At 69.2% G+C, this 56,947-nt stretch carries 53 protein-coding genes, 1 other RNA gene and 1 riboswitch (2 of these 55 cut by a window edge); of the genes, 41 read left to right on the forward strand and 13 right to left on the reverse strand.

Annotated elements, in window-relative coordinates:
- The 7 genes from QDS12_RS07185 to QDS12_RS07215 all read left to right on the forward strand — a co-directional run.
- A protein-coding gene (locus QDS12_RS07185) for a DNA ligase (RefSeq protein ID WP_279878063.1) crosses the window boundary here: on the forward strand, positions 1–259 show its 3' end. 704 nt of this gene lie to the left of the window's left edge; the window shows 259 of its 963 coding nt (coding positions 705–963); its start codon lies beyond the left edge, outside the window; the stop codon is at positions 257–259.
- Entirely contained in the window at positions 259–951 is a 693-nt protein-coding gene (locus tag QDS12_RS07190) for a L,D-transpeptidase family protein (RefSeq protein WP_279878065.1), read from the forward strand. The genes QDS12_RS07185 and QDS12_RS07190 overlap by 1 nt, the downstream gene beginning before the upstream one ends.
- Entirely contained in the window at positions 948–1,859 is a 912-nt protein-coding gene (gene ligD / locus QDS12_RS07195) for a non-homologous end-joining DNA ligase (protein WP_279878066.1), read from the forward strand. Before QDS12_RS07190 ends, ligD begins: the two co-directional genes overlap by 4 nt.
- Before the next feature lie 132 nt (positions 1,860–1,991).
- A complete protein-coding gene (locus QDS12_RS07200; protein WP_279878067.1) occupies positions 1,992–2,513 on the forward strand; it encodes a S26 family signal peptidase in 522 nt (173 codons plus the stop codon).
- A gap of 56 nt (positions 2,514–2,569) precedes the next feature.
- Positions 2,570–3,256 carry a response regulator transcription factor gene (locus tag QDS12_RS07205; RefSeq protein ID WP_279878069.1) on the forward strand — a complete coding sequence of 229 codons (687 nt, stop codon included), beginning with the start codon at positions 2,570–2,572 and terminating at the stop codon, positions 3,254–3,256.
- A 6-nt stretch (positions 3,257–3,262) separates the two neighbouring features.
- Complete coding sequence (locus QDS12_RS07210) at positions 3,263–4,486, forward strand: HAMP domain-containing protein (RefSeq protein WP_279878071.1); 1,224 nt, start codon at positions 3,263–3,265, stop codon at positions 4,484–4,486.
- 13 nt (positions 4,487–4,499) lie between these two features.
- Positions 4,500–5,285, forward strand: coding sequence for an HAD-IIA family hydrolase (locus tag QDS12_RS07215; protein ID WP_279878072.1), 786 nt, complete (start codon positions 4,500–4,502; stop codon positions 5,283–5,285).
- A 49-nt stretch (positions 5,286–5,334) separates the two neighbouring features.
- Here the strand turns inward: QDS12_RS07215 and QDS12_RS07220 are convergent, their stop codons facing one another.
- Positions 5,335–6,090 carry an SDR family NAD(P)-dependent oxidoreductase gene (locus QDS12_RS07220; RefSeq protein WP_279878073.1) on the reverse strand — a complete coding sequence of 252 codons (756 nt, stop codon included), beginning with the start codon at positions 6,088–6,090 and terminating at the stop codon, positions 5,335–5,337.
- Between the two features lie 96 nt (positions 6,091–6,186).
- Here QDS12_RS07220 and QDS12_RS07225 point away from each other — a divergent pair, with 96 nt between their 5' ends.
- The 17 genes from QDS12_RS07225 to QDS12_RS07305 all read left to right on the forward strand — a co-directional run bounded on the left by QDS12_RS07225 (position 6,187) and on the right by QDS12_RS07305 (position 22,240).
- On the forward strand, positions 6,187–6,771 hold the full coding sequence (locus QDS12_RS07225) for a TetR/AcrR family transcriptional regulator (protein WP_279878075.1): 585 nt from the start codon (positions 6,187–6,189) through the stop codon (positions 6,769–6,771).
- Positions 6,772–6,947: 176 nt separating this feature from the next.
- Positions 6,948–7,106, forward strand: a riboswitch (cyclic di-AMP (ydaO/yuaA leader).
- A 3-nt stretch (positions 7,107–7,109) separates the two neighbouring features.
- Positions 7,110–7,823 (forward strand): C40 family peptidase, encoded by a 714-nt coding sequence (locus QDS12_RS07230; protein WP_279878077.1) that lies wholly within the window; start codon positions 7,110–7,112, stop codon positions 7,821–7,823.
- Positions 7,824–7,976: 153 nt separating this feature from the next.
- Positions 7,977–8,936 carry an ATPase, T2SS/T4P/T4SS family gene (locus tag QDS12_RS07235; RefSeq protein ID WP_279878078.1) on the forward strand — a complete coding sequence of 320 codons (960 nt, stop codon included), beginning with the start codon at positions 7,977–7,979 and terminating at the stop codon, positions 8,934–8,936.
- Positions 8,937–9,048: 112 nt separating this feature from the next.
- A complete protein-coding gene (locus QDS12_RS07240; RefSeq protein WP_279878079.1) occupies positions 9,049–10,179 on the forward strand; it encodes a tyrosine-type recombinase/integrase in 1,131 nt (376 codons plus the stop codon).
- Positions 10,180–10,400: 221 nt separating this feature from the next.
- Positions 10,401–12,572, forward strand: coding sequence for a tyrosine-type recombinase/integrase (locus QDS12_RS07245; RefSeq protein WP_279878080.1), 2,172 nt, complete (start codon positions 10,401–10,403; stop codon positions 12,570–12,572).
- Positions 12,565–13,182: a hypothetical protein gene (locus QDS12_RS07250; protein ID WP_279878081.1), complete on the forward strand. Its 618-nt coding sequence runs from the start codon at positions 12,565–12,567 to the stop codon at positions 13,180–13,182. The genes QDS12_RS07245 and QDS12_RS07250 overlap by 8 nt, the downstream gene beginning before the upstream one ends.
- A 511-nt stretch (positions 13,183–13,693) precedes the next feature.
- Positions 13,694–15,280: a competence protein CoiA family protein gene (locus QDS12_RS07255; protein WP_279878083.1), complete on the forward strand. Its 1,587-nt coding sequence runs from the start codon at positions 13,694–13,696 to the stop codon at positions 15,278–15,280.
- 366 nt (positions 15,281–15,646) lie between these two features.
- Positions 15,647–16,081 carry a hypothetical protein gene (locus QDS12_RS07260; RefSeq protein WP_279878085.1) on the forward strand — a complete coding sequence of 145 codons (435 nt, stop codon included), beginning with the start codon at positions 15,647–15,649 and terminating at the stop codon, positions 16,079–16,081.
- A gap of 55 nt (positions 16,082–16,136) precedes the next feature.
- Entirely contained in the window at positions 16,137–16,943 is an 807-nt protein-coding gene (locus tag QDS12_RS07265; RefSeq protein WP_279878087.1) for a metallophosphoesterase, read from the forward strand.
- On the forward strand, positions 16,940–17,218 hold the full coding sequence (locus tag QDS12_RS07270) for a hypothetical protein (protein ID WP_279878088.1): 279 nt from the start codon (positions 16,940–16,942) through the stop codon (positions 17,216–17,218). Before QDS12_RS07265 ends, QDS12_RS07270 begins: the two co-directional genes overlap by 4 nt.
- Positions 17,215–17,526, forward strand: a complete 312-nt coding sequence (locus QDS12_RS07275) for a hypothetical protein (protein ID WP_279878089.1) — start codon at positions 17,215–17,217, stop codon at positions 17,524–17,526. Before QDS12_RS07270 ends, QDS12_RS07275 begins: the two co-directional genes overlap by 4 nt.
- Positions 17,527–17,872: 346 nt before the next feature.
- Positions 17,873–18,208 (forward strand): hypothetical protein, encoded by a 336-nt coding sequence (locus tag QDS12_RS07280; protein ID WP_279878090.1) that lies wholly within the window; start codon positions 17,873–17,875, stop codon positions 18,206–18,208.
- A 283-nt stretch (positions 18,209–18,491) separates the two neighbouring features.
- On the forward strand, positions 18,492–18,956 hold the full coding sequence (locus QDS12_RS07285) for a hypothetical protein (RefSeq protein WP_279878092.1): 465 nt from the start codon (positions 18,492–18,494) through the stop codon (positions 18,954–18,956).
- Between the two features lie 13 nt (positions 18,957–18,969).
- The gene (locus tag QDS12_RS07290) at positions 18,970–19,791 is read left to right on the forward strand and encodes a zeta toxin family protein (RefSeq protein WP_279878093.1); all 822 of its coding nucleotides are present in this window, start codon (positions 18,970–18,972) and stop codon (positions 19,789–19,791) included.
- A 209-nt stretch (positions 19,792–20,000) separates the two neighbouring features.
- Positions 20,001–20,870, forward strand: coding sequence for a hypothetical protein (locus QDS12_RS07295; RefSeq protein WP_279878094.1), 870 nt, complete (start codon positions 20,001–20,003; stop codon positions 20,868–20,870).
- Positions 20,871–21,247: 377 nt separating this feature from the next.
- Complete coding sequence (locus tag QDS12_RS07300) at positions 21,248–21,790, forward strand: hypothetical protein (protein WP_279878095.1); 543 nt, start codon at positions 21,248–21,250, stop codon at positions 21,788–21,790.
- A 24-nt stretch (positions 21,791–21,814) separates the two neighbouring features.
- The gene (locus QDS12_RS07305; protein ID WP_279878096.1) at positions 21,815–22,240 is read left to right on the forward strand and encodes a hypothetical protein; all 426 of its coding nucleotides are present in this window, start codon (positions 21,815–21,817) and stop codon (positions 22,238–22,240) included.
- A gap of 74 nt (positions 22,241–22,314) precedes the next feature.
- On the opposite strand, the gene QDS12_RS07310 is transcribed toward QDS12_RS07305, so the two are convergent.
- Both QDS12_RS07310 and QDS12_RS07315 read right to left on the reverse strand, forming a co-directional pair.
- Positions 22,315–22,752 (reverse strand): hypothetical protein, encoded by a 438-nt coding sequence (locus QDS12_RS07310; protein WP_279878097.1) that lies wholly within the window; start codon positions 22,750–22,752, stop codon positions 22,315–22,317.
- A 340-nt stretch (positions 22,753–23,092) separates the two neighbouring features.
- Positions 23,093–26,818, reverse strand: coding sequence for a P-loop NTPase fold protein (locus tag QDS12_RS07315; RefSeq protein WP_279878099.1), 3,726 nt, complete (start codon positions 26,816–26,818; stop codon positions 23,093–23,095).
- A gap of 394 nt (positions 26,819–27,212) precedes the next feature.
- Here QDS12_RS07315 and QDS12_RS07320 point away from each other — a divergent pair, with 394 nt between their 5' ends.
- The 9 genes from QDS12_RS07320 to prfB are packed head-to-tail and all read left to right on the forward strand — an operon-like array spanning position 27,213 to position 32,413.
- The gene (locus QDS12_RS07320; protein WP_279878100.1) at positions 27,213–27,503 is read left to right on the forward strand and encodes a hypothetical protein; all 291 of its coding nucleotides are present in this window, start codon (positions 27,213–27,215) and stop codon (positions 27,501–27,503) included.
- Entirely contained in the window at positions 27,503–28,357 is an 855-nt protein-coding gene (locus QDS12_RS07325) for a type II secretion system F family protein (RefSeq protein ID WP_279878101.1), read from the forward strand. The genes QDS12_RS07320 and QDS12_RS07325 overlap by 1 nt, the downstream gene beginning before the upstream one ends.
- Positions 28,354–29,271, forward strand: a complete 918-nt coding sequence (locus QDS12_RS07330; protein ID WP_279878102.1) for a type II secretion system F family protein — start codon at positions 28,354–28,356, stop codon at positions 29,269–29,271. The genes QDS12_RS07325 and QDS12_RS07330 overlap by 4 nt, the downstream gene beginning before the upstream one ends.
- Positions 29,272–29,293: 22 nt before the next feature.
- Positions 29,294–29,473, forward strand: coding sequence for a hypothetical protein (locus QDS12_RS07335; RefSeq protein ID WP_279878103.1), 180 nt, complete (start codon positions 29,294–29,296; stop codon positions 29,471–29,473).
- Positions 29,474–29,482: 9 nt separating this feature from the next.
- Positions 29,483–29,860, forward strand: a complete 378-nt coding sequence (locus tag QDS12_RS07340) for a TadE/TadG family type IV pilus assembly protein (RefSeq protein WP_279878105.1) — start codon at positions 29,483–29,485, stop codon at positions 29,858–29,860.
- Positions 29,857–30,303, forward strand: coding sequence for a hypothetical protein (locus QDS12_RS07345; RefSeq protein ID WP_279878106.1), 447 nt, complete (start codon positions 29,857–29,859; stop codon positions 30,301–30,303). Before QDS12_RS07340 ends, QDS12_RS07345 begins: the two co-directional genes overlap by 4 nt.
- Positions 30,293–30,727 (forward strand): pilus assembly protein TadG-related protein, encoded by a 435-nt coding sequence (locus QDS12_RS07350; RefSeq protein WP_279878107.1) that lies wholly within the window; start codon positions 30,293–30,295, stop codon positions 30,725–30,727. Before QDS12_RS07345 ends, QDS12_RS07350 begins: the two co-directional genes overlap by 11 nt.
- Before the next feature lie 47 nt (positions 30,728–30,774).
- Positions 30,775–31,239 carry a CAP domain-containing protein gene (locus tag QDS12_RS07355; protein ID WP_279878108.1) on the forward strand — a complete coding sequence of 155 codons (465 nt, stop codon included), beginning with the start codon at positions 30,775–30,777 and terminating at the stop codon, positions 31,237–31,239.
- Positions 31,240–31,294: 55 nt separating this feature from the next.
- A complete protein-coding gene (gene prfB / locus QDS12_RS07360; protein ID WP_279878109.1) occupies positions 31,295–32,413 on the forward strand; it encodes a peptide chain release factor 2 in 1,119 nt (372 codons plus the stop codon).
- Between the two features lie 65 nt (positions 32,414–32,478).
- Here the strand turns inward: prfB and QDS12_RS07365 are convergent, their stop codons facing one another.
- On the reverse strand, positions 32,479–33,096 hold the full coding sequence (locus tag QDS12_RS07365) for a hypothetical protein (protein ID WP_279878111.1): 618 nt from the start codon (positions 33,094–33,096) through the stop codon (positions 32,479–32,481).
- Positions 33,097–33,148: 52 nt separating this feature from the next.
- On the opposite strand from QDS12_RS07365, the gene ftsE reads away from it, so the two are divergent.
- The 6 genes from ftsE to ssrA all read left to right on the forward strand — a co-directional run bounded on the left by ftsE (position 33,149) and on the right by ssrA (position 38,010).
- Positions 33,149–33,838, forward strand: a complete 690-nt coding sequence (gene ftsE, locus QDS12_RS07370; RefSeq protein ID WP_279878113.1) for a cell division ATP-binding protein FtsE — start codon at positions 33,149–33,151, stop codon at positions 33,836–33,838.
- A 32-nt stretch (positions 33,839–33,870) separates the two neighbouring features.
- Positions 33,871–34,782, forward strand: coding sequence for a permease-like cell division protein FtsX (ftsX, locus tag QDS12_RS07375; protein WP_279878114.1), 912 nt, complete (start codon positions 33,871–33,873; stop codon positions 34,780–34,782).
- Between the two features lie 105 nt (positions 34,783–34,887).
- Positions 34,888–36,213 carry a M23 family metallopeptidase gene (locus tag QDS12_RS07380; RefSeq protein ID WP_279878115.1) on the forward strand — a complete coding sequence of 442 codons (1,326 nt, stop codon included), beginning with the start codon at positions 34,888–34,890 and terminating at the stop codon, positions 36,211–36,213.
- A gap of 5 nt (positions 36,214–36,218) precedes the next feature.
- Positions 36,219–36,983, forward strand: a complete 765-nt coding sequence (locus tag QDS12_RS07385) for a crotonase/enoyl-CoA hydratase family protein (protein ID WP_279878116.1) — start codon at positions 36,219–36,221, stop codon at positions 36,981–36,983.
- Positions 36,984–37,049: 66 nt separating this feature from the next.
- Positions 37,050–37,529 (forward strand): SsrA-binding protein SmpB, encoded by a 480-nt coding sequence (gene smpB / locus QDS12_RS07390; RefSeq protein WP_279878118.1) that lies wholly within the window; start codon positions 37,050–37,052, stop codon positions 37,527–37,529.
- Between the two features lie 108 nt (positions 37,530–37,637).
- Positions 37,638–38,010: a transfer-messenger RNA gene (ssrA, locus tag QDS12_RS07395) on the forward strand.
- A gap of 171 nt (positions 38,011–38,181) precedes the next feature.
- Here the strand turns inward: ssrA and QDS12_RS07400 are convergent.
- The 6 genes from QDS12_RS07400 to QDS12_RS07425 all read right to left on the reverse strand — a co-directional run bounded on the left by QDS12_RS07400 (position 38,182) and on the right by QDS12_RS07425 (position 51,780).
- Positions 38,182–39,969 carry a copper resistance protein CopC gene (locus QDS12_RS07400; protein WP_279878119.1) on the reverse strand — a complete coding sequence of 596 codons (1,788 nt, stop codon included), beginning with the start codon at positions 39,967–39,969 and terminating at the stop codon, positions 38,182–38,184.
- 11 nt (positions 39,970–39,980) lie between these two features.
- A complete protein-coding gene (locus QDS12_RS07405) occupies positions 39,981–40,460 on the reverse strand; it encodes a hypothetical protein (RefSeq protein WP_279878121.1) in 480 nt (159 codons plus the stop codon).
- Between the two features lie 113 nt (positions 40,461–40,573).
- Positions 40,574–43,690 carry a multicopper oxidase domain-containing protein gene (locus tag QDS12_RS07410; protein ID WP_279878122.1) on the reverse strand — a complete coding sequence of 1,039 codons (3,117 nt, stop codon included), beginning with the start codon at positions 43,688–43,690 and terminating at the stop codon, positions 40,574–40,576.
- Positions 43,691–43,701: 11 nt separating this feature from the next.
- Positions 43,702–45,003 carry a multicopper oxidase domain-containing protein gene (locus QDS12_RS07415; RefSeq protein ID WP_279878124.1) on the reverse strand — a complete coding sequence of 434 codons (1,302 nt, stop codon included), beginning with the start codon at positions 45,001–45,003 and terminating at the stop codon, positions 43,702–43,704.
- Positions 45,004–45,021: 18 nt separating this feature from the next.
- Entirely contained in the window at positions 45,022–46,299 is a 1,278-nt protein-coding gene (locus QDS12_RS07420) for a multicopper oxidase domain-containing protein (RefSeq protein ID WP_279878125.1), read from the reverse strand.
- Positions 46,300–46,401: 102 nt separating this feature from the next.
- A complete protein-coding gene (locus QDS12_RS07425) occupies positions 46,402–51,780 on the reverse strand; it encodes an IPT/TIG domain-containing protein (protein WP_279878126.1) in 5,379 nt (1,792 codons plus the stop codon).
- Between the two features lie 309 nt (positions 51,781–52,089).
- Here QDS12_RS07425 and QDS12_RS07430 point away from each other — a divergent pair, with 309 nt between their 5' ends.
- Both QDS12_RS07430 and QDS12_RS07435 read left to right on the forward strand, forming a co-directional pair.
- Positions 52,090–52,851, forward strand: a complete 762-nt coding sequence (locus tag QDS12_RS07430; protein ID WP_279878127.1) for a response regulator transcription factor — start codon at positions 52,090–52,092, stop codon at positions 52,849–52,851.
- Position 52,852: 1 nt separating this feature from the next.
- A complete protein-coding gene (locus QDS12_RS07435) occupies positions 52,853–53,956 on the forward strand; it encodes a HAMP domain-containing sensor histidine kinase (protein ID WP_279878128.1) in 1,104 nt (367 codons plus the stop codon).
- Between the two features lie 136 nt (positions 53,957–54,092).
- Here QDS12_RS07435 and QDS12_RS07440 read toward each other — a convergent pair whose 3' ends face one another.
- The 3 genes from QDS12_RS07440 to QDS12_RS07450 form a co-directional block, all read right to left on the reverse strand.
- Positions 54,093–54,860, reverse strand: coding sequence for a hypothetical protein (locus tag QDS12_RS07440; RefSeq protein ID WP_279878129.1), 768 nt, complete (start codon positions 54,858–54,860; stop codon positions 54,093–54,095).
- Between the two features lie 13 nt (positions 54,861–54,873).
- Complete coding sequence (locus QDS12_RS07445; RefSeq protein ID WP_279878131.1) at positions 54,874–56,379, reverse strand: Ppx/GppA family phosphatase; 1,506 nt, start codon at positions 56,377–56,379, stop codon at positions 54,874–54,876.
- 63 nt (positions 56,380–56,442) lie between these two features.
- Positions 56,443–56,947: the 3' portion of a glycoside hydrolase family 16 protein gene (locus QDS12_RS07450; RefSeq protein ID WP_279878132.1), read on the reverse strand. Its footprint extends 206 nt past the window's final position; 505 of the gene's 711 nt are visible here — the last part of the coding sequence; the start codon falls outside the window, past its right edge; it ends in the stop codon at positions 56,443–56,445.

The raw sequence follows: 56,947 nt of genomic DNA on the forward strand, positions 1-56,947 counted from the left end.
GGGCAGCGGCATCGGGCCGCGCGAGAGCGCCCCGCTCAAGGCGCTGCTGACCGCACGGGCGTCCAGCCCCTTCGTCGACGAGGTGCCCCGGGTCGACGCGGTGGGTACTCACTGGGTCGAGCCGCTGGTCGTCGTCGACGTGGACACCCACGGACGTCCGCCCACCGCCGGCCGGGACGGGCGGCTCCGCCAACCCTCCTACCAGGGCGTGCGGACCGACCTGAGCCCGACGGACCTCGAGAACAGGGGAGAGACCTGATGCGACGCCTGCTCGCGGCACTGCTGCCCGTGCTCCTCCTCGGCCTGCTGCCGAGCCCTGCCGACGCGGCGACCACCGTCCGTCTCGACGGCGTCAGCGTGCGGCTGCGAGCCGGCACCAGCCAGGTGGTGACGGCGAACCGCACCCGCGGCTACCACGCCCGCGTGACGTTCTGGGCGCTGCAGCACGGGCGGTGGACGAAACGCCTCTCGACCCGCGACGGCCGGATCGGCTACGGCGGGCTGAGCCGGCCGGCGCAGCGGCACCAGGGCGACGGCACCACGCCGACCGGCACGTTCGACCTGCCGTTCGCGTTCGGGACGCACGCGAGGAAGGCCGGCTGGCGGATGGGCTACCACCGGATCCGGAAGGGCGACTACTGGGTCGGTGACAACGCCTCGCGCTACTACAACCAGCTGCGCAACAAGAGCGTCGGCGGCTTCCGGTGGTGGCTGCCGGAGAGCGACGACAACGGCTCCGAGCGGCTGCTCGCTCACCGCGCGCCCTACGAGTACGCCTTCGCCACCGGCTTCAATGCCGGGCAGGTGCACCACCGCGGCTTCGCGATCTTCCTGCACGTCAACGGCAGGGGCGCCACCGCCGGCTGCGTCAGCGCCCCGCGCTCGTTCCTGAAGAAGCTGTTCGGTCTGGTCGACCCGTCCCGCCACCCCGTGATCGCGATCGGCGCATGAGCGAGGACGCCGGCGAGGTCCGCGTCGCCGTCGACGGCCGCACCCTCAAGCTGAGCAACCTCGGCAAGGTGCTCTACCCGCGCACCGGCACGACCAAGGGGGAGGTGCTCGACTACTACGCGCGCATCTCGCCGGTCCTGCTCCCGCACCTGCACGGTCGCGCGGTCACGCGCATCCGATGGCCGCACGGCGTCGCCGAGGGCAGCTTCTTCGAGAAGAACACCCCGTCCGGCACGCCGGGCTGGGTCCGCACCGTCACCGTCCCCACCACCGGCTCGCGCACGGCCAGCAAGCAGGAGGGCACGCTCACCTTCCCGGTCGTCGAGGACCTCGCCACACTCACGTGGCTGGTCAACCTGGCCGCGCTCGAGCTGCACGTCCACCAGTGGACGGTCGACGACGACGCCCGGCCGCAGGGCGCGAACCGCGTCGTCATCGACCTCGACCCCGGCGAGCCCGCCGGCCTGCACGAGTGCTGCACGGTCGCCCTGATGGTGCGGGAGCGGCTCGACGCACGCGGCCTGTCGTCGTACGCGGTCACCAGCGGGAGCAAGGGCCTGCACCTCTACGCGAGCCTCGACGAGCCGCTCGCCAGCGAGGAGACCTCGGCGCTGGCCAAGGAGGTCGCCGAGGAGCTGCAGGCCGAGCACCCGAAGCTCGTGACGGCGACGATGACCAAGGCCCGGCGGGGCGGGAAGGTCTTCCTGGACTGGTCCCAGAACGCCGGCAGCAAGACGACGATCTCGCCCTACTCCCTGCGCGGCAAGGAGCGGCCGTACGTCGCCACGCCGGTCACGTGGGACGAGGTCGAGGCCGGTGCCGAGGACCCGCTCGGTCTGGAGCAGATGACCTTCACCGAGGTGCTGGAGCGGGTCGAGCGGGTCGGCGACGTCTTCGGCATCGCGTAGGCGCTTGTTTACCCACTTGGGGTTCGGATGTGGCCGGGTGCTTGACGACTCTCACGTAGTGTCGGCGGCCCGGGTCGATCTCAAGGAGGGCAACCGTTGGAGCTGGCGCCGGTACCGTCCCGGCCGCCGCTCATGGGACGCCTGTGGCTCGTCGTCGCGTTCGCTCTGCTCGCGCCGACGTTCCTCCTCGTCGCGCTGCCGACGATGCTCGGCCTGCAGCGCTACGTCGTCAGCAGCGACGCGATGCGCGACAGCCTGCCACGCGGCTCGCTGATCTTCGCCGAGAAGGTGTCGACCACCGACCTCCAGATCGGTGACGTGATCACGTTCCGACCGCCGCGCGGCCTCGTCGACACCGCCTACGTCACGCGCCGCGTCGCCTCGATGGGGGCCGCCGGGATCATCACGAGCGCCGACGGTGCCCGGGTCGATCCCTGGCAGCTGGCGGCGACGGGGAAGACGGCGCGGGTGGTCGCCCATGTGCCGTACGTCGGCTACCCGTTCCTCGGCGGCCTGCGACCCGCCACGGGGCTCACGCTGGCCAGCGTCCCGCTGCTGGCCGTGCTGCTGGCCGTGATCGCCGACCTCCAGCGGTCCAGGCGCCGGCGGCGGGCCGTGCGGCGACGCGCTGTCCAGCGCGTCGCCGGCCCGTGACCCGCGGCATACCGCATTCCGGCCCGCGTGGGAAGTACCTCGCCTACGATTCGCGCATGGCCCACAGCGTGTTGATCGTCGAGGACGAGGAGGACATCGCTTTTCCGCTCGTGCGCACCCTCGAGCGGGAGGGATACCTCGTCCAGCGCGTCGACGCGGGGCAGAAGGCGCTCGACCAGCTCGCCGCCCGCCCGGCCGAGGTGATGATCCTCGACCTGGGCCTCCCTGACATGGACGGCCTCGACGTGTGCCGCCAGGCCCGGGAGAGCGGCTACGACGGGGCGATCATGATCGTCACCGCGCGAGCCGGCGAGCTCGACCGCGTGGTCGGACTCGACTACGGCGCCGACGACTACCTCGCCAAGCCGTTCGGGCTCGCCGAGCTCCAGGCTCGCGTGCGTGCCCTGCTGCGGCGCACCGCCGCCCACAACGGGGCCACCCACCTGCCCGAGGGCGCGCTGCGCATCGACGTCGCCGCCCGACGGGTCTTCGCGGGCAACGGGGAGGTCTCGCTGACCGGCAAGGAGTTCGACGTGCTCAGCGTCCTCGCCGCGCAGCGCGACAAGGTCGTGTCGCGGGACCGGCTGATGGCCGAGGCGTGGGACGCGAACTGGTACGGCTCGACCAAGACGCTCGACGTCACGATCGGTCGCCTCCGCCAGAAGCTCGAGAGCGCGGGCGTCACCGACAAGGTCGTGGCGGTCCGGGGCGTCGGCTTCCGGCTCGAGGGCGCCGATGCGTAGGCCCCGATGCGTCCGCGGCTGACCGTCGCGTTCCTCGTCCTGGGTCTCGCGCTCTGCGCGCTGGCGTTCGTCGTCAGGTCCATCTCGCTCGAGTCCGCCTTCAGCGGCGACGAGAACAGGGAGATCCACGAGGCGGCGAGCATGATCGCCGTCGCGGTGCAGGTCCGCGACGACGCCGACGAGCCCGTCGACCAGAGCTTCCTCCGCTCGCTCATCGGCGACGACAAGCGCGTCGTCCTCCACTGGGACGGCTCGCCCGACTCCGACGTCGTCGCCGAGGGGCCGACCTTCACCGGGACCGGCGACCCCAGCCGCTCAGACGACGTCTGGGCGAGCGCCGAGGTGCCCGGCGGCTACGTGTCCGTGAGCCAGTCGGAGCAGGTGGTCGACGACGTGCTCTTCGGCCAGAGCCGGGCGATCGTCGTCTTCTTCGTCCTGCTCGGTCTGTGCGCCGGCGTGGCCGGCTTCCTCATCGCGCGAGCGCTCTCGCGCCCGTTCCGCCGGCTGGCCGACGCGGCCGGTGCGCTCGGCCGCGGCCGGTTCGACCTCGACCTGCCCCGCTCGCGCGTCCCGGAGGTCCGCGCGATCAGCGACGCGCTCCGGACGAGCGCCACGCAGCTCCAGAACCGTCTGGAGCAGGAGCACGCCTTCGCCGAGCAGGCCTCCCACCTGCTGCGGACGCCGCTCACGTCGCTCCGGCTGGAGCTCGAGGACCTGGCGCTCGGCGACCAGCTCGGACCCGACATCCGCTGCACGGTCGAGCGCTGCGTCCAGCGCATCGACGAGCTGGACACGGTGACCGGCGAGCTCGTCGGGATCGCCCGGCGCCCCGGCGGCCGCGGCGTCGAGGTGCCGCTGCGTGAGCTGGCCACGACGTGCGCCCAGCGCTGGGCGGACGAGCTCTCCCACCACGACCGGACGCTGACCGCCGCCGTCGACGGCGACCTCGAGACCACCTACACGGCCGGGCCGCTCGAGCACATCCACGAGCTGCTCCTCGTCGACGTGCTGCACCGCAGCCGCGGCTCGGTGCGGCTCGTCTACGAGGCGACCGACAGCGGTGCGCTCAAGCTGCGGATCAGCGCTGCCGACGGGCCGACCAGCCGGGGCCGCAGCAAGGGACCCGGGTCGACGTACGTCCGGGCACGGGCGGTCGTGACCGCGCTCGGCGGACGCCTGGACGGCGAGTACCACGAGCGCGGACTCGACATCGTCCTGCCGCGTCGGTGACGGCTACGGCAGGATGTGCGCCATGACGCTGCGACCGGTGGAGACCTGGCTGACCGACATGGACGGCGTCCTCGTGCACGAGGAGGTGCCGATCCCGGGCGCCAAGGAGTTCATCGAGGCGCTCAAGGGCTCCGGTCGCCGGTTCCTGGTGCTGACCAACAACTCGATCTTCACCCCGCGCGACCTGCGCGCCCGGCTGCTCGGCAGCGGTATCGACGTGCCGGAGGAGGCCATCTGGACCTCGGCGCTGGCCACCGCGCAGTTCCTCGCCGACCAGCGGCCCGACGGCACGGCGTACGTCGTCGGGGAGGCCGGTCTCACCACCGCGCTGCACGACATCGGCTACGTGATGACCGACCGCGACCCCGACTACGTGGTGCTGGGGGAGACGCGGACCTACTCGTTCGAGGCGATCACCAAGGCGATCCGGCTGGTGGCGGCCGGGGCGCGGTTCATCGCCACGAACCCCGACGCGTCCGGTCCGTCGCAGCAGGGGATGCTGCCCGCGACCGGCTCGGTGGCCGCGCTCATCTCGACGGCGACCGGGCACTCGCCCTACTTCGTGGGCAAGCCGAACCCGCTGATGATGCGCTCGGCGCTGAACCGCATCGAGGCACACTCCGAGACCACCGTGATGGTCGGCGACCGGATGGACACCGACATCATCAGCGGGCTCGAAGCCGGCCTGCAGACCTGTCTCGTCCTCACCGGGTCGACCCAGCGGGGACAGGTGGAGCGGTTCCCCTATCGACCCACGCGCGTGTTCGACTCGATCGCCGATCTCGTCGACCTGGTCTGACCCGCGCCGACGAGAAGGCCCGGCTCCCGTGGGAGCCGGGCCGTTCGTCTCACTGGGCGGCGTACCCGCCGTCGACCAGGTGGTAGCTGCCGGTGATGAAGGACGCGGCGTCGGAGGCGAGGAACGCGACGAGGCTCGCCACCTCCTCGGGGTCGCCGAGACGGCCGAGGGCGTGCTTCTCCTCGAGGGCCGTCAGGGTGGGCGCGTCGAGGTTGGCCTCGACGAGCGGCGTGCGGATGAAGCCCGGGCCCACGGCGTTGACGCGGACGCCGTCGGCGGCATGCTCGAGCGCCGCGTTCTTGGTCAGGCCGATCAGGGCGTGCTTCGCGGCGACGTACGCCGACGAGCCGGCGATGCCGACGGAGCCGAGCACCGACGCCATGTTGACGATGGCGCCACCGCCGTTGGCCGCGATCGCCGGGATCTGCGCGCGCAGGCCGTAGAAGACGCCGTTGAGGTTGATGTCGATCACGGAGCGCCAGGACTCGACCGGGTACTCCCCGACCGGGGCGTTGGCGCCACCGATGCCGGCGTTGTTGACGGCGATGCGGAGCGGGGCCAGCTCCTCCGCGGCGGCGATCGCGGCCGCGGCGACCTCGGGGTCGGACGCGTCGCCGACGAAGGCCTTCGCCGTGCCGCCCGCAGCAATGATCTCGGCGACGACGGCGTCCGCGCTCTCCCGGCGCAGGTCGTGCACGAGGACCGACGCCCCGTTGGCGGCGAGCAGGAGCGCGACGGCGCGGCCGATGCCGGAGCCGCCGCCGGTGACGATCGCGGAGCGAGCAGCGACGTCGTAGGTGGCCATGTGAATCTCCTTCCAGTTATCCGACGTTTGTCGGATTCATAAACTACAAACGTCGGATAGGGTCGGTTTTCTTCCCGATCGCACGAAGGAGCACCCATGGACGCGCGACAGGCCCGCACCCGGGCCCGGCTGCACGCGGCTGTGCTCACCGAGGCGAGGACGACGCCGGTCGGCGAGCTCAGCGTGACCGCGCTGGCGCGGGCCGCCGGCGTCCACCGCTCGACGTTCTACGAGCACGCCGCCTCGCCGGGCGACCTGCTCCGCCAGGCGCTGCTCGACGAGCTCGACGAGCTGCGGGCGGACCTGCTCGGCTCGCCGGAGGGAGACACGGACGAGGCAGTGGCGGAGGCGACGCGTCGCGTGCTCGAGCACGTCCGCCGGCACGCGCCGATCTACCGCCGAGGCCTCGGGCCCGACAGCGGCCCGGGCAGCCTGGAGGGCCTCCTGGGCGACCACTTCCTCGAGTCGAGCCGCGAGCTGTTCCGCGCGGGTCGGCTGCACCTGTCCCTGCACGTCGCCGGCGTGGACGACGACGCCGTCGCTGACGTCGCTGCCCGCTTCGTCTCGCGCGCCACGGTCGGTGCGATCCAGGGCTGGTTGGAGCTCCCGGGCGAGCTCGACGTCGACGTCTTCGAGCGTCTGTACGACGCCCTGCTGCCGTCCTGGTGGGTGCAGCGGTGAACCGTGGACAGCCGAAGCATGCCTGTGAGTCCGCTCACATGAACGGTTAAATACCAGGTCGAGACTTGGGACCTAGGTCCCGCCTCCTTACCTTCGAGTAGTTGCAGTCGCAACTACCGGCCTACGGCGCACGCCTAGTCCTGCCCCACGTCGGCGGCCGGTCCGAGACGGAAAGAGTGACGGAAGCACCGAGGGGCAGGAGCGGGGGACCCAACGTTTTCCGCGGTGGCGACCAGCCGCCGCTCGGGGTGAAGCCGACGCGCCGACAGCGCCCGGCCGGGCACCTTCTCGCCCGAACCCGACAGCTCACCTCGTAGGCGTGGGAAGGAAGACCACGCATGCCCAAGTCAAGACTGCTGCGCCCTGCCACCAGGGTGCTCCTCGCGGTCGCCGCCCTGACCGGCGGCGCCCTGGCCATCCCGACGGGACACGGAACGGCGATGGCCGCCATCACGAACGTCGCCCAGACGACTCCCGCCGCACCGTCCGTGGACACGGCGGCACTCGCCCGCCAGCGGGCGGCCGCCCAGCAGGCGGCCCGCGTCCAGGCTCGCCGCATCGCCCGCGAGCGTCGCCGCGAGCGGATCCGGGAGCGCCGCCGCCAGCACCGGCTGGCAGTGATCCGGCACCGTCGCGCGGTGCGTGAGCACCAGCGGGCAGTGCGCCTGCACCGGCTCCGGATGGTCAACGGCAAGGCGCTGCGCGCCTTCGACGTCGCGAGCGACCAGAAGGGTGACCCCTACGTCTGGGGCGCCACCGGCCCCAACGCGTTCGACTGCTCGGGGCTGACGTCCTACGCCTACCACCGGGTCGGGCTGAGCCTGCCCCGCACCGCGGCCGCCCAGTCGGGCGCCGTCCGACGCATCCCGCGCTCGCAGATGCACCGGGGCGACCTGGTCTTCTTCAGCTCCGGCGGGCACGTCTACCACGTCGGGCTCTGGGACGGCCGACGCGGCGGCACGGACTACATCGTGCACGCCCCGCACCCGGGCGCGAGCGTCCGGACCGAGGCGATCTGGACGAGCAGCTGGTTCGGCGGCACCGTCCGCTGACCTGACGCGCCTCAGGCATTCACCCCTGGCCCCGCCCGGATCCCTCCGGGCGGGGCCGGTGGTTTCTCCACATGCCCAATTTGGGCACTTTCGGCACCGGGTCGCAGCCCTTAACTTTCTTTCCAGGACTCGGACTCGGGATCGGGGATCCGGATGGGCCTCTACGCCGCGGAGGAAGCTGCCGTCGTCGAGCAGCTCGACGGCCGTGTGAGGGAGCGGGTACGCCGCGAGGGCGTCGACCCGCAACGCGACGCGGCCGTGGTCCGACGCATCGCCGAGGCCGTCGTACGCGAGCACGACGAGCGGAGCCTGACCGGTGCCGTCGCCGCGATCACCGACCCGACCGCGCTGGTCGGCGAGCTGGTCGCCCGGCTCTCCGGCTTCGGGCCCTTGCAGCCCTTCCTCGAGGACCCCGAGGTCGAGGAGGTCTGGATCAACGAGCCGAGCCGCGTCTTCGTCGCCCGCAACGGCCGGCACGAGCTCACCAACCTGGTGCTGAGCCGCGAGCAGGTCACCGAGCTGGTCGAGCGGATGCTCAAGTCCTCCGGGCGCCGGATCGACCTGTCGCAGCCGTTCGTCGACGCGATGCTCCCGGAGGGTCATCGGCTGCACGTCGTGCTCGAGGGGATCTCGCGCGGCTTCAGTGCCGTCAACGTGCGCAAGTTCGTGCTGCGGGCGGCGCGGCTGACCGACCTCGTCGAGCTGGGCAGCCTGAGCGTCCCCGCCGCCGCGTTCCTGGAGGCGAGCGTGCGGGCCGGGCTCAACATCCTGGTCGCCGGCGGCACCCAGGCCGGCAAGACGACGATGCTCAACTGCCTCGCCGCCGCGATCCCCGGCGGCGACCGCGTGGTGAGCGCCGAGGAGGTCTTCGAGCTGCGCTTCCCCCACCCCGACTGGGTGCCGCTCCAGACCCGGCAGGTCGGGCTCGAGGGGACCGGCGAGATCCGGCTGCGCGAGCTGGTGAAGGAGTCGCTGCGGATGCGACCCAGCCGCATCATCGTCGGCGAGGTCAGGGCCGAGGAGTGCCTCGACCTGCTGCTCGCCCTCAACGCCGGGCTGCCCGGCATGTGCACGCTGCACGCGAACTCCGCCCGCGAGGTTATCTGCGCCTAGGCAGGACGGGTCGCTTTCATGTGCACACACTGGCGCCGCGGCTGTTAGCGAGTCCTATCCAACTGCGTGTCGCTGACATGAGAACTCCAACGAGCGCGCATACGGTGCCAGTGTGGCTGCCACTGTCTACGCCGCGAAGTACAGCCGCTCTGGAGGGCGGGCCGGCTGGCTCCTCGTGCTCCAGACGGCTACCTCCTCGCGCCGCGTCGACGTGCCGAGCGATTGGTTGGTCGCGCTGGCAGCCTCCACCGACTCAACGAACTCGTTGAGGTCGTCGGCGCAGTCGGTCGCGCAGTGGTGGACGTGGTGCGCCGACCGAGGTCTCGATCCACTGGCAACCGACGCAGTGCGCTTCGCTGAGTTTGTGTCCGCGTTGAGGGAGGTGCCGAAGGCGTATCCGTTGACAAGTGGGATTCGCGCGCTACCCGGAGATCCTCGCCTTCGGGCGTCGACCACGGTGGCTCTGCGCGTTGCCCAGATCAAGTCGTTCTACCGGTGGGCCTTGGCCAATGGCCGGACTTCTGTCCACACCGGTCGCGGGATCGTCGGGTTCAAGGCACCCCGGGCCGCGAGAGTCATGCGCTCGATGCGGCTGGAACCACATCAGGTCAAGGCGCTCTTCAATCTCGATCTGCACCCGAGGAACCGCTTCGCGGTCGAGTTGCTATACGGCACCGGGCTGCGGGCGGGCGAGGCGCTCGGACTGTGGGTCGAGGACCTATGTGTGTCGGAACTTGTCGCTCGCGCGCTTGACTGCCCGTTGGCCTCGTTCCCAGGTCGACATCTACACGTGCGACGTCGCCTGAACGGCAATGGCGCACTGGCCAAGTCACCATTTGACCGCATCGTGCCGATCGCGCCGCGAGTGATCGGCGCGTATCGCGACTGGCAGGCTTGGGCGTTCGAGCACCTGCCGGAGAGTGTTGCTAGTCCAATGGTGTTCGTCTCCGTGTCTGGGCCGACGCGCGGACGGCCCTTAACTCTGAGCGCCTTCAACAGCATGTGGATGTCGCAAGTGAAGAGCGCGCCCGACCTGAAGCAGGTCAACCCGCACCTACTTCGCCACACGTACGCGTCAGAACTGCTGGACGCGGGGGTCGACCGGCATACGGTCCAAGAACTGCTCGGGCACCGGAGCCCGCTGAGTCTTCAGACCTACTCGCACGCGCTTGTAGTGACAATGGTTGGGGCCGTCGGGCGGCTTACAGATTGGCGCCAGCAGACAATCGGATTGAACGCATGACGATAACCAGGTCGCTCGCTCCCGCTGAGGTCAGTGCTCGCGCCTCGGAGTCGTCACTGCCACCTGGTCTGACGCCACCTGAGCCTCCCCAGTGGGCGGGACGTCTTCTGACCAAGCAAGTTGCGTCCTGGATTCTAGCTCGGTGGGATGAGGATAACCGTGAGTTCGAATGGCTCGCGACAGACCCGTTAACGCACTCGCGACGCCTGAGGACCCGCTACGTGAAACTGGGCCTCCTTCCGCCGCTCGCCCGCTTGGAGTTCATCGTGTCGCTGGCGATGGACGCCCTAGAGGGCAAACTCGGCACGCCGAGTTCGGCAAGAAGCATTGCTGCAGCGGCTTCGCACGCGGGTGTAGATACGCTTCTCGACGTCGACCCACGCGCATGCGCGGAACTTCCAGCGGCCACGCTGCGTCGATGGCAGGTCCGGCTTGATGTGGCCGGTGCTGATCCCCGCGCTGAGTGGGACCGCGACGTCGTTCGCATGGCGGTGGTCCGGCCCGCAGCGGGAGTCTCGGTGACCTTGCGCCTTGGCGACATCACGCAGCCGTGGTTGCGTGATGTCGTTACGCAGGTCTGTCAGACGCGACTCAATTCTGTTTCGCCGTCCACGCTCTCGAAGCAGACTCTCGCTGTCGCGAGATTGTCCGCGTACCTACGTACCCGCGCTGACCAGGGCGGCAATGCTCGGGCGCTGACTAGGCAGGTCGTGGATGCGTGGGTCGCTCAGATGCGGGTGTCGGCCACGCCGGAGCAGCAGTTCCAAGCCTTGAGAGACGTTTCGGCTGTGTTCGGCCACGCGCGCGCGCTGGGACTCACCGACCGTTACGGGCTGTCGACAGCATTCGCTGTACGACAGGACGACTATCCAAAGATCCGGAAGCGCGTGGTCGTCGACCGTGGCTTCCCTGACGCTACGTTCCGCTTCCTCCTAGGCGCGGACGACCTCCTCGGTCCGCGTGTCCTGGACCTCGCACGGTCAGTGCCTGGAACTGATTCGTTTCGCGGTGAAATGTTCGTTACGGCGATCCATCTAGCAGCCAATTTTGGTCGACGGCCAGAAGAATTGTGTTCGCTTCGGGCGGACCGTATTCGAATAGGAGACAGCGGCGCCGCCGAACTGTTATACGACAACTTCAAGTCCGGAAGGGATCGGGTTTGGCTCCCGGTCGATGCTCGATCCGCTCAGATCGTACATGCATGGAAGCGCGGCCTTCGCGAGCGCTATCCGCAAACAGCAAGTGAAGATCTCGCTCTTCTTCCTCGCCGCCAGCAGAACCTGTTGGGAACACAAGCGACCGGCTCACGCATGATCTCCCACTGGTGGCGGGTGCTCGTATCGCTGCTGGAAGAGGCGATCGTAATCGCGATTGTCGTTGACTCGACTGGCGCGGACCTCAATGACGTGTGTGGGGCGCGCATGTCTGACATGGACGGCCGTGACCTTGTTCTCAAAGGTAACCGTTACCCGCTTTCCGATCAAACGCACGCCGTGCTTACCGACTATAAGCGGGACGTTGTCGTCAAAGTTGGTGGCAAGAAGTACGCACCAAGCGACATGGGCGACCTGCCCCTGTTTTTGGACCCAGCGGTGCGCCCGGGAGGGCTAATCAATAAGCGCGTTCAAACCCAGTATCGGGCTGTCGATTCGTCTCGCTTCACCGCGCTGGGCGACGGATGGATCTCAATCGCTGCGCAGTACAAGGCAGGCGGGATACCTGGGTTCGACCTTGGCGATCGCCGAATCCGGTCGGCGGCGCTTCAAATGCGCCTGTTCCGTCACACATACCTCCAGCACTTGGTCAACATCGGGACCGACATCTTCGTTGTTCAGGAACTCGCGGACCACGCCAATGTTCAGACGACGATCGACTCGTACGTGCGAGTGCAGGACGAAAGACTTCAGGAAGCCGTCGATCTCCTGGCGAGGCACCGGCTGAACAACTTTGGCGTGCCCACCGAACGGGCAGCGTCGCTTCCGAGTATTCCGGCGGGAGAGGTGGCAGTTGCCGACTGCGCCAACCCGCAGGTATTACAGCTCGGACGAGAAGGATGTGAAAACGACCGAATGTGCTTCGGGTGTGACTTTCTCGTCGCGGATCCCAGCCATATCCCTGACATTCGAGCGGAGATCCACACCTGCAACCTCACGCTCGCGCGGTTGGATGCACAGGAAACGCCGCTAAAGAGCGAGCATGAGGCCATCCTTCGCTACCGACGTGACGGTTGGCAACGGCTCCTGGGGACACTGGTTGCCCACCTGGATTCGCTGGCCCCCGACGAGAGAGCCCGCATCGCGACGGCGGCCGACATCGTTCGTGAGTTCCGCACCCGCGCACGCGCCGGCGGCGTGAACCTCGGGTTCGCCTTCGGAGGGGAGCGAAGTGACTGAGAACAACATGTCCGATGAGCCGGCAGTTCGTCAGCGGTTCGTCCCAGTGAAGGCCATCGCTGCGAGGAAGGCTATCGCTGCGGCGAACCGCAAGCGGATCGCCGACGCTATTGCGTCGCTCGCACGTGGCGGACAGCCTGTAAATGTTCGATCAGTCGCGCGAGCAGCAGGCGTTCATCCCGATACAGTTCGTCGAAGCGGTGACCTCTACGAGGAGGTTCGCCGCCATCGGAATCCAACGCCTCATCTCTCGGCGGGGGTCTCTCAGGCGCAGCCTTCGATGGATCGGGTGCAGAAGGCGCGCCTGCTTGACGCGCACGCGGAAATCTCCGAGTTGCGTCGGGATCTAGCGGCAACTAGGCGCGCACTTCATCAAGCGTTGGGCGAGGCGGGCACCGTGATCGATTTTTCGGAAGCCGAACGTCTGCATCAAGTTAACGCTGAGCAAGCAGCCATCATCATTGAGTTGCAGGACAGGGTGAGGGCCCTGACAGATGAGCGGCAACAACTCGTTGATGAGCTGACGGCGACTCGGGAGGTCAACCGGGAGTACCTCCGAGACCTTAACCATGCCCGTACGCAACTGCAGCGCGGGCGCGGCACGTCCTAGGCGAGTGACCGTAATCAACCAGCCGCTCGGGATCATTTCTCTTACATCGCCGCCGGTCGTCGCCCCAGACTCGTCGATCCATGTGCTGAACCGTGAACGGGTTTACGGCAATATTGGAGCGAGGGCGCGCTAACGGCGCGGTCCTGCTACGAGAAGGAACGGCGCGCTAATGGTTCAGACGGAACAGGTCGCGGTGATTGAGCAGCAGTGGATCGCAAAGGGCGAGCCCCGCTGCAAGCACGAGAACCAAGACGATGTGCACGCGGCTGGAGCGCAAACGGGCGTCATTGCATGCCTTGGCTGCGGTCAAACGTGGCCATGGGGCAGCGACGACCCGGCGCCTCGCGGCCGGAGGGCCGATTGTGCGCGCTGCGCGACGCCCGTCCCGGAGGAAGAACTCGAGGTCTGGGATGACACCGGCATGTGTGATTGGTGCGTCCATCAATCGGGCAAGAACGACTGACCAGACGATCGCCGGACCGCTGTCGGTGGTCTCAGCAAGGATGCGCCCGTGGCCACCGCACACGTACTTCCGTTTCTCGGCACCGAGACCCGACAGGTCTGGGCTATTCACCGCGATACCCGCGAGCCTTACTTCCTCGCCGAAGGGGCCGCGGCCGAGGCCAAGGCGATCGTCACAGACCTTCGCTGCTTGGCGCCGGATTGCGACGTGTCGCTCAACGCGATTGGTGGCACACGTCGTCGTCACCACTTCCGACATGAGAACAAGGGCTGTCCCGGAACCACCGGCGAGTCCGCTCTCCACCTCGCCGCCAAGGCGATGCTCGCCGCTTGGCTCAACGAGAGCACCCCGGCCTACTCTACGGTCGCGGTTGAGGAGCGGATCCATCCTCGGCGTCCCGACGTGGTGGTCACGGATCTCGACGGCCGCCGGACCGCGTTCGAAGTCGAGTACAAGGCATGGTCGATCCCGGAGTGGGAGGCGAAGCAGGCCGACCTTGACGCCGCGGGCGTCCCGGTCCTCTGGCTGATCGGGCACACGCGGCTCACGCCTGTCGCCGGCACTGACTCAACACCGGACGCACCGCCACGGGTGAAGGTCCCGGCCCTCGTCCAGGACATCGCGGCCGCCGGGCGGCCGGTGCTCGCGATCAACCCGTTGACCCGTGAGATTGGGACGCTCCTCGACCACGACCTCGGCCGCTACGACGGAGCGCTCCCAGTTGCCCGATTCGCGGCCGACTCGATCGACGAGTGCCGGTTTGACCACACGCTGGGGATCGTCACGCCGACGATGGGCCTGATCGCCGACGCCGAGCGCCTCGCTACCGAGGAAGCAGAACGCGAGCGGGAGGCCGCGGAGCGTGAGCGCCAGGAAGCCGAGGCCGCACGCCGGTCGGCCCTGGAGGCACACCGGCGGGCCAAGGCCGAGCGGGACGCTGGGGCCGGATGGCCGGATGTTCCCGATGATTCCGCGCTGCTCTTGCCGATCATCACCGTCCGACGCCCGCTCCCGCTGCGGTCGTGGGCCGCGCTGCGCGAGACTCTGATCGCTCGATGGGGGAGCCTGCCCGCCCTCTTCGGCCCCGAGGAGCAGACCGAGTCCAGCATCGAGGCCGTCACTGCGCACTGGCGTGCCGCGCTCCACGAGGACCTTCTCTTCGAGCGCGGAAGCGACTTCGCGTTCACCCTCGACGACGCACTGGACGCACTCAGCAAGCACAACGTCCTCGTCCCGGACCGATCGGCTGCTCGTATGGCGATCGAGGCGTGGCTCGCCGGACTGATCCCGCTCGGGCTCGTTGTCGAGTACCGATACGAGCGGGTGCGCCCGGAACAGTTCTTCACTGCCACCGAGACGGCTGTCGACGGTGTCCCGACCAGGTTGCGCGACTACACCGACTACCTAAGCACGCTTCGGCGTCGCCTCCAGGCGCTCGACGAGCGGACCGCGGAGGGGCGCCGGAAGATCGACTTCCTCGGCCTCAGCGCTAAGACCCGGCCAGTCGCCTTCGCCGACGGCATCGTCCGATGGGTGTCGCGAGTGCCATGGGAGAACGGTCAGCGGGAGGGGCTGCGACGGCATACCGAGCGCCTGGGCCACGGCGACGCGTCCGCGCCGGGCGCAGACTTCTAGGGCGAGAGTCGCGCCGCTCCTTGAAGAGTCAGTTCGGGAGCATGCTCTGCGCGGGGATTTCGAGGGCGTCCGCGATGGTGTAGATGGTCGCGAGGGTTGGATTCGTCGCCGTTCCGCGCTCTATCACTCGGAGGTGCTCGGGAGTAAGGCCGCTCGCCGCAGCCAGTGCTTCCTGCGTTAGGCCGTGCTTCCGCCGGGCCTGCCTTATGGCCAGGCCTAGGGCCTTCGCGCGCTGCTCGCTCAGACGGTTTTGGCGGCCCTGGCCGGAAGAAGTCACGTGCCGACACGCTTCAAGGCGGTCGCCCCGCACACCAGAAGATATATCTTCGGTTTGACGTGCAATTCGCAACACCCCAGGGGTGCCCGATGGTCGATTTGAGCGAGTCCTGCTCCTGCTGCGAGGCGAGGACCGACGACGGAACCGTGGTGAAGATGGGATGGCTCCGACTGCACGATTCGGTGCGGGTTGGCCTCCGGGATGGGTCGTCGGTGGCGGGCTGGACCTACGGGCTGGAATGGCGTCGGTCGGGCGCTCTGGAGTCTCTCGCTCTGACAGTTGAGACGACCCGCGGATGGATCTCTGTTGTTGAGGCACGCGACATCGAAACGATCTCACCCCTGAGTGGGACGACGGATGCCAGCGTCCTGTTGCAGGACGTGCAGGACATTGTGAGCCGGGCCGATGCGCTCGAAGAGTCCGAGAATCACGACCTGCAGTTGATCATGGACGCACACACCACCTTAGAGATTGCCATCCGCAAACGACGGCATCCGTGCTCACCGCGAAGGTGCGCCCGATGACATCCAACCGCTGGCGCTCGATGCCTGCACGTTGGCGTGTTTCGACGGAGGCGCTGTGACCGTGATCGCGTTGGCCGGCGATTGGCACGGCAACACGGCCTGGGCGATCGCCCGAATCCGCGCCGTCGCGGAGCGAGGGGTCTCGACCCTCCTGCACTTGGGCGACTTCGGCATCTGGCCCGGCAACTCCGGGGCGAAGTTCCTGCGCAAGGTCGAGCGGACATGTGCCGAGCGCGACGTCGCTTTGCTCGTGACCCCCGGCAACCACGAAGACTGGGGCCGCCTGACCAGGCTCTGGGAAAACCCGAGGCGCCGCGATCCCGTGTCCGGCGACGCGCTGCCGTTGTACCTGACCGAACACATCGCCGTCTTGCCGCGCGGCTACGCCTGGGAGATTGACGGTCGGCGATTTGTGTCTCTTGGCGGCGCGCCTTCCGTTGACTTCCCTGGCCGGACTGAGGGGAAATCCTGGTGGCGAGAAGAACGCATCCAGCCCGCGGACGTCGAGCGGACGATCCGAAACGGCGCGGGCGCCGACGTCATGCTCGCCCATGACTCGCCTGACGAGCCCTGGTGGACGTCCCAGGTAGAGGCGATCGTCCGCGGCGGCAATGGTTGGTCTTGGACCGACGAGGCACTGGCTCACGCCGCGGTTGGTCGGGAGCGGATGAGCGAGGCGTTTCTAGGCGTGAAGCCCCGACTCCTCGTGCACGGGCATTACCACCTAGCGGGAGAAGCGACCGTACAGATCCCCGGTGTCGACTACGAGCAGCGGATCTGGTCGCTCGACTGCGACGGCGCCGCAGGGAATGTCCGCTATCTCGACCTACAGTCGCTCACCGATCCGAGGTGGGCGCGATGACATCGAACCAAGAGGGTGTCCGCAGCCCGGCCAGCGTCTGGCTGATCATGGCTGGTGGGCGCCGAGGCCGACTAGCGGCCGGACCATACGACTCCGAAGAGATTGCCCTCCGCGCCTACGAAACGCTTCTGAACGACCTCAGCGAAGACGGCGACGGCTGGGGCGGGCCGCTTGAGCCTGATCAGTTTCGGCGGATCTGGACCATCGAGGCGTACGAGGTGCTCGACACGCCCGACCTCGGAACTCTGGGCGCTGAAGGCGAGGCAGATCGATGAAAGCGGCGCAGATTCGTGCAGTCGTCCACGAGTACTCGACCGAACTACGCGCTCTTGCCGAGCGACAGGGGTTCGCACCGATTGGCTGGGCGGTGCGACTCCTGCTCGTGCGCGACGCTGAGCCGCGCCTAGTTGTCGTCATCGGGACCCTGCCGGAAACGGAGGGCGGCACCGAGAGCAGTCGGGCCGCGGCCGAACAGATGTCTCGCCTCGTCGGCGTCCCCGTCGATCTTGTGCTTCCTGAACAGGCCGAGGTCTCTCGAAGCCGTGGCGAGATCTGTGACGTGTTCCCGTGGCCGGACGAGTGAATAGACGCTATGACATGGACGAGACGAGTCCGGCGCGTTCGGAGAGGCCTAGGAAGACGGCCACTGCCGCTCCCATCGAGCGGACTCGCGGAGTGAGACGCCGGCCCCTGCAGTCGCGGCGCTTCAACAGGCGTCGGCGCGACTGGTCGACTAATACCAACGCGCGTTCGAAGGCAGCCGTTGGCCGTGGCCCCGGGCGCAACCGCTATCGAACGCCGCGCGGGAGAACCTCGACGTCAAGGGGGTTCATCGCGCGGCATCCGGCCCGGCGAGGCCAATGTCCGGCCGATGCACCAGTCGATCCGCTGATCGCTCTCGTTGAAGAGGCTTCGAAAGGCGTGTGGTGATGATCGAGGTCACTACGGAGAACGGCACCCGCATCATCCTGGACGTCGCTGGCGAGCGTGGCGGCGAGGGCTCTCGGTGGATGAGGATCCCGGCTCTTGGCGACGACGGCCGCCTCAACCTCCAGTCCTTCGACGGGCGATGGAGGCGGTTGCTGTGGTTCTACCCCGTTGATGAGACGGATCATTGGGATCTCGCAGTCATTGAGGTGGGCAAGCGTCTGCGAATCCACGTCGGGATGGCGGACTGGTGGACCTCGACCATCGTCACCGGGGTGCGGAAGTTGGAGCCGATCGAAGAGCCGCGGCCCATCACGGAGACGCTCGATGATGCTTAAGCGGCCGCCATTCGCGGGCGCCGGGGAGGTGTATCACGGTGCGGATGGGTGCCCCCAGGCCGGCTCCGCCACGCGCACCCTCTTGCTGAAAATCCCGGCCGGGACAAACACCCGGTGTGCTCTCGGATGCGCTTCAGCGAGACGACTCCGCGCTCGCCTAGCAGCCACCGCGGCCGGTCGCTGATGGTGACGGGGGAGACCCAATTCACCCTTGATACGCAACGTATCAGAGTCGTACGATCGAAGAGCAGAAGGAGGACTACAGCGACGAGAGGTGAAGGCGATGACCCACGCCGTCAGGGACATTCTCGGGGGCGAGGTCGACGACGAGACCCTGCGCGAGCACGCTCGTGAACGCACAGCCCGCGAACGGCTGAACCGGATCGAGGAGTTGCGCGACGTCGCGTTCCTTCGATCCAAGAACCTCCCTCAGCGAGCGATCGCCGAACGCCTCGGCACGACCCAGCCGCGAGTGCTGCGGATGTTGCGGGCACTCGACATCAAAGAGTCGAGCGGCGAGCCGCGAGAGACCCCCGAGGAGATCATCCTGCGCACCGTCGTCGAGCACGCCGACCGCGGGATGATGGTCAAGCGCCTGAAGGCCTTCACCTACACCGTCGGTGAGTACGCGCCCTATCCGGCCGAGGGGAAGACCCGCGGCACCTGGGAGCAGGTGGTCGACGCGCACCGCGAGGGGTATCTGACGCGCGGCGAGTTCGAGGAGATCCGCTCTGCCGCCGGTCTTTAGCGGCGTCATCCCGATGCCCGGCGGCAGGGACGAGGTCCACGCACAACTGACTGACCTGCTCGCGCCAGGCGGGCGCCTGCATCACAGCACCGGCATCACGTTCGACCAGGACGTGCTCGACAACGTCACCGAGAGGTACCTCGCCCAGCAGGGCGACGTCGCTCGCGGGGGAGCGATGGCGGTCGTGACCGCCGGGCCGCCCGGCGCCGGGAAGTCGTTTCGGACCGAGCACCTCGTCGGCTACCGGCGCATCGACGCTGACGAGATCAAAGACCTCCTCCTGGAGCATGCCCTCGCGCTCGGACTCCTCGACGACGCCACAGGCATCCTTCTCAGCGACATGGGACCCGTCTCGCCGCGGGAACTCTCAGGACGCGTCCACAAGGGGTCGACCGACGTAGCCGAGGCTGTCCGGTTCCACGCGATGGCCCGCAAGGAGAACGTGCTCATCGCGGGCACGCTCCAGTGGGACGGACTGCCCCGCCAGTACGCCGGAGACCTGTTCGACTTCGACTACGAGCGTCTGCGGATCGTCGACGTCGAGGTCCCGCTCTCGGTCGCTATCGAGCGTGCCCGTCAGCGGTGGTGGCACGACCGTCACACCGAGCCCCTCGGCGGCCGGTTCATGTCCGACGAGGCAGTGAAGTCCTACTTCGACGACCCGTCGCCGGTCTCTCGGTGCCAGGCACACGCCGACGAACTGTGGGACCGGACCTGGGAGGCGCTCGACGTCGTCCAGGAGCGAGTCGAGATGACCGATGTCGGCGCCACTGAGACGACCTACACCCGCCGCAGCGAGGACGGCGAGATCGTCGAGGACGAGTTCCCCGTCTAGGCGCGAAGGTTCAGAACGGCAGCCGGTCCAGCGCGGCCTCGTCGATCCGGTGGAGGAGCGGCGGCAGACCCGCCCTGAGCCGGACGCGCGGACGTACCTGGCGACCACGGGATCACGTACGGCGGTCTCTGCCGCCTGGACTTCGAAGGGCGTCGACGCGGTCATCGGTTCATGGTGAGGTGTCGGTGAGAGTCGTCCAGACTGATGCCATGTTCGAGCGGCCACGCAATTGGATGCGCGCATTCCGGGGGGAGCGTTACGACCTCTACCGGGCTGCGATCGCTGACAGGGCGGATCCGACTAGGGATGAGACCCCCGATCCGTGGGCGAAGTTCCTATGGGCGTATCACCGCATGGACCGGCTGTACGGCGACGTGGACCGATGGGTGAAGGCTGGAAATCTCTGGGTCGAGACGACGGCTGGCGACATCTCGGGCAACGACGTCCGCACCGACCACTGGCTCCGGCTCAACTCGATACCGGCCGACTGGGCTCCCAGGTCGGGCGAAGTCTTTCAGCACTACCGAAGCAGCCTCGACCACTTGATATTCGCGCTTTCGACCTTCGTGAAGGGCGAGCCGCTCACGGAGGCGGAGGCGCTCGCATGCGAGTACCCGGTTGTTGATCCAGGCAGAGAACTCGCGAAGAACATTGAGGAGCGGCGCCTCCGCTGGCTGCCGAAGGAAGCACGTGAATACATCCGTGATCAGCAACCGATCTTCTTCGGCAAGGAGAAGAACAATCTCTGGCTCCTGCACCGGTTCGCCAACATCGACAAGCACCGAAGCCTGAACGTGACGGGGGTCGGTGCCCTCGCCCCCGGGGGTCACATTGGGGACGCAGGGGACTTGTTTGACGGTGAGGCCTTGCTCGCCGCTCCGGGACTAGATGGCAAGCCGTGCCTTGAGAACTGCCACATGTACGTCTCGGTCAGCGTCGGCGACGGTGTCTCGGTGAAGACCGTGCCCCTCATTCGTGCCATGTGCCAGGTTCACGTTCACGTCGAGGAGATTCTGCACAGCGTGATTGACCTGACGGTTCCGGGCGAGTTCGAGATCGGTCCGCTCGGCCACGACTGAACGATCCCTTCTCTGTGCACGACCTTTTCATGACCCAGCTGACAGCCGATGACCGGACGCTGACGGGCATCAACGCATCCTTATGCGCCGCTTTGGCGGAGAGCCGGCAGACCGGGCTTCGCGCGTTCTGAGCGACCGACCTGCGCGCCAGACCACGAGTAGACGGGAGCACCTGGCTCGCCCTGTCGACGTCGGCCAAGGCCTCGGCGGGGACTAGGAGACGGGACGTGCAGGTCCCGAAACATGAGGTCCGGGCGGGTCATTGTCGTCCTCGGGAGGTAAAGAGAAGGGTCGACACCGGGGTGCAGGAAACGGGTTCCGAGCACCTCTGGTGCCGTGTCAGAGAGGCACGCACCTGCTCGCAGGAAGGTGCAATCATGACCAAGATGAGATTGCGCGGCCTCCGCGCCGCCGCCGTCACCGCGCTGCTCGGCGCGACGTCGCTGGCCGGGCTCGCTCCCGCGAACGCCGACGCCCCCGACGGCGGCGGCTTCACTCCCTACACCGTCACGGACCCCAACGGGGGCGGCTATCAGTGGGACGACTGCCTCTACCCGGACCGGTCTCTGGCGGGGTCTACCGTCGTCGCGAAGTTCACCTACTCCACCGGCAAGGCTGCGGGCTCCTACGTCCTGGACTGCACGGGGGTGCGCCACATCAAGGACGGCCACGGGTTCAGCAGCAACACCGAGGGCTGCATCGACACCATCCTGAAGAAGCCGGACCAGAAGCGCACCTCGGCTTCGAACGCGGCCAACGACCAGATCATGAAGAGCAACGTCGCCGGATATCCGTACTACTTCACCGGCTACGTGATCACCGCCAAGACCGGGAACCACCGGATCGTGACGGCCTACACCGAGTCGGACGGAAGCGATGGCAGCGGTGACTGGGCCGATTGCAAGAAACTGCTGGCCTGAGGGAAGGCCGTAGCCTTCGCTGACATGGAACTCACGATGCAGGTCGAGCCCACGGGGTGGGGTTGGCTGACGGTCACCGGAGAGCAAGTCTCGGTGAGGCTGCGCGCCTCCTATGTCTCCGACGTGCTGACCAAGGTCGTCGGCGTCATCGCAGACGCCGCCAACGGGGCTGGATCGGCGCAGGCCCTGCTCGGCCTGGAGCCCGGTGGCGCAACGTTCTCGATCGAGCGTCGCGACGAGGCATGGAGCATCCTCAGCGTCCAGGTGAGCGAGGACCGACGTGCCCAGGGAGGGTTCGAGTTCCGCGTGCGGACGGCGTCCCTGGCGAGGCTCGGTCTCGGGCTGGCCGCCTCCGTCGACCGGGAGGCCTACCTGGAGTCGTGGAGCCAGCAAGGTACCTGGCCGACCGAGGCCTTGGCCCGGCTCCACCATTTGGCCTCGCAGGCCTGATCCACCCCGGTGTCTCGGCGGCCATGCGGTCGGGGCACCGGGGTGACGGCGTTGAATGCGGCGAAAGCGCCCTGTCAGGGGTTGCAGGTGGCCTCGATCGCGACCTTGGTGCCCATTGTCCAGTCGGCCCACTTCGTCGTGAAGTCGTCGTCAGGAGCGAAAGCGGCGACTGCGAGGTCGGTCGTCGTTGTGTACCAGGACTCGACCTCGGTGGCGGCGGCTCCGGTCATCGAGGGGCGAACGCTTTCCAGGGCCTGCTTCAGGTTGCCGATCTGCTTCATCGACGGGTTGAGGGCCGGGATCCTGTCCAGCGCGGCAGTGAGGTCGCCACAATATGGCGCGACCTGCTGTTCCAGGGTTGCCTCGGCCGGTGCGCTCGTTGACGGCCTGGTGGTTGCTGGCGCGGGCGTCGGCTCACCGGGCTGGCCGGCGTCCGATCCGCCGCCGCAGCCAGCAAGCGCGAGGGACGTCAAGACCGACACGATCGCGGCGAAAGCGGGCAGCAATCTCATAGGCCCGAGGGTAAAGCGATCCGTCGTCGCTACGTTGCGGATCAGACAATCCGCACGAACCCGGGCAGACCTTGTCCGTCGCCAGCAAGCATTCCTGACGCTCGGTTCGGCGAACGACGAACGCTGCCGGACCGGCCGCGCCCGAAGGTAGGCACGCCAAAGGTCTGCAGCGTAGACGGTGTTCGCATGCCGACCCGGAGCGTTCCAGTTTGGCCGCTAACGCCTTAGGGATCCGGCACGGATGCCAGCGCCGCCGCCTCGCCCCGTGAGCGCTGCGCCCACGGTCTGGCGCTTGGCCGCGCGTGCCCGTCGGGCTGCACACGGACGAGCTGTGCCTTCCTCAGCGATCGTCAAAGTTCACGCGCTTTGCCTTGCCGAAGAGGTTCGTCGAGGTGGAGTATCCCAGTTTGGGCATCACGGAGAGGGCCTTGCTCTCCAGGCTCTTCGTGCCCTTCACCGCCGCCCTGACTCGCTGGCCGAGCGCGCCCTTGACGCCTTGCGGGAGCGGCATCCCAACCGTGAGGAGTGAGTTGAGAGCGAGTTCTGCAGCGCTGACATTGCCTCCAGCGTTGTTCGCGTGCAGGTCGAGCAACCCGTAGATGATCGTCTCGACCAGCCTGCGTCTCGCTGCGTTGCTCTGGATGTTGGCCTGGCGCCAGAGCGTGATGACGGCTTGCCGTTGGTTATTGTTTGTGGTCTTCGCAAACCGTCTGCACAGTAGGTCGGCCACCATGTGGTCATCGGCGTTGGCGAGCCCCAGGGTCTTGAGGGCGAGGCCGTGCGGGATGTCGCTGTCAGGTGCGCTGAGGTAACGGTCGAGGAAGTCGCGATGTTCGTCCGTCGTCCAATTCTTGTGGATCACCTGGGCAGCGTCTGCGATCTCTTCTGAGAGCGCACCCTTAGCGAGGAGTCGTTCGTAGACCACGGCCAAGTCCTCGGGGCCGGGCTCGGTGAGATCGATCCACAGCGTGGCAGCGCTTGCTGCAGATCGACCGTAGTCGTCGATAACAGTCGCGATGGTCTGGGTGGTTGGAAGGTCATCGGAGGTGAAGTGATCCTGCCCGGATGCACGGGCGAGTTCGAGCGGCACCGCCACGCGCCCGAGATCGTCGAGCCACGGGCTCGAGGCCGCCTCTCGAAGGATGCCTCGCACCTGGTTGGGGTCCAGATTGTCGCCGGATGTGCGAAGTGCTTGCGTCCCGTACTCAATGACGTACCTATAGAGAGGCTCGTCGGAGTCGGCTTCTGTGGCGTCGGCGGCAAGGGTGTCCTGCAACGACGCAGCAACAGCGCTCATGATCTGCGCGTAGTCGAGCACGCCTGCGGCGGTGAAGAGAGCGGCGCGCTCCAAGACATCAATTCGTTCGGTTGCTTCATCGTCGTCCGTGACGACCGGCTCGACGAGTTCGATGACATCTGGGTTCAGCGTCGGCTTTGCGTCGTTTGGAAGTTCCGCGATGAGAGGAGCCAAAGCGTCCAGGGCGGCACGCGTGGTTGCAATGTCGCCCTTTTCGTTCCACGCCTTCGCCACGAGACGCGTGATCAACTGCCGGTGGACGGTAGTGATCGCCGTCGGGCTGATGCCGTGAAGCCACGCTGGCCAGTCGCTAAGCACCCTGAACCGAGTCGCGTTGAGTACGTTGGTCGCGAGGTTGCCCATCTCCACGGGTTCGGTCTTGCCGATCAGGGCCAAGGCAGCGTTGCGGGCGTCCATGCTGTCGACCGCTAGGAGGATCCGCAGTACCCGGTGCTGGACGGGCGTCTCGCGCCGTGCTGACTCATTCGAGAGCGCGTCGAGAACCAAGCGCGGGTTGAACGGCTCCGGTCCGGGTTCAGCGGCTGCCGTCGCCGGTTGTCCCGTGGTGGCAGGGACCGTGGGTGCGGCTTCGGCTGCCCTCTTGGCGTCGGTCCACTCGGCGTGGGCTCGAACCGCTTCGGTAGCGAGCGCCACGACGCGAGGCTGAAGCGTGGCGAGAATCTGCACTAAATCGTCGTCGCCCAGGGCGAAGAGTCGAGCCACCGTGTTGGGGCCCGTCGGCCCAACTATGCGTGAGGACAAGTACTCCGTCACGATGTGCGGCGCGGCCTCCAACGCAAGGGGGGCATCGCTGAACAAGAAGTCGGGCGGCGTCGTTCCCGCACCTGTGACCGATGCGATAACTCGACGGCGTAGCGCCGCCGCGCTCTTCTCCGACCCGGCCGTGGCCAGCGCCCAGGCGCTGGCCACGGTGTCCTCGTCGAGAATGCCACCCACCTCGTCTTCAAGGTTGCAGATGGCCTCCGCAACCGCGTCGACGACGGTGTCGGCTGCGAGGTTCGGCACGGCCTCAGTAAGAAGCAAGAACGACCTCGCCGCGTTCGGCCCCGCCAAGCCGGATCCCGTCCGGACTTGATGCGCGAGCAATTGCAGGACGCCTGTGCGTGTCGCCTCGTCGAGACTGTCGACCCGTCGCGTCAGCGTGTCGACGTCGGCATCTTCCGCTGCCTGCTCGATGGCGAGCGCAAGTTCGCCGTCAAGACCGAACACGGTTCCGCTGCTCTGCATGTAGATCAGGTCGCGCGAAGGCCCGTTCACTTGGCGCGTGCGGCTCAGATAGTTAAGTAGTTGCTTGTTGTGCGCCTTGACGGTCCGGTCGGCTCGGTCGTCTGTGTCACTCTCGTCGGGTTCGTTCTCCACCAGAACAGTGCTCGGGGCGGCATTTTCAAGTGCATAGGACCGAGCGAGTTCTACTGCGCGATCCGATGTCCCAGAGGGCAACTCGCCGTCTGGGTTGCGCATAAGGCGCAGGACCAGGTCAGGGAGGTTGGCTTCGACTTCAAGGTGGCGCGCGAAGAGCGGGAATTCCACGCGGAGGCAGACGAGCCGAGCCACCGATGCCGCGTTGACGCGGGGATCTTCAGCGAGCAGGCCGGACCGGTACCGTTCCTCCGCCAATCGATAGGCCAGGGAGAAGGTGTTCAGTAAGTGCTTGACCCGCCGCGGGCTGGCTACATGGGTGGGGATCAAGACGGAAAGCACGTATTCCCTGTTGATGTCGGCCCACAGCCCACCTCGGTGCTCGACGAGTGACGCTGCGTACTTGCTGACGCTTTGATTGAGCAGCGGCGGCAGGCTGAGTTGGTACTGGAAGACCTTGTCAAGGTATGCGCTACCGGTGCTGTAGTAGGGATTGGCGTCATCAGCCGGGGTCTCTTGCTTGGCCGCCCGGGTAAGCGCACCTTCGAGGACGTTCTGATCGGCGGCGACGACAAAGACGCAGCGTTCGATGCCGAGGAACGTGCGGATCGTGTCCAGAGTGGCAACAACTTCGCTCGGTGAGCATCGGTCGAGTTCATCGACGAAGACCACGAGTCGCCTTGCCCCAGCGTCGGATACGAGTTCCTTGAAGAGCGCCTCGAACTGTTCGTCACTCTCCGGCTTCGCGATGCTCCGGTCGACACTAAAGGTCTTGCTTGCCAGCGCGATGAGGGCGGCGAGCAGCGACGCCGGCACGAGCCCGGCGACAATCACCTGCTTCGACAGCGCTCGGAACGCCGTCCCGAACCCACCCCTCTGGACACCGATCACACTCTGTCCCCAGGCGTACAGACCGATGATGATCGCGAGGATTGCAGTCAGAGCCCCGAGGAGCAGTGCGAAGACGCCCAGCAGCCTGAAAACCGTCGCGGCAGGCACCTTGATCTCAGTCCTTGTCCGTCCGCTGTAGAGGTCTCCGTGGTACTTCGCCTGCCTGCACTCAAGTTCGGTCGCAACGGCGCTGATGAAGTTCCGCCGGAGTGGGACGTCGGCGTACTTGAAAGCATCGAACCGAACGAACCGGACGCCCCCCTTCTTGTCGATCTTGCCCTTGAGAAGGTTGGCGATTCCGCTCTTGCCTGAACCCCAGGGGCCGTAAAGGGCGATGTTCGCGGGGGTCTTGACGGATGTGGTCAGCGCAGCGAGCTGATCGACAATGCCTGTGTGCGCGAGCCGGTCATCAGTCGCCGCCTCAAGTTCGCGATCCTCGATGAGGTCGGAAGGATCGAGTTGGACCGCGACGCTTGCCTGCCCACTGTTGCTGCTCAACGGTTCCTACCTGTCCCCACGCGTGTGCACTTGCTTGTCGACCTCGGCCCGAGCGTCTCGTCCGCCGAACAACCCGGAATGGATTGCTGTCTCGGGGCGGTCGCGCACGCGATGGCGAGCAGTTCTTCACTTTAGGGATGGACGACGACAGATGGGCAAGAACCGCGAACTTGCGGCGTTCGCGGACTGCTCCGACGATTCGATCCCCGGCAGAACAGGCGGCACATCGGTGCATCCTGATCGGTCGCTTACGCCGCGGGACGACGCGATGGACGTCGTGGTGCGCCATTGAACCGTGCGCTGGCCGCGGATCCACCTCTGACTGCGACATGTCGCAGTCAGATTGACTAGGCATAACATCCAGTTCCGGCAGATAAGCTGCGCGCTGGTCAAGATGTGCACCCTGCCGCTCCTCGCGGGGGAGAACATCAGCGCGCGCTTCGTCGTCCCCACCGTCGCGGCGTCGGTCGACGTGGTGGTCCACCTCGGCATCGACGAGCAGGGCGTACGCCGGGTCGAGGAGATCGTCGCCGTCCCCGGCCGGGTCGAGGGTGACGTCATCGAGACCGCGCCGGTCTTCGAGCGCGTCGGCGGCGAGCTGCGCCGGGCCGGCGGGATGCCGCCGCGTCCGGAGCGGTTCCGCCGGCTCGGCATCGACGTCCACCGGATCCTGGCGGGCCACTGATGGGCGCGCTGGTCGGGCTCGGGGTCGGGGTCGGCCTGCTGCTGGTCTGGTCGGCGTTCGTCGTGCCGCGTGCGCCGCGCCGACCGGTGCGCCGCGAGGGTCGGACCGCTCAGCTGCTCGCCCGTGCGGGGCTGGGTCAGGTCTCCGTGACCGGCTTCGTCACGCTGTGCCTGGCGAGCGGTCTGCTGGCCGGCCTCGTCGTGCAGCTGGCCAGCAGGACGCCACCGGTCGCGGTCGCGTTCGCGGTGATGGCCGGCTACCTCCCGGTGCTGCTCGTCGCCGGGAGGGCGCGCCGGCGGCAGCGCGAGTTCGCCGAGGTGTGGCCGGAGGCGGTGGACAACCTGGCGTCCGCCGTACGGGCCGGGCTGTCGCTGCCTGAAGGGCTCGCCGCGCTCGCGACGCGCGGGCCCGAGCCGCTGCGCGAGGCGTTCGCCGCGTTCGCGCTGGACTACCAGGTGTCGGGGCGGTTCGGCGAGTGCCTCGACCGGCTGAAGGACAGGCTGGCCGACCCGGTCGGCGACCGCGTCGTCGAGGGTCTGCGCATCGCCCGGGAGGTCGGCGGCGGCGAGCTCGGCCGGCTGCTGCGGAACCTGTCCGGCTACCTGCGTGATGACGCACGCACCCGCTCGGAGCTCGAGAGCCGGCAGGCCTGGACCATCAACGGCGCTCGGCTGGCGGTCGCCGCGCCATGGATCGTGCTGCTCTTCATGTCGCTGCAGTCGGAGGTGATCCACCGCTACGCCTCGCCGGGTGGCGTCCTGGTCCTCGCCATCGGCGCCGCAGCCTGTCTCGTCGCCTACCGCGCGATGATGCGGATCGGTCGGCTCCCCGTCGAGCGGCGGATCTTGTCGTGACCGCGTGGGGAGCGCTGCTCGGCGCACTCGCGGCCGCCGGGGTCCTGCTGGTCGCCGCCCGCGTCCGCGCGCTGCGCCGCCCGTCGCTGCAGGCGCGGGTGATGCCGTTCGTGCGTGACCTGCCCGCGGCCGAGCCGATCGGCCGGCCGCAGGTGTCCGCCGCGGCCGGCGTCTTCGGGCCGGTGCTGCGCTCGGCCGCAGAGGCCGTCGAGCGCGTGCTCGGCGGGACGGCGTCGGTACGCCGGCGCCTGGAGCGGGCCGGCTCCGACAAGACGGTGCACGAGTTCCGGATCGAGCAGGTGCTGTGGGGGCTGGGTGCCTTCGCCGTCGCCGCGGCGTACGGCCTGCTCCGGACGCTCGGCGACCCGGGGAACGCGATCTCCTCCTTGATCGTGTGCGTCGCCGCGTTCGCCGCCGGTGTGCTCGCCCGCGACAACCGGCTCACGACCCAGGTCAAGGCGCGCGAGCGGCGGATCATCGCCGAGTTCCCGACCGTGGCGGAGCTCCTGGCGCTGGCCGTGGCGGCCGGCGAGGGTCCGGTGCTGGCGCTGGACCGGGTCGTACGACGCAGCGGCGGCGAGCTCTCGACCGACCTCGCCCGCGTGCTGGCCGAGGTGCGCACCGGCCAGCCGGTCGGCACGGCGTTCGACGCGCTCGCGGCCCGGACCGGCGTGCCGCTCGTCGCCCGCTTCGCCGCCGCCGTCGCGGTCGCCGTCGAGCGCGGCACGCCCCTGGCCGACGTACTCCACGCGCAGGCCGCCGACGTCCGCGAGGCCGGCCGCCGCGAGCTCATCGAGATCGCCGCGCGCAAGGAGATCCTCATGATGGTTCCGGTGGTGTTCCTCGTCCTGCCGGTCACCGTGCTCTTCGCCTTCTATCCAGGCGTCCTCGGCCTGCACCTCACGACACCCTGAACGACCCTCGGGAAGGAACGCCATGAACCCACTGCTCCACCCCCTCGCCCGGCTCTCCCGGCACGGTCACGACGACCGCGGCGACGTTCCCGGCTGGGTCCTCGTCACGGTGATGACCGCCGGGCTCTGCGCGGCGCTCTACGGCATCGCGAACGACCAGCTCAGCCAGCTGCTCACCGACGCACTCAACAAGGTGAAGTGAGCCGCTGAGATGAGACGGTCGTCGCGCGGCGCGGCCGTCGTGGACTTCGTGCTGATCCTCGGCCTGTTGCTCCCGCTCGTGCTCGGCGTCCTGCAGCTGGCGCTCGTGCTGTTCGTGCGCAACACGCTCGCGAGCGCCGCCTCCGAGGGCGCGCGCTATGCGGCGACCGCCGACCACGGCCCGGCGGACGGGGTCGCGAAGGCGCGCGGCCAGCTGGAGGGTGTGCTGTCGGCGCGTTATGCGGAAGGCATCCGCGCCCGGTCCACCACCATCGACGGCGCACCGGCCATCGAGATCGTCATCCATGCCGAGGTGCCAGCCCTCGGCCTCGGCGGGCCGGCGCTGGCGCTCGACGTCGCCGGGCACGCGATCGAGGAGAAGCCGTGAGCCGGCGGGACGAGCGGGGGAGCGCGCTGGTCGAGTTCAGCTGGCTCGCGATCCTCCTGCTCGTCCCGCTCGTGTGGGTCGTGGTGTCGGTGTTCACGGTCCAGCGCGGCGCGTTCGCGGTCAGCGCCGCGGCCCGCGCCGCCGGGCGTGCCTACGCCCTGGCCGACTCGGACCGGCTGGGGGAGGCGCGAGCCCGCCAGGCCGCGCAGCAGGCGCTCGCCGACCAGGGGCTCGACGCCGCTCCGCTGGACCTGCGCGTCACGTGCCGCCCCTACCCGCACGACTGCCACGCCGGTACGTCGGTCATCACGGCGCGCGTGGCGAGCCGGGTCGCGCTGCCGTGGCTGCCGGCGTCGTTCGGGCTCGGCCGGCCGGTCTTCGCGCTCGACTCCTCGCACACCGTCCCGATCGGCCAGTTCCAGGAGGTGGGCGATGCGGACTGAGCGAGGCTCCACCATCCCGCTGATCGTGGGCTTCGCCGGGCTGCTGCTCGTCGCGATCGCGGTCGTGGTCGACGCGACGGCCGCCTACCTGCAGCGGCAGAGCCTGGACACCCTCGCCGATGGGGCGGCGCTGCGCGGCGCCGACCTCGGCGCCCAGGGTCTCGAGGTCTACGCCGGCGGGCTGGGCTCCGGCCGGCTCGAGATCACCGAGCAGGCGGCTCGGCTCGCGGTGGCCGGCTACCTGACCGACACCGGCGCCTACCGGCGGTTCCCCGGGTTGAGCTTCGACGTGTCCGTCGGCACCGAGCGGGTCGTCGTACGACTGCACGCGCCGGCCGACCTGCCGCTGCACGTGCCGGGCTCGCCGGACCGGCCACTGGTCGGTGCCAGCGGCTCGGCGGTGGTGACGGTGGACGACGACTGAGCGCAGCGAACTTGATCTCCCGCCCCAGGCGGCTCACGCTGGACCGGATGTCTTCGATCACCAGAGCCGTCCTCCTGCCCGTCGTCGCCGCGCTCACGCTGGGAGTGGCGGCGCTGATCGGCCCGTCCGCCCAGGCGGCCACCCCGCACAGCTACGGCGCGGCAGCGGTCAAGGCGACCAACGCCGCGCGCCGGGCGCACGACCTGCGCCGGCTGCGGGCCAACGCGTGCCTGCAGGGCTTCGCCGACCGACAGGCCGCCCGGATGGCGGCGCAGCGACGGATGTTCCACCAGGACATCCGCGTCCCGCTGCGCCGGTGCGGGATGCACACCGTGGGGGAGAACGTCGCGGTCGGCTACGCCACCGGCCGGGGCGTCGTACGCAACGGCTGGATGAGGTCGCCGGGGCACCGCGCCAACATCCTGCGCCGCTCCTTCCACCTGGTCGCCGTCGCGGCTCGCAAGGGCGCGGACGGCCGCTGGTACGCGTCCCAGGTGTTCGGCGCACGCTGACCCCGCTCCGCCGGGAATGACGGCGGCGTCCACCGGGCCGGTAGTCTTGCCCCTTGTGGCAGGCCCCGACTTCGACGCCGAGATCAAGCAGCTCCAGGCGACCATGCACACCATCGAGCAGGTGCTCGACCTCGACGCGATGAAGACCGAGATCGCCTCGCTCGAGGAGCAGGTCGCCGCGCCCGACCTGTGGGACGACCAGGCCAACGCCCAGAAGGTGACCGGCCGGCTCTCGCTCCTCCAGGGCGAGCTGGAGCGCTACTCGGTGCTCAACGGCCGTGTCGACGACCTCGGCGTTCTCGTGGAGCTCGCCCAGGAGGAGGCCGACGCCGACACGCTCGCCGAGGCGGAGTCCGAGCTCGGCCGGGTGAAGAAGGAGGTCGAGGCCCTCGAGGTCCGCACCCTCCTCAACGGCGAGTACGACGCCCGCGAGGCGATCGTCACCATCCGCTCCGGCGCCGGCGGCGTCGACGCGGCCGACTTCGCCGAGATGCTCATGCGCATGTACACGCGCTGGGCCGAGCGCAACAAGTACCCCGTCGAGGTCTTCGACGTCTCCTACGCCGAGGAGGCCGGCATCAAGTCGGCCGAGTTCGCGATCCACGCGCCCTACGCCTACGGCACCCTGTCGGTCGAGGCGGGCACGCACCGCCTGGTGCGGATCAGCCCCTTCGACAACCAGGGCCGTCGTCAGACGTCCTTCGCCGCGGTCGAGGTCGTGCCGCAGCTCGAGCAGACCGACGAGATCGAGGTCGACGAGAACGAGGTCCGGGTCGACGTCTTCCGCTCCGGCGGCCCCGGCGGCCAGTCGGTCAACACCACCGACTCCGCGGTCCGACTGACCCACCTCCCGACCGGCATCGTCGTCAGCTGCCAGAACGAGAAGTCGCAGCTGCAGAACAAGGCCGCCGCGATGGTCGTCCTCAAGGCCAAGCTCCTCGCGAAGAGGAAGGCCGAGGAGGCGGCACTCAAGAAGGACCTCAAGGGCGACGTCGCCGCGAGCTGGGGGGACCAGATGCGCAACTACGTGCTGAACCCCTACCAGATCGTCAAGGACCTGCGCACCGGCTACGAGACCGGCAACCCGCAGCCCGTCTTCGACGGCGAGATCGACGCCTTCCTCGAGGCCGGGATCCGCTGGCGCCGCGGCGCCGACAAGGCCGCCGAGAACTGACGTCCCTGACCGTCTGACCGTCTGAGCGCCGCGACGGCGTGTCGGGGTCCGAGAGGTTCGACAGATCAGGTGCCCGCGGCCTGCAGCACCGACGCGCACCAGCGGTCGGCGACGTCCGCCGGGTCGGGCGCCCGCGAGCCGGCGAGCTGGCACACCAGCCACGCGTCGCCGAACAGGCCGCGGTAGGACAGCGTCGTCGTCGCGCCCGCCACGCACTTCAGGGCGACCGTCGGCGAGCCGAACGCCGCGGCGCCCGGCAGCGGCGTGCAGCCGCGCTGGGCGCGGGCGGAGGCCACCAGCTCCTCGCCCCGCGCGACGGTGACCGGTGGGGCGAAGACCCAGGCCGAGGCCACCGTGCCCGACCCTGAGGTCCACGAGCAGCCGAACTCGTGCGCCACGTCGTGGGTCCCCGGGAGCGGGTCGCCGTTGGACCACGCCGCCGCCTTCGGCGAGTCGTCGTCGACGGCCGCGTGGACGTCGGCCGAGGGCACGTGGTCGCAGAACGGCCCCCGGCGTACGACGGCCGTGGTGGTGTCGATCGAGGACAACCGGGTCGCGAGCGGCCGCGTCGTGGTCGGGTGCGTCGCGGGAGGGGACTGCAGGACGACACCCGCCGCCACCGCAGCGCCTGTCACCACGACCGCGAGGAGCAGCGCGGGCAGGGGACGGGACAGGCGGGGCACGCCCAAACCATAGATGTCAAGGTTCAGACGCCCACCGCCTATCCTCGATCGGGTGATTCGCTTCGAGAAGGTGACCAAGACCTACCCCGGCTCCGGCAGGCCTGCGCTCGAGCAGGTCTCCGTCGACGTGGAGAAGGGCGAGTTCGTCTTCCTCGTCGGCCAGTCGGGCTCGGGCAAGTCGACGGCTCTCCGACTCATCCTGCGCGAGACCCGCCCGTCCTCGGGCCGCGTCTACGTCGCCGGCAAGGAGATCAACCGCCTCGCCGGCTGGAAGGTGCCGCGGCTGCGCCGCCAGATCGGCACGGTGTTCCAGGACTTCCGCCTGCTGCAGAACAAGACCGTGTCCGAGAACGTCGCCTTCGCGATGCAGGTGACCGGCCACTCCCGCGGTGACATCACCAAGCGGGTGCCCGAGACGCTCGAGCTGGTCGGCCTCGACGGCAAGGGCGACCGGATGCCCGACGAGCTCTCCGGTGGCGAGCAGCAGCGGGTCGCGATCGCTCGCGCGTTCGTCAACCGCCCGATGATCCTCATCGCCGACGAGCCGACCGGAAACCTCGACCCGTCGACGAGCGTCGGCATCATGAAGCTGCTGGACCGGATCAACCGGACCGGCACGACCGTCCTGATGGCGACCCACGACGCCGGCGTCGTGGACCAGATGCGCAAGCGCGTGATCGAGCTCGGCGACGGCCGGGTCCTGCGTGACCAGACGCAGGGCGGCTACGGCTCCCAGCACTGACGACCGCCGGCCAGCAGAACAGAAAGAGCCCCATGCAGCTTCGCTATGTCTTCTCCGAGCTCGGCCAGGGCCTGCGTCGCAACCTGTCGATGCACATCGCCGTCGTGCTCACCCTCTTCGTCTCGCTGACCCTCGTCGGCATGGGCGTCCTGCTCAACCAGCAGGCGCAGCGTGCCGCCGACCAGTGGGGCAACCAGCTCCAGATCACCGTCTACCTGTGCCGCAACGGCGACAACGTGCCCTCGTGCGCCAGCGAGGTCACCGAGCCGCAGAAGCAGGCCATCGCCAAGGTGATCCAGGACAACCCCAACGTCGACTCCTTCTCCCTCGAGTCGAAGGCCGAGGCCTTCCAGAAGGTCAAGGAGCTCTACGGCAGCGACCGGTTCACCGGCCCTGACGCCGTGATCACCGAGGACGACATGGCCGAGTCGTTCTGGATCACCCTCAAGGACCCGCACCAGGCCGAGGTCGTCAAGGAGGCCGTGGTCGGGCTCGACGGCGTCTCCCGCGTCCAGGACCTGCGCAACGTCGTGGGACCGATCCTGAGCTTCATCGACTACATGAAGTACGGCGCCGGCCTGGTCGCCATCTTCCTGGGCATCGCCGCCCTGCTGCTGGTCGCCAACACCATCCGGCTGGCCGCCTTCGCCCGACGTCGCGAGATCGCGATCATGCGGCTGGTGGGAGCCTCGACGCTCTACATCGCCCTGCCGTTCCTGCTCGAGGCGGTGGTCACCGCGGTGGTCGGTGTCGCCCTCGCCACAGGGGCGCTGGCGGCGTTCATGCAGTTCGGCATCGTCGGCAAGCTGGCGAAGTCCCTCGACTTCATCCTGTGGATCGACTGGAGCCAGTTCTGGTGGGCGGTCCTGGTGGTCGCGATCCTCGGCCCGGTGCTGACGCTGGTGCCGACGCTGCTGCTGACGCGGAAGTACCTCAAGGTCTGAGCCGCCGATCGGCGTGACGCGCCCGGGTTCCGAAATCCCCGGAACCCGGGCGCTGACGATTTACCGTCGAGGCGTTCACTTCCCCGAACACGAAGGCTTCCTCCCGTGCGCTCCTTCCCCCGCACGCTCGGACGCCGACGCCTCGCGGCCGTCACGCTGGCTGCCGTCGCCGTCGGTGGTCTGGCCGTCCCCATCGTCGACCCCGCGCTGCCCTGGGCGTCCGCAGCCGGCGGGGACAAGCTGAAGCAGAAGCAGAAGCGAGTGCACCAGCAGGTCCAGCAGGCCGGCAGCGACCTGGACGAGTCGAGCGCCCAGCTCGTCGCCGCGACCAAGCAGCTCGCGGCCGCCAACAAGGTGCTCGCCGCCTCGCGAGCCCGACTGGCCACCGCCCGGGCCAACCTCGTCACGGCCGAGCAGTCGCTCGCCGCCGCGAAGGTCGAGGACCAGCGCATGCAGGCCGCGCTCGCGGCCGCCCAGGCCCGGCTGGCCCAGGCCCGCGCGGACCTCGACAAGGGGCAGCAGGCCGTCGACGACCAGAAGCAGAAGGTGCGCGACACCTTCGCCGACATGGTGGAGCAGGGCGACCCGCGGCTGCTGGCGTTCGGCGCGCTGATGCACGCCGAGTCGCCGGAGGACATCGCCCGCCAGCAGGAGCTCAACGACACGGTGCTCTCCAGCCAGTCGGCGCAGTACCAGTCGCTGCGCACCGCCGAGGTGCTCCTCAAGGTCCGGGCGAAGGATGTCAAGAAGGCGACCGACGCTGTCGCCGTCCAGCGCCAGCAGGCCGCCGACCACCTCGTGGTCGTGCAGGGCCTGGAGCAGCAGGCCACCGCCGCCCGCGACGCGGTCGCCGCCTCGGTCGCGGAGGACGCCCAGGCCACGGCCGCCGCGCAGACCGCGCGCCAGGCCGCCGTACGCATCAAGCAGCACGACGTCGCCGTCCTCAAGGGCCTCAAGGCCCGGGAGGACAAGATCAAGCAGCAGATCCTGGCGCTGGCCCACCGGCAGCGCAATCGCCAGGTCGGCCAGACGAGCGGGATGTTCCTCAACCCCGTCTCGGACACCTACGTCACGTCGCCGTACGGCTGGCGCAAGCACCCGATCTACGGCTACTGGGGCCTCCACGACGGCGACGACTTCCACGCCCCGTGCGGCGTGCCGGAGCGCGCGGTCGACACCGGCAAGGTCATCAGCGAGTACTACTCCAGCGTCTGGGGCAACCGTCTCTACCTCAGCCTGGGCAACATCAACGGCCACAACTACACGGTCATCTACAACCACATCAGCCGTTACGCCGCCCACGTCGGGCAGGTCGTCGGCCGCGGCGAGACGGTCGCGTACGCCGGCACGACCGGCTGGTCGACCGCCTGCCACCTGCACTTCACCGTGCTCAGGGACGGCAACCCGGTCGACCCGCAGTCGGTGCTCTGACGTCGATGGCGGGCGAGGCTGTCCGGGTCGAGCGCTCGGGCCCCGTGACGACCGTCGTGCTCGACCGGCCGGAGCGCCGCAACGCGGTCGACGGGACGACCGCCGCCGAGCTGGCGGCCGCCTTCCGCGAGTTCGACGCCGACCCGTCCGCCGCGGTCGCGGTGCTCCACGGCGAGGGCGGCACGTTCTGCTCGGGCGCCGACCTCACGGCGGTCGGGACGCCCGCCCAGAACCGGGTCGCCCCCGACGGGGACGGCCCGATGGGAGTCACCCGGCTGCAGCTCTCGAAGCCGGTGATCGCCGCCATCGAGGGGTACGCCGTCGCCGGTGGCCTCGAGCTCGCGATCTGGTGCGACCTGCGGGTGGCCGCCGCGGACGCCGTGCTGGGCGTCTTCTGCCGCCGGTGGGGCGTGCCGCTCATCGACGGCGGCACGGTGCGCCTGCCGCGACTGATCGGCCGCAGCCGCGCGCTCGACATGATCCTCACCGGCCGTGCCGTCGACGCCTCCGAGGCCCTCGACTTCGGTCTGGTCAACCGGGTCGTCGAGCCCGGGGCGGCCCGCGCTGCGGCGGAGGCCCTCGCGGCCGACCTCGCCGCGCTCCCGCAGACGTGCCTGCGCAACGACCGGGTGTCGGTGCTGCACGGCGAGGCCCTGCCGCTCGAGGAGGCGATGGCCTACGAGCTCCAGGTCGGTCTCGGCTCGCTCGCCGCCGACGGCATCGCAGGTGCGGCCCGCTTCGCCGGGGGAGCGGGACGGCACGGCGAGTAGCCCGCCGGGGCCTCGGAAAACGGCCCGAGTTCGAATCCCCTTGCGATCGCTTGCGAGAATGGTGGGATGCCGAAGGAGAAGGGGCGCAAGCTCATCGCGCAGAACAAGAAGGCGCGGCACGACTACCACATCGAGGACACCTACGAGGCCGGCCTGGTCCTCACGGGTACCGAGGTGAAGTCCCTGCGCCAGGGTCGCGCGTCCCTCGTCGACGGCTTCGTAGACGTCGAGCGCGGCGAGGCGTGGCTGCACGCGGTCCACATCCCGGAGTACACCCAGGGCACCTGGACCAACCACTCCGCGCGGCGCAAGCGCAAGCTGCTGCTGCACAAGGAGGAGATCGAGAAGATCGACCGCCGGGTGTCGGAGAAGGGCCTCACCGTCGTACCGCTGGCGCTCTACTTCAGCGACGGCCGCGCCAAGGTCGAGATCGCCCTCGCCCGAGGCAAGAAGTCGTGGGACAAGCGCCAGTCGATCGCCGAGCGCACCGCCAACCGGGAGAAGGAGCAGGCGGTCGGCCGCTACCTCAAGGGCGTCCGCGACTGACCCGCGACGGGGCCGCGACGGGGCCCCGCGGTTATCAGCTGGGGGAATGCGTGCCCCGCCGGTAGTGTTGTCCTGTTGGCCGCCTCGGCGGCCGTTGACAAGTCAAGAGGGGCTGATCGGTTTCGACTTGGGACGTTAGTTCCAGGGGAAGCGGGTCGAGAAGCCAGCGCCATCTCGTAAAAGTCGCTGGAAACACATAACTGCCAACGCTAAGCGCAGTTCCTTCGCTCTCGCCGCCTGATTGCGGTGATCGAAGCGTCAGACAGGGCGTCCGTCTCCGGCCCTGATCCTGGCGTCGACTAGGAGACTCACCCTCCCTCTCTCGCTAGTGGGGTTCGAGGGGACATCTAGCTAGCTGGGCCTGTCGGCGACGTGTCTGCGTCGAGCGCCGGGGCCGAGAAAACGACACCCACAGACTGCACCCGGAGAAGACCTGGATCGACGCTCGAGGACCGGGGTTCGATTCCCCGCAGCTCCACTCACTCACTCTCTCTTGTGGTCTCTCAGGAGATACCGGACGACCCGGACCCCAGTGGGGTCCGGGTTTTCTGTTTCTGGGGTCCGGCCCGGGGGTCGGCCGGTGGGCCGGTGGGTCGGTGGTCGCGGCTCGGGTCGATGGTCAGCCCGCGGATCATCTCGCCGGTGGCGGCGTTCACGATGCGGAACTGGAGCCGCGCGTTCCTGGCAGGGCAGGCTCCCGGTCCGCGCCCTCTCCGAGCGGGACGGGCCGCGGGTGCCGCCGGCCGCGGCGCCCGATGGCGACGAGTCCGCCCACAGCGGTGGCGGCGGCCAGCGTCATCGCCAGCAGCCTCAAGGGCGTCGTGAGAGACAGCCGGGACACCACCGTGGGGGATGTCGCGCGGGTGCCGACGACCCAGGGGTAGGTGGCTGTCACGAGGTCCGCACCCTGGCGCGAGACCGTGACCGTGATCTGGGTGGGTCCGCTAGGTACGGCTGCCACCGGCACTGACCAGTGGCCGTCGCCCAGGGGCCGAGCGATGCCGACGTCCGTGCCGCCGACCCTTACTCGCACATCGGCGATCGGGCCGGCTGCAGGTCGCCGGCGGTCGAAGACGTCGATGAGGACGGTCGAGGGGCCGGCCCGGTTCGGTCGCAGGCTGACCGCCTCCTCCAGATCGGCGACCTGGCTCGCGACCGGACCGTTGTCTGGGCGGGGTCCCGCGTCGACCAGCCCCGGCTCGGTCGCCGGCTGGCCGGCCAGCAGCAGAGCGGTGACGACGAGCAGGCCGCCGAGTGCCATCGCTTCGGCCAGGATGCTGTGGTGCGGGAGCGGGGACTCGCGTCGACCGCGCAGGCGGCGGTGGTTGGCCAGGGCCAGTGCGCAGACGGCACCCACGACAGCGACCTTGACGAGCAGTGTGCGCCCGTACGTCGTGAGCAGCGCTGCGTCAGCGGACACGACGGCGTCCGAGGCGAGCCACGCACCGGTGACCACGGCGATCGCGAGACCGCTCCCGGCGGGTAGCGCGAACTGGCGGAGTGCAGCACGTAGGGCGGGCACCGGGAGGTTCTGCGTCGGCCGACGACCGAGGCCGATCGCTATCCCCACGACGGCGCCTGACCATCCGAGGCCGGTGAGCAGGTGGATGACGGTCATCGGCACGCGTAGGGGGTCTCCCGCGGCCTGGGCCACCGCGTGCCCGAGCAGCGTCTCTCCGACCGCGGTGAGCACGGCGCCCGCGAGCAGGGCGGTCCGGCGGCCGGCGCGGACTCCGTGCACCAGCAGGACGAGTCCCACGCTGCGCAGCGTCCACCGTGCGGCGTACCCGCCCGCCAACAGGACCGCTCCGTCGCCGGCGGTCAGCTCACGCAGGGGGCCGACGAGGGCGGCGCCGATCGCCACCCACCCGCCGATCACGGCGACTCGCCGGACCCTGCGACGTGCGGCTGCGGTCGCGCCTCGAAGCGTGCGCAGAGCCAGAGGAACGCCCATGAGGAGGGCCGTGCCGCCGAGGAGCAGGGCGCCGGCGACGGTCTCCACCACGTCCGGGCTCGCCTCGTCGACGCCGGCACCAGCCACCGCGGTGCGGACGCCGAAGGCGATGACCCCCGAGGTCCGGTGCAGGTCGTCGCTGGACAGGGTGCTCCAGGTCAGCCGGTAGGCGCCCGCGGAGAGGGCCGGCAGGTGGGCGAGGATCTGCGAGGGCGCCTCAGTGTCGCCCGGCTCCGCGCTGACCAGACGGATCCGGGTGAGCGGGACCGGCCGCTCGTCGTCGTCGAGGAGCCGGAGGGTGGTCGCCGACAGCACGACGTGCTCGCTGAAGGCCAGACGAAGCGTGTCAGGCGCCTCGGAGATGGTCGCCCCGTCGGCCGGGTTGCTGTGGTCCAGGTACGCGTGCGCATCCGCGGGACCCGCCCAGCAGGCCAGGGCGGTCGTCGCCAGTGCGAGGGCCGCCGCCGTGCGTTGGAGCAGACGCATCGGTCGGCTCCTCACAACACCGGGACGTGCTCGAGCGAGAGGCCGTCGTAGGAGATGGTGACCTGCTCCCCGGACTCGATGGCTCCGCCGGTGTTCTCGTAGACGAAGTAGTACGTCTGCCCCGCACGCATCTGGTGCCCCGCGCGCATGATGGATGCTCGCTGGGTTCCACCATGACGGGCCTCGCTGGCCAGCCGAGGCGGATGCTCGCGATCGGCCTGGAAGGCGGATGCCTTCTCGGCGTCGAGGACGACGTAGGACAGCGTGACCAGGCCGCCGTCGCCGACCACCGCGACCCGGGAGAACCGAACGCCGGTGCGGGACTCGAGCTGGGTGCTCTGCGGCACTGCGGCTCCTGCCGAGCCGCCCGGCCCGTGTGGCCGGAGCAGGACGTAGCCGAGGACCAAGGCCAGGACGACGGCGAGGCCGCAATTCAGGAGCAGACGGGGCCGCAGGTTCGTGCTCGGCGCTGTGAAGGTCGTGACAGGCATTCTTCCCCCTTGGTGTGCGTGTCGACCGTCTGGAGCCTCGGCGCGTGGCGTCGCGGCCGGTCGGATGGTGGAAGCCCCCGCAGAGGCGTGACGCTCTCTGCGGGGGCAACCGGTCAGGGCAGCGTGTAGCGGGTCGACTCGAACGAGTCGACGTAGGCGTTACCGGTGGAGGTGGCACTGGTGCCGGCCACGATCCCCAACCGGGCGCTCTCGATGCTCAGACCGCTCGTGTTGCCGGTCTGCGTGACGACGGCGATGCCGTCGACCGACAGCCTCAGCGATCCTGGGGAGGCGCCGATCGCCGGGCCGGCGACCCAGTCCACGCGGATCTCGTGCGCGCCGGCCGGCAGGGTCTGCCACCCGCTGGTGAACGTGCCGCCGGTCGTTCGTGCCATGACCACCTGGACCTGGCTGGTGCCGGCCGACCTGCGGTAGTTCACGGTGAAGACGTTGCCGTTGCCACCGGTGCGAGCGTCGAACAGGTCGACGGCCGCGGCGGCGCCGCTGGTGAACGTGTTCGGTGAGAGCTGGAACCGCGCGTGGTAGGAGCCCTCCGCCGCCGGGGTGTTGTCGGTGACGAAGTGCGTGCCTGGCCCGGTCAGGAGCAGGCCCTGGTTGGCACCGCCGCTCGGCAGCCCTGCGGTGGGCGACACGACCATCGAGCCACCGCCGGTGTTGGTGCGTGCCGACCAGCTGTTGAGGGTCCCTGAGTCGAACGTGTCGGAGAAGATCGCGTTCGGCTTGGAGACCGTCACCGTCGTGTTGACCGCGTTGCTCCAGTTGCCGGCCAGATCCTGGACCCGCAGGTTGAAGCGGACCGCGCCGGGGGTGATGCCGGTGAGCGGAACGGCCACCACCGCGTTGCTGCCGACGTAGCTCACCTGGACACGAGTGCCCTTGCCGACGCCGGGATCGGTGGTCCCGGTCCAGAACTCGGCGGTCTGGAAGGCGGTGTCGTTGCTGACGGGCGCGGTCAGCGTGAGCAGCTGGGCCCCCGCCGTCGGGTTCGGCGAGCCGGCGACCGACGCCAGCGTCGGTGCCAGCTTGTCGATGGTGAGCGGAATGGCGAACAGGTTGCCCCAGTTGCCCGCGACGTCCTTGCCGCGGAGGAGGACCTGATAGCTGCCGTCCGCCTTGGCCTTGACCTGCGAGAGCGGGACGAGGCCGTAGACCTGCTCGCTCGGGCTGTCGTACTTGCCGTCGACCGCCAGCAGCTGCAGACCACTGCCGGCCGGAGGCGCCGGGTTGGTCGGGGCGACGAACGCCTCGGCTCCCTTGAGCTGGTTGGCGACGGCACCGCCGGTCTCCCGGTCCGTGACCACGCCGGCGATCCGGAGGTAGCCGGTGTTGCCGGGCGCGGAGAGGACGCCGTTGCTGGGGTTGGGCGTGATGCTCGCGGCGTCGACCGCGGGACCGGTGCGGTCCAGCGTGAACGGCACATCGAGCACGGGTCCCCACAACCCGAGCGAGTCGTGGCTGTGCAGCAGCAAGTGGTGGGTGCCCTCGGTCAGGCAGCTGAGCGCGACCGGCGCGGTGGTGCAGGTCTGGCCGCTGGCAGGCGTGGCCGGCACGCTCCCGTCCTCGCTGACGACGGCGGCGGTCCTGTTGAGCGTGAGCGGTCGGCCGCTGCCGTTCGCACCGGCGGTGTCGAGGAACATCTCGGCCGCGTCGATCACTCCGTCGGCTGCCGTGTCGTCGCCCGTGGCGTTGACGGTCAGGGCAGCCTTGTCGCTCGTCACCGCCGAGGAGACGGATCCGTTCGTCGTGGCGGGCCCGACCTTGGGCAGGTTCAGCACGACCGATCCGAGCGCACCCCAGTTGCCGGCGGCGTCGTGGGCACGCACGTAGACGGTGTGCTTGCCGGCGTCGAGGCAGCTGAGGGCGTAGGGCTGCGACGCGCAGTCCGATCCGGCCTCGGGGGCCACGGGCAGACTGCCCTGCGCACCGGTGACCGACGCGGACCCGAACGCGCCCGTCATGGCCAGCCCCGCGCCGACGCCGATGTCGGGGTCGTCGACGAGGATCTCGGCGGCGTCGACGGCGGACCCGCCGCTGCTGGCGTCACTGAGGTCGGCGGTCACGCTCACGGGCGTGAGGCCGGCTGAGGGACTCGGGAAGACGGCGAGGTGGCGGGACACCGGGCCGACGTGGTCGTCGGTCGGCGTGGGGGCGTTCGTGTCGAGGAAGGTCATCATGCCGCCCGTGGAGACCTGAGTCGGGTCGAGCTCGGTCTGGCCGTTGTTGTGCAGGTGACCGCCGGTCTCCATCAGGGTGACCTTGGAGTCCTCGCCGGACGGCATGGTGACGATCGCGTCGGCGGTCGTGCCGGAGAGGATCGTGGCGACGATCTCGCGCTGCGCGTGTGCGCGCGGGTGACCGTCGTCGGAGACCTCGAGCTGGGTGGCGCCGAGAGTGGCCATCGGATGGGTGACCGTGCCGGCGTTGACGTAGCGGATCAGCACCTGGTGGCCCTGGTCGGTGGGGATCGGGTCGGTGGTCGGGAACGGCCGACCGTTGATGAGCCGGTAGGCGGGGCGGAAGTTGCGCATGTCGAAGCCCGCCGGGTCGCCGTTGAGACGGGGGTCGATCTCGCTGAGCACCACGACCGCCTCGTCGTCGTACGCCTGGCCGCTTGCGGTGCCGTCGGCGGACAGGACCACGAGGGCGCCGGCCAGGCCCATGGCGACCTGCCGTGCGCCCCCGGGGGTGTGGCCGGCCTCGTAGAGGAACGTGCCCGCTCGGTTCGCGGTGAAGGTGTAGCTGCGCGTGCTGCCGGGGGCGGCGCCCACGGTGCTGTCCAGACCGGCGGTGAACCCGGTCGCCGGTTGGCCCGGGAAGGCGAGCGACACGTCGTCGGCCAGCTGGTTGTGCAGGGTGACGGTCACGTTGTCGCCCTGCTGGACTGCGAGCACGGGGCCTGGGGCGGTCGCCGAGCCGGCTGATCCGGTGCTGGAGAAGCCCCAGATCGGCAGCGTCCTGCCCAGCACCTGTGTCGTGCCGGCCATGGCGTACAGGTCGCAGACGTCGGTGGCGGTGGCGTCGTCGCGGGTGCATCCGCTCGGGGCCAGCTTCCCGACGGGAGCGGCAGCCAGGGCGGCCTGCGGTAAAGCCGTCGTCGCATGGGCGGGGCTGCTCGTCGCGCCGAGAGCGGCGAGCGTGCCAGCACCGAGGCACAGGGCTGTGGCGCACCGGACGAGCCGGTTGGTCGCGGTGGTTCGAGTCGTGTTCATCGACGCCGTCCTCAGCTCGTCGGGCAGCCGGCCGGCGGGTCGATGCGGAACACCGTCATCATGCCGCCGAACGTGGCTCCGTAGTTGGTGGCCTGTTGGAGCGCGTGGCTGTGCGCCACGTGGTAGTACTCGCCGCACTCGTTGTTGGCAGTGATGTTCGTGGGCAGCGAGCCCTTCTTCCCGAGGTAGCCGCTCTCGCTGAACCAGGTGTCTGGCCCGACGAGGAGCTGGTCCTGGATCGCCGGAAGCTGGGTCGGGATGGGGTTCGTCGCCGGGTCCCACTGCTCGACGTCGCGCCAGTCCATCAGCGCGTCGAGCGACTGGCCCGGCTCCACATCGAGGTCGTACTTGAGGTAGGACAGGTCCTGACCGCCGCTGCCGGCCAGCGCGCTGCCGTCCTGCGTGACGACCCGCTCGTCGCTGCCGTGCGGGTGGAACGGGTAGTTGACGGAGCCGGCGTTGAGGTAGCGGATCAGCGCAGGGTGCGGATTGGTCTGGGCGTCGTAGGGCTTGATGTGGACCATGGCGCCGTAGGGCTGGTTCGGCAGCCAGGACGCGTGGTTCGGCGCCAGCGTGTCCGGCATGCTGCGTCCGTTGATCATGAAGTAGCGGGCGGTGGAGTGAGCGACGTCGACCGGGTCGCCGCGCTCGACGCCCAGGTGGAGGTCGGGGTCGACTTCGGACAGCAGGAACACGTACTCGTGGTCGGGGTCGAACGCCGAGTCCGATCGATCGTTGGCCTGGGCGGGGTGTCCGGCGGGGCGGACCACCAGGGCGCCGTACAGGCCCATCTGCACCTGCTTCGCGACGTCCGTGCCGGACTCGTAGAGGTAGGTGCCCGGTGAGCCGGCGGTGAACTCGTAGGTGACGGAACCGCCCGTGGCGTCCGCTGACTGCGTGAGCGACGTCATGGAGCCGGTGTCGGTCAGCTGCGGCTGGGCCGGCTTGCCGTCGGCGGTGACGCCGCTCTGGCCGGGGAAGACGATCGAGGTGGGCTCAACCAGGGTGTTGTGCAGGATCACGCGAACGTGCGTACCGGCGGTGACGCACAGGACGGGACCGGGCAGCTGGAAGGACCCGCTGCTCGGGCCGTAGCCCCACATGTAGATCGAGTTGCCGTCCGGAGTGGAGACGTAGCCGTCTCGGGCGGTGAGCGAGAACGTGTTGTGGGCATCGGTGAGGCACTCGAGCCCCTCCGACGTGGGTGCGGCCTCCGCGCGGGCGCCGAGCGTCAGGCTGCCGAGCGCGAGCGTGCCCGCGACGAGCGCGGCGGCGTACCGCCGCTGAGCCAGGTGATGGGTGAGGTTTCGCATCGTGTCTCCTCGGTCCGATCAGGCGTTCGCGGCGGTCTGCGGACCGAGGGTGCCGGCGGGATGGACGACGATCTTCGTCATCATCCCGCCGTAACCGGGGCCGCCCCCGTTGTCGAGGTAGGAGTAGTTGCGGTCGTAGAGGAGGTACTCCCCGGCGGTGGGAGCCGCGAAGATGACGTCACGGCTCTCGCCCGGGCCGATGTCCACCCCGTTGGTGACGAGGTAGTTGGTGGTCCCGTCACGTCCCCGCAGCAGTGAGGCGTCCTTGGCCACCACGGTGAGGTCGATGTTGTCCACGCTCATCTGGTGGTTCTGGTAGCCGAGGTTGGAGAACCGCAGGAGCACGCGGTCCCCGGCGTTGCAGGTGACCGTCGAGGTGATCGGCTGGTACTGCAGCCGTCCGGCGGCGGTCACCAGCGGGTTGCCGCTGGGCTCGAGGGTGTCCGGATAGCCGCGGCCGTTCATCAACCAGAAGCTCGCGGCGTAGTCCGTCCAGTCGTTCACCTGGATGTGCGCGTCGCGGTAGTGGGCGGCCGACCACAGCTCGGTGAGCATGAACGCGAACTCGCGGTCGTAGCGCGTGGAGCCGTCGCCGTCGTTGTAGGCGTACTTCGTCCCGACCGGGTCGCCGTTGACGGGGGCCTTGTTCTGCTTCGGCCGGATGAAGACCATGCCGGTCATGCCCATCTGCACGTGCTCGACGTCCTCGAAGTGGCAGTGGTACATGTACGTGCCGGCGTCGTGGGGTCGGTAGAAGTAGGTGAAGTCCCGGCCGACCGGCACTGCGAGCGACAGCTCTGGGACGCCGTCGAAGAGCGGGATGGCGTTGACGAAGCCGTGCCAGTGCAGGGTGTGCCCGTCGAAGAGGTCCGGTCGCTGCAGCAGTCCCAGGTTGCTGAGGGTGATGAAGATGTCGTCCTCCTCGTCGAAGCTCAGCATCGGTGCGCTGATCTGGGCGTGCCCGCGCTGGGCGGCCACCTGGGTGGCCGAGAGTCCGGTGACGTCGCGGAATCCGAACACGTAGGTGTCGAACCCGGCGGGGGCCAGGGAGTCCGGGAAGAAGGGCGGGTCGGCCGGGGCACCCTGGGGCATGGACACCCACCCGTCGGTGCCGGCCAGGTGCACGGTCTTCTGGGGATGCACGCCCGCGGCCGCGGGCCGCAGTCCGGTCGCGGATCCGAGCCCGGAAGGTGCGGTGAGCCGGGCGCCCACCATGACGGCGGCGCCGGCCGCGCCGGCCGCGCCCGTGAGGAGCGTCCGCCTCGAGAGCGGTCCCCGACGGTTCATCTCAGTCATCTCGTGCTCCTCGTGTGTCACGGATGGGTGGTGCGGACGTGAACGGGTGTGGAGAAGAAGGTGGCCGCGGGGCAGGGGGTCGGCGCCCGCGGCCACCTTCGATCAGGGCTTCAGCTGGTCCGATCCGGCTTCGTACCTGGGCTGAGCCCCGCTCCCCGAGGGGCGGGTCTGGCCGTCGATGTCGTCCGACGGTGCGGACACGGTGTAGCGGAACCCGAGCAGCCCGCTGCCCCACGTGACCTGGGTGCTGGCGACGCCCCGTCCGTACGCCGGCGACCCGGTGCCGACCAGGTGGTAGTCGCCGGACAGGTTGGGCGGCAGCAGCTCGCCGATGATGAGCGACTGTCGGAACGCCGGGTAGCTGCGCGCGGCCAGCACGTCCACGAACACGTCCTTCTGGTCCTTGAGGCCAGCGTCGGCCGCGATCGTGGTGCTGCTGCCGCCGTCCGTGCCCTGGTCGCTGGAGATGAGCGAGCCGATCGGCGAGAGGGTGCCGCCGCCGTCGACGACGCCCATGTCCCAGACGTTGACGTCGTTGGCGGAGCCGTCCGGCAGGGTGCCGCCGATGCCGGTCACCCAGCCGCCGCTGAACGAGCCCGCCCGGTTGTCGTTGAAGACGTTGTCGAGGAGTGTCGGCTTGCTGAACGTCGTCGCCGCGAGCACCTGCGAGGCGGGGAACATGATGGCGTTCCGGAGCCGAGCCTGCAGCGCGTCGCTGTTCTGCGCGGTAGAGAGCCCGGCAGGGGCAGGCAGCCCGTCGCTCGTGATCGCCGACGCCGTCGTGAGGTTCTTGGCGATCGTGTTGCCCGACACCGTCACGAACGGGGCGTCGTCGAGGCTGATGCCGCCGCCTTCGTGGGTGGACACGTTGTTGGTCACGGTGTTGTCCGTGATCGTGATCGTGCCCGGCGTGAGCCGGCTGACGTGCGTGCCGGCGACCTGGAGCAGCCGGATCCCTCCGCCGTCGTCGTTGGCGAGGTTGTCGGAGATGACGTTCTTGTCGATCGTCACCGGTCCGGTGCCCTCCGACAGCTGGGCGGGGTCGGGAGGCAGCTCGCCGGCGATCATGACGGCCCCGCCCTCGTCGTAGGACGAGTTGAACCAGATGCGGTTGCCCTGGATCGTGCCACCGGCGGTCGTCTGCCAGCCGAACGCGGTCATCGCGCCGCCGTACTCGGCCGAGAAGTTGCCGCAGATCGCGTTCTTCGTCACCTGGTAGCTGGCGCTGCCCGCGAAGATCCCGATGCCGCCGGCGAGGTTGGTGCCTCCGTTGTCACGGACCTGGTTGCGGGAGAGCACGAAGCCGGTGTCGAGGTTGTCGGACCGGTAGGGGGTGCCGACGCGGACGCCGCCGCCGTACGAGCCGCCGTTGCCCTCGATCACGTTGTCGGTCACCTGCATGCCGGTCACTCGGCTGTGCACGTAGATGCCGCCGCCCTGGGTGACCAGCGCACCGTCGGCGCCGTAGGGCGTCTTGACGCCGCCGGTCACCTCGTTGACGTTGGTCGGGAAATCGCTCTGCGAGCCGCCCGTGATGCGGAACCCGTCGATGGTGACCGGGTACGTGACCGGGGCGAAGCCGTTGGTCGGGTCGTCGAGCACGGTGATCACCGCTGCGTCGGGGACCTCGGGCTGCCCGGAGTAGGTCAGCGTCCCGAGGCGGGTGATCCATGCTTGGCCTTGGGCGTTGTCCGGGTTGAACCCTGAGCCGTCCAGGATCGAGCCGCGCACGAAGCTGCCGTTCGGGAGGAAGCCACCGGGCCCGACGCCTTGGATGCGGGTGCGGTGATGGACGATCAGGTTCTCGTTGTACTCACCACGCGGGTTGAGGGCCGTCTGGGCGCCCGGCCATACGACGACCAGCCAGTACCGGTTGGCCGAGGTCGGTCGTGCCGCCTCGAGCGCGGCCTGCACGGTGGCGAACTGCTTGCCAGGGCCGACCTCAGCGAGCCGGGGGTTGTTGGCGTTGCCACCGGCGTTGCCGGCGTTCCCGCTGAGGAGCTGGATGGTCAGTCCGTTGACGGTCTTGAGCCCGTTCGAAGCACGCGTGACCTCGACGGTCGCGGGACCGGGCGTGCTGGTGGTCGGGACGGTGAACACGATCTTCGTGTCGCTCCAGCTGGAGGTCGGCATGACCGTGTTGTTGAGCCGCAACGTGCCGGCGCTGCCGAAGCCGAAGCCGTTCAAGGTGACGGTGCGGCCGGCGGCCGGGTCACCGAGGCGGACCCACGGGTGGTCGGTGCTGAGCAGCTGGGGCCAGGTCGTGCCGAGGTCGCACTGGGTCGGGTTGACCGCTGTCGAACCGGGCGTGAGGGCGGTGGTGGCGACTTGGGTGGGTGCGGTGTCGGTCACCGTGTAGAGGCCCGGCCACCCTTGGAAGCTCGCGGAGATGGTCCGGAACCGCGGGTTGTAGTCGGCGTTCGGATGGTCAGGCGAGCCGGGGTCGTTGCCGGTGAACCGGTACATGTTCGGGCACGGTCCGGCGGGGACGGGGCAGTTGTAGGTGCTCGTGGACGGTTCGAGGGCCTCGTAGAAGCCGTTGAAGTCGGTATGGACCGTGTCGAGGAGCCGACCGGACCAGTCGTAGAGACCCATCGGGACGAAGGGCAGGCCCTGCGCCTCGCCGTACTCGACGCTGCGCTTGTCCAGGCTGAGGCCCAGGTCGTTGATCGTGAGGCCCCAGAAGTGCGTGGGGATCGGCACGTCGGTGAAGAGGTTGAAGTTCGGGGCCGCGGTCTGCCCGGCCCGAACCGTCACGAGCTTGTCCTCGCAGGAGGGTCGGTCCTGTCCCTGGAAGGGACTGCCGCCGCCGTCGAGGAAGTTCGGGTTGGTCACGTCGACCTTGTGCAGACGACCGGCGCAGGGCGAGATGATGCCGGCCTGCTGCGAGGGCGGCTGCGACGGCTCCGTCACGTCGGGTGTGGGAGGACCGGGCGGGTCCTGCTCGAGCGCCGGCGTGATGGCGTTCATGTTCTCCTGCGGCAGGTACCCGTCGCCGTCGAAGACGTTGACGTCCTCCTCGGCCGTCGCCTTGTACATCTTTCCGCCGCCGACCGGGTTGTCCGGGACCTCGACGCCGACGATGTAGTCGCCGGGCTTGAGGTCCTGCTCGGGGTAGCCGGCGGCCGCCAGGTCGCCGTACAGGGGGAACTGCTTGTCGGGCGCGGGGTTCTTCGCGTTTCCGGGTGCGTACAGGTTCAGCTTGGAGCTCGAGAAGCCGTAGTTGCCGTTGACGGTCTGCGAGGCATCGCCAGGCGTCTTGTCGCTCGGACCGATCGCGACGCCCATCATCGGCGCCTCGACGCACATCCGGTTGGCGTCCTCGCCGAACTCGGGCAGTGCCTTCTGGTCGATGAGCGGCTCGCCGCTGTAGTCGCGGGCCGTGCAGCCACGCGGCGGTGCCCACTCCTCGGACGTGTAGGCGTCCGACAGCTCCGGGCCCTTGACCATCGATCCCCGGTCGGGATCGGGGTTCCTCATCGTCTGGCCGGGGTTGTCCGGGTCGGGCACCGACAGCGGCACGATCGCCTTGCCCTGCCGGCACTCGTTCGCGACCGTCGCGGCGTCGGTGGCGGTGCAGGGCATGCTGGCGTAGAGGTGCACCGGAAGGTCCGGGATGCCCGGCTGGTAACCCTCCGACGCGGCGTCCGCCGGGTCCAGCTCGTTGCGGGTCACGTCATAGCTGACCGTGCCGGCGATGCCGCCGTTGCTGCCGGCGTCGTACGGCTTGACGCCCCAGTCCACCTGGCCGCTCAGCCCGATGACCGGCAGGAAGTCGAGGTCGACCAGGCCGCCGAGCTTCGTGGTCGGGGTGGGGTCGTTCTCGGCCTGGTAGGTGATGCCGGTCGTGCGGTACCGGGTGTCGAACGCCTCGAGGACCAGCCACTTGCTCAGCGGGTAGGTCTCGCGGATGTCGTAGGCGCCGGAGGAGCTCGTGGAGGCGGTGTTGGTGTACTGGTCCATCAGCGAGTTGTCGCGCTCTCGGATGGTCAGCGGGAACTGGGGCACGCCGGCCTCACCGGGGTCGCGGCGACCGTTCTCGTTGGCATCGATGAACACGTGGCCGTGCAGGTGGGTGAACCAGCCGACGATCATCCTGTTGCCCACGTCGGAGACCCCTCCGTCGGACACCTCCACGTTGAAGCTCCACAGGATGTAGTCCTGGTCGTCGTCCCAGATGGTCAGCTGGTAGAGGCCGTCGGGGACACCCGTGATGTCGAAGGAGCCATCCGCCGCACCGCGCCCGACGTAGACGGCCGCGTCACCGGCGTCGAGGTCCGAGAGCGCGACCCACGGCTTGGCGATCGGGCCATCGACATTGGCGCCTGCGAAGCCGGTCTCGGGGACGACCTGGCCGTTCTGGCCGCCGACGTAGGGCAGGCCAGCAACCGCGACGCCCTTGACCTCGCCTGTCGGGGCGCTCCCCGATGGCGTCGGCAGGCCGCGCGTGTGCACGAACCCGAACTGCACCGACGCGACCGGCTCGCCACCCTTGACCAGCTCGGTGTCGTAGCCGGTGGCGCCCTCCTGGCTCCAGATGTCGTAGTCGTGGCCGCCCTCGAGGGTGGTCGTCTGCACCCACTGGTCGGTCTGCCCGGCCGGGGGCGCGACGGTCGCCGCCAGCCGGTTGGGGCCGAGGTTCGGGATCACGATGTGCCCGCCGGCATCGCTGGTGCAGTGGCCGCTGGAACGGCTGGTGTCGACGATGGGGTGGCTGTCGGCGTCGAACAGGATCGGAGCACTGTTGTTGCCGCCCACGTGCTGGTAGGCGGTGCAGAGCGCATTCCCGTAGTAGTCGGTGCTGACGTCGCCGAACACGTCGGTGAGGTGCGCCGTGAAGCCGGACAGCGCCTTCTCGGCGTCCACCTCGTACGTGCCGTCGACAGGTGCGCTGTCGTCGAAGACGTCGATGCGGATCGTCGCGAGCGGGAGCGGCGTCGGGTCCAGCTCGACCTTCACCGTCTGACTGTTGCCGGCCACCTCGAAGTGCTGGCCGCCGATCTTGTAACCGTCGGCGGTCACGGAGATGAGGTACTTGCCCTCCGGCAGACCGTCGAGGCTCGTGCTGTCGCTGAGGTCGGTCTCGGTGCCTTGGGCGATGATCGGCGAATAACCCGACGTCTTGCGGGCCGATGGCCACGGACAGGTGTCGGCATAGTCGGCGTCGCTCGACCCACCCGCCGCACGGGCCGGTAGGCACCGATCCAGCAATGGTGCGGTGGCGGTCCCCGGATCGCCCGTGTCGTCCTGGTTGATGATCCACCGGTACGACGTCACGGCGTCGCCCTGGTGGATCAGTCCGGCCGCCGCACCGACACTGCGGCCGGAGACGACGCTGAGGTTGATGCTGCCGGGTCCCGTCGCGGCCGAGGCCGGCGGGGCGAGCCGCAGGGCGGTCAGCGAGAACGGCGACAGCGCGACAACCAGGGTGAGCGCCAAGAACGCCTTGAGCGAGAAGCTGACGGAATTCGTGATCCTCACGGTTCCTCCTCCGACACGCGGGACGGCTGGTGGCAGCGGCCACCTGGACACACGCTGGGGCGAGGACGGTCCCGGGGTCCGATCCGTGTCGGAGCGCTCACGGAAAAGACAGGCGTCGGTCATCGAGCCGACGGAAAGCTGTCATCGAGAGCCAACCGAGTCGTCAGGCGTCTGTCATCAACGTGTCATCCTCCGGCGCCGATCGGCCCCGGTTCCGCGCTGCGCGGCACCTCCGCGCTACCCCACAACGGGTAAATGGCGAGGAGGCCGCGGCGGTTCGCCTCCGATCGGCGCACCATTCTTCTGCCGATGGGGCTCGGGGTCAGGCGCTGGGAGATTGTCAGGTGTCATCCCGTCGGCGTCCGTGCCGCGCCGGCCGGTGTCCCGAGGGAGATGAGCATGAGCAAGATCCTCGTGGCGGACGATGAGGACAGAGTGAGGACGTTCCTCAGCCGCTCGCTGGTGTCCAACGGCCACTCCGTCGTGGCGGTGCCAGACGGCCAGGCGGCGCTCGATGCGATGGACGCCGAGTCGATCAGCCTGGCGTTGCTCGACATCGTGATGCCCTACCGCAACGGGCTGCAGGTGCTGACGGAGCTTCGCGAGCGCGGGGACAACACACCCGTGATCGTGCTGTCTGCCGTCACGCAGGTCGCGGCTCGTGTGCAGGCGCTCGACCACGGCGCGGTCGACTTCGTCGTCAAGCCGTTCCATCCTTCGGAGCTGATGGCACGCGTACGGCGGCACATCGTGCAGGCGCCGGAACTGCGGCACGGCGGGGACCGCTACCTCACGTCCGCCGACATCGTCCTGGATCTCGATCGCCGTAAGGCGCGCGTCGGCCGCGCCGAGGTTTCGCTGACAGAGCGGGAGTTCTCGATGCTCGCCCACTTGATGCGCCGGCGGGGGGACGTGTGCCGGCGCGACGAGCTGCTCAACGACATCTGGGGCGAGGCCTTCGGACCCAGCAGCAACGTGGTCGACGTGTGCGTGGGTCGGCTTCGGAACAAGATGCGGGAGCTCCCGGTCGAGACCATCCGAGGTGTCGGGTACTGCTTCTACGGCGCCTGACATGTGGCGTCCACCCGCCCTCTTCGTTCCGTGGAGCCTCTTCGCGGTCCTGTGCTGCGCTCTCATGGCGGCATCGCCGGGGGAGGAGACGATCCCCTTCCACCTGGGGTGGATCACCCTCTGCCTGAGCTACGGCTTCGCTCTGTGGCCACCAGCGGTGACGTTGCTGTCCACGGCGGTCTACGCCGTCGCGAGCGGTGCGGTCCTCGTGGGTCGCGCCTCCGACGGGGTGATCGGCTGGCAGGAGACCGCGGAGATCCCGCTCATGGCCCTGATGGCGTTCGTCATGGCCTGGCACGTCGCCCGCCGCGTGGAGAGCATGCGGCAGCTCGGCATCCTCGCCGACGCGGAGCGCGTGCGCCACGAGGAACGGGAGCGCCTCTCGCGGATGTACTCGCACGAGATGCGGACACCGCTCACCATCGCGCGGGGGTATGTCAGCCTGCTGCAGGAGGAGGACCTCACCGGCGAGCAGCACGAGGATCTGAGCGTGATCGACGACGAGCTCGGGACCCTCGAGCGGGTGGGGGAGCGCCTCGTACGCACGCTCGCCGTCTCTGACCACCAGGAGCGACGAGCGGTGGACGTCGACGCTCTCGTGGACGAGGTCGTGACGCGGTGGGGCAACGTCACGGCCCGGAACTGGGTGGTCGACTCGGACGTCGGCACCTTCACGTGTTCGCGCGAGCGGGTCCGCATGTGCCTGGACACGCTGGTCGAGAACGCCCTCCGCTACACCGATGTCGACGACACGGTGCGCGTGTTCGCCCGACGGGCTGGCGACACGGTCGAGCTGGGCGTCGCCGACTCCGGGCCGGGTCTGGCCGACGACGTCGTCGATGCCGTCAACCTCGAACCCAGGGTCATCGAGACGCTGCAGATGGACGTGCGGCGGCAGACGGGGCTCGGGCTCGAACTCGTGCGACAGGTCGCCGAGTCGCGCGGCGGGACGATCCGCGCCGGGCGGGCAGCCGAGGGCGGTGCCGAGATCACGTTGACCATGCCTCGTACTCCGCTGCCGCCGCACCCCGTCTCCCGTGAGGAGATGAACGTCGTCCCGGGCGCCCCCCGGATGGTGCGAACGCGCCTCGACGCGGGCGGTTGAGCGCGTCGAGCCCCGTCGACATCCCGCGGGTCCATTTGTGCGGTCGGCCTGTGCCGAGGAGGTTCGGGTCGACACCGGGCTCGTGGGTGCCTGGTGATGCAGGACGTCGAGGGCAACGAGTTCGACCTCGACTGAGTCAGGCGGAGGCGAGCTCGGCGGCGAAGAACTCCAGGGCCGTCTTCGTCTTGGTCTGCTGCTCGCCGCCCACCGGGATGCCCTTGGACTCGAGATAGGTGCGGGTGGTGATGGCGACGTCGAGCGCGCTGGCGGGAGCGCACTTGGTCGAGAGCTCCACCACACGCGAGCCGTCGGGATAGATCCACTGCTCGACGACGATCCGCTGGGTGATGTCGGTCGGGTCGAACTTCAGCTTCAGCACCAGGATCGGGCCGAGCACGGCGAGGTCGTCGAGCTCGAGGCCGTCGGGCGCGTGGACCGAGTAGAAGGCCCGCTGCTCCTTCGAGAACAGCTTGCGCAGCGGCCGCTCACCCGAGACCGAGGGGAGCACCGCCGTCGGGGAGAGGGTGTTCTTCATCGAGCCCGAGCAGATGTAGCCGCCCGGCATGGCGTCGACCTCGACGTTGAACTGCGGCGACGAGCGCAGCGACGGGTCCAGCTCGGAGGGCACGAGCGGCCGCAGCTTGACGGTCGAGTCGCTGTCGCGTCCCTGGACGCGCCGAGCGCGGACGACGACGCCGGCCCGGTTGAGGGCGAGATCAGGGGTGTCGAAGAAGTACACCTGGCGGATCTGCGCCTCCAGCGGATCCAGCGCGAGTGCCTTCGCGGCGCTCCGGTAGGCGTGGGGCGGCACGGTCAGCTTGAGCTCGACGCTGTCGGACTGCCGGGCGAGCTCCAGCATCCGCAGCAGCTCGTCGGGCAACAGCGCGGTCGGCGTCGTGGTCATGGCGGGTTCCCTTCTAGACGACCTCCGTCGCGGCGAACCGCTCGGCGAGTACGCCGTGGCGCAGGCCGCGGTCGCTCACGGTGAGCGAGTCCTTCCCGAGCTTGTCCAGCACCGTCCGCACCACGCAGGCCCCGGCCAGGATGACCTCCGCGCGGGCCGGCTGCAGACCGGTGATCGAGCGCCGCTCGGCCGCCGGGCGGGTGCGGTAGAGCTCGATCTGGCGGTCGATCTCCGCCAGGTCGAGCACCGTGCCCTGGACGACGTCAGGGTCGTAGTCGGCCAGGGCGTGGCTGACGGCGGCGAGGTTCGTGGCGGCTCCGCCGATCGCGAGTACGTCGTCGGGGGTGCCGCGGTCTTCCAGGCGGCCGAGCTCGCCGGAGATCGCGGCGAGGGCGGCGGCGAGCGTCGCTTCGGACACCGCGTCGCCCAGGCCGAACTGCTCGGTGAAGCGCACCGCGCCGACGTCCACGCTGAACATCTCGTCGACCCGGCCACCGTGCCCGAACGTGAACTGGGAGCTGCCACCGCCGGTGTCGAAGACGACCCGCGACCCCGTGGCGGGCAGCCCTGCGGTCGCCGCGAGGTAGGCCAGCCGCGTCTCCTCCTCGCCGGAGATGACCTCGACCAGGAGGTCGCACCGCTCGCGCACCGTGTGGACGAAGTCTCGGCCGTTCTCCGCGATCCGCAGGCCGGCGGTCCCCACCGCCGCCACCGCGTCGACCTCGTCCTCCCGCGCCTCCTCGAGCATCTGCGCGATCGCGTCGACGGTCCGCTCCATCGGCTCGGTCCCCAGCCGCCCGGTCTGCCGCAGGCCGTCCCCGAGCCGGGTGATGACCGAGCGGTCGGCGATCCGGCGCCACGCACCGTCTGCGGACCGCTCGCCGACGTGCAGCTTCACCGAGTTGGTGCCGACGTCGATGACCGCGAAGCGCTCGGTCCCGAAGTGCTCCAGGACCTTGAGACCGCGCCCGTAGTTGACGTTGGGGCGGCCCGCCAGCCCGAGCTCGGCGAGGGTGGCGACGACCGCGGCGGGGTCCTCCGACTCGATCGCGACGGTGCGGGTCGCGCCATGGTCCGTACGTACGTCGGTCACCTCGGCCAGGCACCCGCGCAGCTGGTAGCGCTGCCGGTGCTTGCGCACCTCCACCGCGCGCAACCGCGGGTTGGGCGCGACCACGTGCTCGAGGAGCCCGTCGAGCGAGAGCCCCTGCTCGCCGATCGTCGTCGGCGCCTCGACGCCCCAGGCCGCGGCGACGGCCGCCACGTCGGTCGCGGAGAGCGGGAACGCGGCCTTCAGCACCGGGTTCCACAGCTCGAGCCCGCCGTCTCCCACGCGCTGGAGGTGCTTGATGTCCATGAGCCCGTCGCGCACCTTGACCAGGTCGGTGCCCGGGGTGGCGAGGAGATACAGCTCGCTGCTGTCGACGACCTGCTGGACGGGTAGCTCCGCCAGACCGGTGCCCGACTCGCCCAGGTGCTCGCCGAAGCTCCGCCACTCCCAGCGAGGCACCACGGTCACGCCGACGAGCCTCGTCGCCCCGGGCGGGCGCGGCGTCATCCAGAACGGGTGAGCGTGCCGTCCTCAGCCTCGGAACGGCGTGAACGCGAACCCGCTGAGGACCACCTCGGTCGCCGGCGTCTGGTTCCAGCCGCTCTCGCAGCCGCACACCCACAGGTTGATCCCGATGCTCTCGTCGCCGGGCACGGGCACGTCCGCGCCGATCGCGGTCGCGATGGCCATCACCGCTCCGCTCCCGTCGTACGACGTCCAGGTGATCTGCCCGGGCGTCCAGTCGATCTGCTGTGTGCTGGGGCCGGTCGGGGCCGTCGTGCGCGCGACGGCGTCGTGGCCGTTCGCCCAGGTCGTGTAGTCCCAGGTGATCGGGGTGGTGCCCCAGCCGGACGCCTCGATGTCGATCTCCCGGTGGCCGTAGGCCGGGTCCGTCCCGTAGGTGAACAGCCCCAGCACGTACTCCGGCGCCAGCCGGCTCACGTCGGTGTCGACCCGCCAGCGGTAGGTGCCGTAGCCCCAGCCGTTGCGGGTCGAGTCGAGCTCGGCCTGCGTGTAGCGACCCTTCTTGTCGCGG

The organism is Nocardioides sp. CER19 (genome assembly GCF_029846275.1).
Taxonomy (GTDB): Bacteria; Actinomycetota; Actinomycetes; order Propionibacteriales; family Nocardioidaceae; genus Nocardioides.

Coding starts and splice junctions, on each gene's coding strand:
- QDS12_RS07190 (WP_279878065.1), top strand. CDS start 259: ATGCGACGCCTGCTCGCGGCACTGCTGCCCGTGCTCCTCCTCGGCCTG.
- ligD (WP_279878066.1), top strand. CDS start 948: ATGAGCGAGGACGCCGGCGAGGTCCGCGTCGCCGTCGACGGCCGCACC.
- QDS12_RS07200 (WP_279878067.1), top strand. CDS start 1,992: ATGGGACGCCTGTGGCTCGTCGTCGCGTTCGCTCTGCTCGCGCCGACG.
- QDS12_RS07205 (WP_279878069.1), top strand. CDS start 2,570: ATGGCCCACAGCGTGTTGATCGTCGAGGACGAGGAGGACATCGCTTTT.
- QDS12_RS07210 (WP_279878071.1), top strand. CDS start 3,263: ATGCGTCCGCGGCTGACCGTCGCGTTCCTCGTCCTGGGTCTCGCGCTC.
- QDS12_RS07215 (WP_279878072.1), top strand. CDS start 4,500: ATGTGCGCCATGACGCTGCGACCGGTGGAGACCTGGCTGACCGACATG.
- QDS12_RS07220 (WP_279878073.1), bottom strand. CDS start 6,090: ATGGCCACCTACGACGTCGCTGCTCGCTCCGCGATCGTCACCGGCGGC.
- QDS12_RS07225 (WP_279878075.1), top strand. CDS start 6,187: ATGGACGCGCGACAGGCCCGCACCCGGGCCCGGCTGCACGCGGCTGTG.
- QDS12_RS07230 (WP_279878077.1), top strand. CDS start 7,110: ATGCCCAAGTCAAGACTGCTGCGCCCTGCCACCAGGGTGCTCCTCGCG.
- QDS12_RS07235 (WP_279878078.1), top strand. CDS start 7,977: ATGGGCCTCTACGCCGCGGAGGAAGCTGCCGTCGTCGAGCAGCTCGAC.
- QDS12_RS07260 (WP_279878085.1), top strand. CDS start 15,647: ATGGTCGATTTGAGCGAGTCCTGCTCCTGCTGCGAGGCGAGGACCGAC.
- QDS12_RS07270 (WP_279878088.1), top strand. CDS start 16,940: ATGACATCGAACCAAGAGGGTGTCCGCAGCCCGGCCAGCGTCTGGCTG.
- QDS12_RS07275 (WP_279878089.1), top strand. CDS start 17,215: ATGAAAGCGGCGCAGATTCGTGCAGTCGTCCACGAGTACTCGACCGAA.
- QDS12_RS07280 (WP_279878090.1), top strand. CDS start 17,873: ATGATCGAGGTCACTACGGAGAACGGCACCCGCATCATCCTGGACGTC.
- QDS12_RS07285 (WP_279878092.1), top strand. CDS start 18,492: ATGACCCACGCCGTCAGGGACATTCTCGGGGGCGAGGTCGACGACGAG.
- QDS12_RS07290 (WP_279878093.1), top strand. CDS start 18,970: ATGCCCGGCGGCAGGGACGAGGTCCACGCACAACTGACTGACCTGCTC.
- QDS12_RS07295 (WP_279878094.1), top strand. CDS start 20,001: ATGTTCGAGCGGCCACGCAATTGGATGCGCGCATTCCGGGGGGAGCGT.
- QDS12_RS07300 (WP_279878095.1), top strand. CDS start 21,248: ATGACCAAGATGAGATTGCGCGGCCTCCGCGCCGCCGCCGTCACCGCG.
- QDS12_RS07305 (WP_279878096.1), top strand. CDS start 21,815: ATGGAACTCACGATGCAGGTCGAGCCCACGGGGTGGGGTTGGCTGACG.
- QDS12_RS07310 (WP_279878097.1), bottom strand. CDS start 22,752: ATGAGATTGCTGCCCGCTTTCGCCGCGATCGTGTCGGTCTTGACGTCC.
- QDS12_RS07320 (WP_279878100.1), top strand. CDS start 27,213: ATGTGCACCCTGCCGCTCCTCGCGGGGGAGAACATCAGCGCGCGCTTC.
- QDS12_RS07325 (WP_279878101.1), top strand. CDS start 27,503: ATGGGCGCGCTGGTCGGGCTCGGGGTCGGGGTCGGCCTGCTGCTGGTC.
- QDS12_RS07335 (WP_279878103.1), top strand. CDS start 29,294: ATGAACCCACTGCTCCACCCCCTCGCCCGGCTCTCCCGGCACGGTCAC.
- QDS12_RS07340 (WP_279878105.1), top strand. CDS start 29,483: ATGAGACGGTCGTCGCGCGGCGCGGCCGTCGTGGACTTCGTGCTGATC.
- QDS12_RS07350 (WP_279878107.1), top strand. CDS start 30,293: ATGCGGACTGAGCGAGGCTCCACCATCCCGCTGATCGTGGGCTTCGCC.
- QDS12_RS07355 (WP_279878108.1), top strand. CDS start 30,775: ATGTCTTCGATCACCAGAGCCGTCCTCCTGCCCGTCGTCGCCGCGCTC.
- ftsX (WP_279878114.1), top strand. CDS start 33,871: ATGCAGCTTCGCTATGTCTTCTCCGAGCTCGGCCAGGGCCTGCGTCGC.
- QDS12_RS07385 (WP_279878116.1), top strand. CDS start 36,219: ATGGCGGGCGAGGCTGTCCGGGTCGAGCGCTCGGGCCCCGTGACGACC.
- smpB (WP_279878118.1), top strand. CDS start 37,050: ATGCCGAAGGAGAAGGGGCGCAAGCTCATCGCGCAGAACAAGAAGGCG.
- QDS12_RS07400 (WP_279878119.1), bottom strand. CDS start 39,969: ATGCGTCTGCTCCAACGCACGGCGGCGGCCCTCGCACTGGCGACGACC.
- QDS12_RS07405 (WP_279878121.1), bottom strand. CDS start 40,460: ATGCCTGTCACGACCTTCACAGCGCCGAGCACGAACCTGCGGCCCCGT.
- QDS12_RS07410 (WP_279878122.1), bottom strand. CDS start 43,690: ATGAACACGACTCGAACCACCGCGACCAACCGGCTCGTCCGGTGCGCC.
- QDS12_RS07415 (WP_279878124.1), bottom strand. CDS start 45,003: ATGCGAAACCTCACCCATCACCTGGCTCAGCGGCGGTACGCCGCCGCG.
- QDS12_RS07420 (WP_279878125.1), bottom strand. CDS start 46,299: ATGACTGAGATGAACCGTCGGGGACCGCTCTCGAGGCGGACGCTCCTC.
- QDS12_RS07430 (WP_279878127.1), top strand. CDS start 52,090: ATGGGGCTCGGGGTCAGGCGCTGGGAGATTGTCAGGTGTCATCCCGTC.
- QDS12_RS07435 (WP_279878128.1), top strand. CDS start 52,853: ATGTGGCGTCCACCCGCCCTCTTCGTTCCGTGGAGCCTCTTCGCGGTC.
- QDS12_RS07440 (WP_279878129.1), bottom strand. CDS start 54,860: ATGACCACGACGCCGACCGCGCTGTTGCCCGACGAGCTGCTGCGGATG.